This is a genomic window from Inquilinus sp. NPDC058860, from assembly GCF_042743185.1.
Taxonomy (GTDB): Bacteria; Pseudomonadota; Alphaproteobacteria; order DSM-16000; family Inquilinaceae; genus Inquilinus.
In genome coordinates this window covers 54,181-108,111 of the sequence record NZ_JBHYMS010000012.1, presented here as the reverse complement: position 1 = coordinate 108,111, position 53,931 = coordinate 54,181, and the positions used below count along the sequence as shown (strand labels likewise).

The 53,931-nt window shown below is 70.1% G+C and carries 61 protein-coding genes and 1 tRNA gene (2 of these 62 cut by a window edge); 38 read left to right on the top strand and 24 right to left on the bottom strand.

Translation table 11 applies throughout. The features are described from left to right. Positions 1-311, bottom strand: the 5' portion of a protein-coding gene (locus ACFW16_RS10970; protein WP_380304721.1) for a LysR substrate-binding domain-containing protein. 595 nt of this gene lie to the left of the window's left edge; the window shows 311 of its 906 coding nt (coding positions 1-311); its start codon is at positions 309-311; the stop codon falls past the left edge of the window. A 113-nt stretch (positions 312-424) separates the two neighbouring features. Here ACFW16_RS10970 and ACFW16_RS10965 point away from each other — a divergent pair, with 113 nt between their 5' ends. The 3 genes from ACFW16_RS10965 to ACFW16_RS10955 are packed head-to-tail and all read left to right on the top strand — an operon-like array spanning position 425 to position 1,959. Continuing rightward, the gene (locus tag ACFW16_RS10965) at positions 425-1,156 is read left to right on the top strand and encodes an SDR family oxidoreductase (protein WP_380304719.1); all 732 of its coding nucleotides are present in this window, start codon (positions 425-427) and stop codon (positions 1,154-1,156) included. A gap of 12 nt (positions 1,157-1,168) precedes the next feature. Continuing rightward, the gene (locus ACFW16_RS10960; protein WP_380304717.1) at positions 1,169-1,531 is read left to right on the top strand and encodes an Atu4866 domain-containing protein; all 363 of its coding nucleotides are present in this window, start codon (positions 1,169-1,171) and stop codon (positions 1,529-1,531) included. Positions 1,532-1,578: 47 nt separating this feature from the next. Further along, on the top strand, positions 1,579-1,959 hold the full coding sequence (locus ACFW16_RS10955; protein WP_380304798.1) for a VOC family protein: 381 nt from the start codon (positions 1,579-1,581) through the stop codon (positions 1,957-1,959). Between the two features lie 10 nt (positions 1,960-1,969). Here the strand turns inward: ACFW16_RS10955 and ACFW16_RS10950 are convergent, their stop codons facing one another. Then, complete coding sequence (locus ACFW16_RS10950; RefSeq protein WP_380304715.1) at positions 1,970-3,952, bottom strand: M1 family metallopeptidase; 1,983 nt, start codon at positions 3,950-3,952, stop codon at positions 1,970-1,972. Positions 3,953-4,232: 280 nt separating this feature from the next. Next, positions 4,233-5,303, bottom strand: coding sequence for a ribosome small subunit-dependent GTPase A (gene rsgA, locus ACFW16_RS10945; RefSeq protein ID WP_380304713.1), 1,071 nt, complete (start codon positions 5,301-5,303; stop codon positions 4,233-4,235). Positions 5,304-5,567: 264 nt separating this feature from the next. Here rsgA and ACFW16_RS10940 point away from each other — a divergent pair, with 264 nt between their 5' ends. Continuing rightward, the gene (locus ACFW16_RS10940; RefSeq protein ID WP_380304711.1) at positions 5,568-6,500 is read left to right on the top strand and encodes a cyclase family protein; all 933 of its coding nucleotides are present in this window, start codon (positions 5,568-5,570) and stop codon (positions 6,498-6,500) included. 70 nt (positions 6,501-6,570) lie between these two features. After that, positions 6,571-7,734: a dienelactone hydrolase family protein gene (locus ACFW16_RS10935; RefSeq protein ID WP_380304709.1), complete on the top strand. Its 1,164-nt coding sequence runs from the start codon at positions 6,571-6,573 to the stop codon at positions 7,732-7,734. A gap of 17 nt (positions 7,735-7,751) precedes the next feature. Here the strand turns inward: ACFW16_RS10935 and ACFW16_RS10930 are convergent, their stop codons facing one another. The 10 genes from ACFW16_RS10930 to ACFW16_RS10885 form a co-directional block, all read right to left on the bottom strand. Next, positions 7,752-8,591 carry an HpcH/HpaI aldolase/citrate lyase family protein gene (locus tag ACFW16_RS10930; RefSeq protein ID WP_380304707.1) on the bottom strand — a complete coding sequence of 280 codons (840 nt, stop codon included), beginning with the start codon at positions 8,589-8,591 and terminating at the stop codon, positions 7,752-7,754. Next, positions 8,588-9,799 (bottom strand): CaiB/BaiF CoA transferase family protein, encoded by a 1,212-nt coding sequence (locus ACFW16_RS10925; protein WP_380304705.1) that lies wholly within the window; start codon positions 9,797-9,799, stop codon positions 8,588-8,590. Before ACFW16_RS10925 ends, ACFW16_RS10930 begins: the two co-directional genes overlap by 4 nt. 11 nt (positions 9,800-9,810) lie before the next feature. Continuing rightward, on the bottom strand, positions 9,811-10,887 hold the full coding sequence (locus ACFW16_RS10920; RefSeq protein WP_380304703.1) for an ABC transporter ATP-binding protein: 1,077 nt from the start codon (positions 10,885-10,887) through the stop codon (positions 9,811-9,813). Further along, entirely contained in the window at positions 10,880-12,598 is a 1,719-nt protein-coding gene (locus tag ACFW16_RS10915; RefSeq protein WP_380304701.1) for an ABC transporter permease, read from the bottom strand. The genes ACFW16_RS10920 and ACFW16_RS10915 overlap by 8 nt, the downstream gene beginning before the upstream one ends. 35 nt (positions 12,599-12,633) lie before the next feature. Further along, positions 12,634-13,737, bottom strand: coding sequence for an ABC transporter substrate-binding protein (locus ACFW16_RS10910; protein ID WP_380304699.1), 1,104 nt, complete (start codon positions 13,735-13,737; stop codon positions 12,634-12,636). Continuing rightward, a complete protein-coding gene (locus ACFW16_RS10905; protein ID WP_380304698.1) occupies positions 13,734-14,495 on the bottom strand; it encodes an IclR family transcriptional regulator in 762 nt (253 codons plus the stop codon). Before ACFW16_RS10905 ends, ACFW16_RS10910 begins: the two co-directional genes overlap by 4 nt. Before the next feature lie 145 nt (positions 14,496-14,640). Continuing rightward, positions 14,641-15,348, bottom strand: coding sequence for a 2-phosphosulfolactate phosphatase (locus ACFW16_RS10900; RefSeq protein ID WP_380304697.1), 708 nt, complete (start codon positions 15,346-15,348; stop codon positions 14,641-14,643). A gap of 60 nt (positions 15,349-15,408) precedes the next feature. Then, positions 15,409-16,602: a phosphoglycerate kinase gene (locus tag ACFW16_RS10895; RefSeq protein WP_380304695.1), complete on the bottom strand. Its 1,194-nt coding sequence runs from the start codon at positions 16,600-16,602 to the stop codon at positions 15,409-15,411. 131 nt (positions 16,603-16,733) lie between these two features. Continuing rightward, positions 16,734-17,918 (bottom strand): Gfo/Idh/MocA family protein, encoded by a 1,185-nt coding sequence (locus tag ACFW16_RS10890; RefSeq protein WP_380304693.1) that lies wholly within the window; start codon positions 17,916-17,918, stop codon positions 16,734-16,736. Positions 17,919-18,087: 169 nt separating this feature from the next. After that, complete coding sequence (locus ACFW16_RS10885) at positions 18,088-19,146, bottom strand: sugar phosphate isomerase/epimerase family protein (RefSeq protein ID WP_380304691.1); 1,059 nt, start codon at positions 19,144-19,146, stop codon at positions 18,088-18,090. A 271-nt stretch (positions 19,147-19,417) separates the two neighbouring features. On the opposite strand from ACFW16_RS10885, the gene ACFW16_RS10880 reads away from it, so the two are divergent. Next, the gene (locus ACFW16_RS10880) at positions 19,418-19,876 is read left to right on the top strand and encodes a hypothetical protein (protein ID WP_380304689.1); all 459 of its coding nucleotides are present in this window, start codon (positions 19,418-19,420) and stop codon (positions 19,874-19,876) included. 73 nt (positions 19,877-19,949) lie between these two features. Here ACFW16_RS10880 and ACFW16_RS10875 read toward each other — a convergent pair whose 3' ends face one another. Then, entirely contained in the window at positions 19,950-20,282 is a 333-nt protein-coding gene (locus ACFW16_RS10875; RefSeq protein ID WP_380304687.1) for a DUF167 family protein, read from the bottom strand. Continuing rightward, positions 20,279-20,578, bottom strand: a complete 300-nt coding sequence (locus tag ACFW16_RS10870; RefSeq protein ID WP_380304685.1) for a YggT family protein — start codon at positions 20,576-20,578, stop codon at positions 20,279-20,281. The genes ACFW16_RS10875 and ACFW16_RS10870 overlap by 4 nt, the downstream gene beginning before the upstream one ends. A gap of 198 nt (positions 20,579-20,776) precedes the next feature. On the opposite strand from ACFW16_RS10870, the gene ACFW16_RS10865 reads away from it, so the two are divergent. The 15 genes from ACFW16_RS10865 (at position 20,777) to ACFW16_RS10795 (ending at position 34,091) form a co-directional block, all read left to right on the top strand. Beyond that, positions 20,777-20,863: transfer RNA gene (locus ACFW16_RS10865), tRNA-Leu, on the top strand. Between the two features lie 136 nt (positions 20,864-20,999). Then, on the top strand, positions 21,000-21,614 hold the full coding sequence (locus ACFW16_RS10860) for a ribonuclease D (RefSeq protein WP_380304683.1): 615 nt from the start codon (positions 21,000-21,002) through the stop codon (positions 21,612-21,614). A gap of 157 nt (positions 21,615-21,771) precedes the next feature. Further along, positions 21,772-22,731, top strand: a complete 960-nt coding sequence (locus tag ACFW16_RS10855) for an SIS domain-containing protein (RefSeq protein ID WP_380304681.1) — start codon at positions 21,772-21,774, stop codon at positions 22,729-22,731. Positions 22,732-22,733: 2 nt separating this feature from the next. Further along, positions 22,734-23,435 (top strand): LPS export ABC transporter periplasmic protein LptC, encoded by a 702-nt coding sequence (lptC, locus tag ACFW16_RS10850; RefSeq protein ID WP_380304796.1) that lies wholly within the window; start codon positions 22,734-22,736, stop codon positions 23,433-23,435. Beyond that, a complete protein-coding gene (locus tag ACFW16_RS10845) occupies positions 23,432-24,283 on the top strand; it encodes an LptA/OstA family protein (protein WP_380304679.1) in 852 nt (283 codons plus the stop codon). The genes lptC and ACFW16_RS10845 overlap by 4 nt, the downstream gene beginning before the upstream one ends. Positions 24,284-24,292: 9 nt before the next feature. Further along, the gene (lptB, locus tag ACFW16_RS10840) at positions 24,293-25,078 is read left to right on the top strand and encodes an LPS export ABC transporter ATP-binding protein (RefSeq protein ID WP_380304677.1); all 786 of its coding nucleotides are present in this window, start codon (positions 24,293-24,295) and stop codon (positions 25,076-25,078) included. A gap of 14 nt (positions 25,079-25,092) precedes the next feature. Further along, positions 25,093-26,631 carry an RNA polymerase factor sigma-54 gene (rpoN, locus tag ACFW16_RS10835; RefSeq protein WP_380304675.1) on the top strand — a complete coding sequence of 513 codons (1,539 nt, stop codon included), beginning with the start codon at positions 25,093-25,095 and terminating at the stop codon, positions 26,629-26,631. A gap of 156 nt (positions 26,632-26,787) precedes the next feature. Further along, positions 26,788-27,369, top strand: coding sequence for a ribosome hibernation-promoting factor, HPF/YfiA family (gene hpf / locus ACFW16_RS10830; protein WP_380304673.1), 582 nt, complete (start codon positions 26,788-26,790; stop codon positions 27,367-27,369). Between the two features lie 21 nt (positions 27,370-27,390). Further along, positions 27,391-27,849 carry a PTS IIA-like nitrogen regulatory protein PtsN gene (gene ptsN, locus ACFW16_RS10825; protein WP_034845261.1) on the top strand — a complete coding sequence of 153 codons (459 nt, stop codon included), beginning with the start codon at positions 27,391-27,393 and terminating at the stop codon, positions 27,847-27,849. Positions 27,850-27,906: 57 nt separating this feature from the next. Next, positions 27,907-29,418 (top strand): FGGY-family carbohydrate kinase, encoded by a 1,512-nt coding sequence (locus tag ACFW16_RS10820; RefSeq protein ID WP_380304671.1) that lies wholly within the window; start codon positions 27,907-27,909, stop codon positions 29,416-29,418. Positions 29,419-29,475: 57 nt separating this feature from the next. Next, a complete protein-coding gene (locus ACFW16_RS10815) occupies positions 29,476-30,231 on the top strand; it encodes a GntR family transcriptional regulator (protein WP_380304669.1) in 756 nt (251 codons plus the stop codon). Beyond that, a complete protein-coding gene (locus tag ACFW16_RS10810; RefSeq protein ID WP_380304667.1) occupies positions 30,228-30,968 on the top strand; it encodes an SIS domain-containing protein in 741 nt (246 codons plus the stop codon). The genes ACFW16_RS10815 and ACFW16_RS10810 overlap by 4 nt, the downstream gene beginning before the upstream one ends. Positions 30,969-31,046: 78 nt before the next feature. After that, entirely contained in the window at positions 31,047-32,336 is a 1,290-nt protein-coding gene (locus ACFW16_RS10805) for an ABC transporter substrate-binding protein (protein ID WP_380304665.1), read from the top strand. A gap of 25 nt (positions 32,337-32,361) precedes the next feature. Next, positions 32,362-33,267, top strand: a complete 906-nt coding sequence (locus ACFW16_RS10800; RefSeq protein WP_380304663.1) for a carbohydrate ABC transporter permease — start codon at positions 32,362-32,364, stop codon at positions 33,265-33,267. Continuing rightward, a complete protein-coding gene (locus ACFW16_RS10795) occupies positions 33,264-34,091 on the top strand; it encodes a carbohydrate ABC transporter permease (protein ID WP_380304661.1) in 828 nt (275 codons plus the stop codon). Before ACFW16_RS10800 ends, ACFW16_RS10795 begins: the two co-directional genes overlap by 4 nt. Before the next feature lie 56 nt (positions 34,092-34,147). Here the strand turns inward: ACFW16_RS10795 and ACFW16_RS10790 are convergent, their stop codons facing one another. Then, the gene (locus tag ACFW16_RS10790; protein WP_380304794.1) at positions 34,148-34,369 is read right to left on the bottom strand and encodes a DUF1150 family protein; all 222 of its coding nucleotides are present in this window, start codon (positions 34,367-34,369) and stop codon (positions 34,148-34,150) included. Between the two features lie 22 nt (positions 34,370-34,391). Beyond that, positions 34,392-34,856, bottom strand: coding sequence for an Hsp20 family protein (locus ACFW16_RS10785; RefSeq protein WP_380304659.1), 465 nt, complete (start codon positions 34,854-34,856; stop codon positions 34,392-34,394). A 186-nt stretch (positions 34,857-35,042) separates the two neighbouring features. On the opposite strand from ACFW16_RS10785, the gene ACFW16_RS10780 reads away from it, so the two are divergent. After that, positions 35,043-35,540 (top strand): Fur family transcriptional regulator, encoded by a 498-nt coding sequence (locus tag ACFW16_RS10780; protein WP_380304657.1) that lies wholly within the window; start codon positions 35,043-35,045, stop codon positions 35,538-35,540. On the opposite strand, the gene ACFW16_RS10775 is transcribed toward ACFW16_RS10780, so the two are convergent. Further along, positions 35,537-36,319: an MBL fold metallo-hydrolase gene (locus ACFW16_RS10775; RefSeq protein WP_380304655.1), complete on the bottom strand. Its 783-nt coding sequence runs from the start codon at positions 36,317-36,319 to the stop codon at positions 35,537-35,539. The two genes, ACFW16_RS10780 and ACFW16_RS10775, sit on opposite strands and share 4 nt — an antisense overlap. Positions 36,320-36,521: 202 nt before the next feature. Between ACFW16_RS10775 and ACFW16_RS10770 the strand changes: the two genes are divergently transcribed. From ACFW16_RS10770 to ACFW16_RS10735, 8 genes are all read left to right on the top strand, one after another. Continuing rightward, positions 36,522-37,490 (top strand): CobW family GTP-binding protein, encoded by a 969-nt coding sequence (locus tag ACFW16_RS10770; RefSeq protein ID WP_380304653.1) that lies wholly within the window; start codon positions 36,522-36,524, stop codon positions 37,488-37,490. Further along, complete coding sequence (locus tag ACFW16_RS10765) at positions 37,487-38,515, top strand: WD40 repeat domain-containing protein (protein ID WP_380304651.1); 1,029 nt, start codon at positions 37,487-37,489, stop codon at positions 38,513-38,515. The genes ACFW16_RS10770 and ACFW16_RS10765 overlap by 4 nt, the downstream gene beginning before the upstream one ends. Next, complete coding sequence (locus tag ACFW16_RS10760; RefSeq protein WP_380304649.1) at positions 38,512-38,808, top strand: hypothetical protein; 297 nt, start codon at positions 38,512-38,514, stop codon at positions 38,806-38,808. Before ACFW16_RS10765 ends, ACFW16_RS10760 begins: the two co-directional genes overlap by 4 nt. Before the next feature lie 40 nt (positions 38,809-38,848). Then, a complete protein-coding gene (locus ACFW16_RS10755; protein WP_380304647.1) occupies positions 38,849-39,256 on the top strand; it encodes a GFA family protein in 408 nt (135 codons plus the stop codon). Between the two features lie 131 nt (positions 39,257-39,387). Beyond that, a complete protein-coding gene (locus ACFW16_RS10750; protein WP_225771051.1) occupies positions 39,388-39,558 on the top strand; it encodes a hypothetical protein in 171 nt (56 codons plus the stop codon). After that, complete coding sequence (locus tag ACFW16_RS10745) at positions 39,555-40,313, top strand: metal ABC transporter ATP-binding protein (protein WP_380304645.1); 759 nt, start codon at positions 39,555-39,557, stop codon at positions 40,311-40,313. The genes ACFW16_RS10750 and ACFW16_RS10745 overlap by 4 nt, the downstream gene beginning before the upstream one ends. A 5-nt stretch (positions 40,314-40,318) precedes the next feature. Continuing rightward, positions 40,319-41,185, top strand: a complete 867-nt coding sequence (locus ACFW16_RS10740) for a metal ABC transporter permease (protein WP_380304792.1) — start codon at positions 40,319-40,321, stop codon at positions 41,183-41,185. Positions 41,186-41,205: 20 nt separating this feature from the next. After that, positions 41,206-42,138 (top strand): metal ABC transporter substrate-binding protein, encoded by a 933-nt coding sequence (locus ACFW16_RS10735; RefSeq protein WP_380304643.1) that lies wholly within the window; start codon positions 41,206-41,208, stop codon positions 42,136-42,138. Positions 42,139-42,297: 159 nt separating this feature from the next. Here ACFW16_RS10735 and ACFW16_RS10730 read toward each other — a convergent pair whose 3' ends face one another. Together ACFW16_RS10730 and ACFW16_RS10725 are read right to left on the bottom strand one after the other, a co-directional pair. Continuing rightward, entirely contained in the window at positions 42,298-43,323 is a 1,026-nt protein-coding gene (locus ACFW16_RS10730) for a TIGR01620 family protein (protein ID WP_380304641.1), read from the bottom strand. Then, the gene (locus tag ACFW16_RS10725; RefSeq protein WP_380304638.1) at positions 43,320-44,708 is read right to left on the bottom strand and encodes a YcjX family protein; all 1,389 of its coding nucleotides are present in this window, start codon (positions 44,706-44,708) and stop codon (positions 43,320-43,322) included. Before ACFW16_RS10725 ends, ACFW16_RS10730 begins: the two co-directional genes overlap by 4 nt. 148 nt (positions 44,709-44,856) lie before the next feature. Here ACFW16_RS10725 and ACFW16_RS10720 point away from each other — a divergent pair, with 148 nt between their 5' ends. The 6 genes from ACFW16_RS10720 to ACFW16_RS10695 all read left to right on the top strand — a co-directional run bounded on the left by ACFW16_RS10720 (position 44,857) and on the right by ACFW16_RS10695 (position 50,401). Further along, positions 44,857-45,645, top strand: coding sequence for a YdcF family protein (locus ACFW16_RS10720; protein WP_380304636.1), 789 nt, complete (start codon positions 44,857-44,859; stop codon positions 45,643-45,645). 42 nt (positions 45,646-45,687) lie between these two features. Next, entirely contained in the window at positions 45,688-46,326 is a 639-nt protein-coding gene (gene bluB / locus ACFW16_RS10715) for a 5,6-dimethylbenzimidazole synthase (protein ID WP_380304634.1), read from the top strand. A 197-nt stretch (positions 46,327-46,523) separates the two neighbouring features. Beyond that, complete coding sequence (locus ACFW16_RS10710; RefSeq protein ID WP_380304632.1) at positions 46,524-47,852, top strand: ABC transporter substrate-binding protein; 1,329 nt, start codon at positions 46,524-46,526, stop codon at positions 47,850-47,852. A gap of 212 nt (positions 47,853-48,064) precedes the next feature. Next, entirely contained in the window at positions 48,065-48,646 is a 582-nt protein-coding gene (locus ACFW16_RS10705; protein WP_380304630.1) for an SIS domain-containing protein, read from the top strand. A 4-nt stretch (positions 48,647-48,650) separates the two neighbouring features. Then, on the top strand, positions 48,651-49,538 hold the full coding sequence (locus tag ACFW16_RS10700; RefSeq protein ID WP_380304628.1) for a carbohydrate ABC transporter permease: 888 nt from the start codon (positions 48,651-48,653) through the stop codon (positions 49,536-49,538). Continuing rightward, a complete protein-coding gene (locus ACFW16_RS10695) occupies positions 49,538-50,401 on the top strand; it encodes a carbohydrate ABC transporter permease (protein ID WP_380304626.1) in 864 nt (287 codons plus the stop codon). The genes ACFW16_RS10700 and ACFW16_RS10695 overlap by 1 nt, the downstream gene beginning before the upstream one ends. A gap of 5 nt (positions 50,402-50,406) precedes the next feature. On the opposite strand, the gene ACFW16_RS10690 is transcribed toward ACFW16_RS10695, so the two are convergent. From ACFW16_RS10690 to ACFW16_RS10675, 4 genes are all read right to left on the bottom strand, one after another. After that, positions 50,407-50,772 (bottom strand): type II toxin-antitoxin system VapC family toxin, encoded by a 366-nt coding sequence (locus tag ACFW16_RS10690; RefSeq protein WP_380304624.1) that lies wholly within the window; start codon positions 50,770-50,772, stop codon positions 50,407-50,409. Further along, complete coding sequence (locus tag ACFW16_RS10685) at positions 50,766-50,990, bottom strand: CopG family transcriptional regulator (RefSeq protein ID WP_380304622.1); 225 nt, start codon at positions 50,988-50,990, stop codon at positions 50,766-50,768. Before ACFW16_RS10685 ends, ACFW16_RS10690 begins: the two co-directional genes overlap by 7 nt. A gap of 64 nt (positions 50,991-51,054) precedes the next feature. Then, on the bottom strand, positions 51,055-52,167 hold the full coding sequence (gene pyrB / locus ACFW16_RS10680; protein WP_380304620.1) for an aspartate carbamoyltransferase: 1,113 nt from the start codon (positions 52,165-52,167) through the stop codon (positions 51,055-51,057). 1 nt (position 52,168) lies between these two features. Further along, positions 52,169-53,185, bottom strand: coding sequence for a sugar-binding transcriptional regulator (locus ACFW16_RS10675; protein ID WP_380304618.1), 1,017 nt, complete (start codon positions 53,183-53,185; stop codon positions 52,169-52,171). A gap of 264 nt (positions 53,186-53,449) precedes the next feature. Here ACFW16_RS10675 and ACFW16_RS10670 point away from each other — a divergent pair, with 264 nt between their 5' ends. After that, positions 53,450-53,791: a hypothetical protein gene (locus ACFW16_RS10670; protein ID WP_380304616.1), complete on the top strand. Its 342-nt coding sequence runs from the start codon at positions 53,450-53,452 to the stop codon at positions 53,789-53,791. Between the two features lie 134 nt (positions 53,792-53,925). Then, positions 53,926-53,931 carry the 5' portion of a class I SAM-dependent methyltransferase gene (locus ACFW16_RS10665; protein ID WP_380304614.1) on the top strand. The gene runs 1,260 nt beyond the window's last position, so the window shows 6 of its 1,266 coding nt (coding positions 1-6); it begins with the start codon at positions 53,926-53,928; its stop codon lies beyond the right edge, outside the window.

Genomic DNA, 53,931 nt, shown 5'->3' with positions numbered 1-53,931 from the left:
GCGTCGGCATTGACCCGCAGCCGGCCGCGCACTGCCGTGGCGCCGCCCGACGCCTCGGCGGCCCGCTCCTCGATGCCGGTCAGGTGCGGCATCACCCCGTCATAGAAGCGGCGGCCCTCCTCGGTCAGCGTGATCGCCCGCGGCGTGCGGTCGAACAGGCGAACGCCCAACCGCGCCTCCAGCCGGGCGACGGCACGGCTGACGCCGGACTGGGTCAGCCCCAGGCTGTCCGCCGCCCGCACGAAGCTGCCGGCCTCGACCACCGCGGCCAGGGCGCTGATGCCGCTCAGCAGGCGGCCGTCGAAGGCCATGAGCACGATTCCCAGTCATCGAAATGATGTCGACTATGCGCTCGTGTCGCGACGGGTCAAGCCATAGGGTCTCCGGCAGCGGCAAGAAACGCCGCAGCTGATGGAGATCCGACATGGAAGGCAAGGTCATTGCCGTCACCGGCGCGTCGAGCGGCATCGGCGAGGCCGTGGCGCGTCACTTCGCCAGGGCCGGCGCCGCGGTCATGCTCGGCGCCCGCCGCCTGCACCGTCTGGAGGTCGTGGCCGACGAGATCCGCCGCGACGGCGGCCGGGTCGCGCTGCAGCGCCTGGACGTCACCCGTCGCGAGGATGTGGACGCCTTCGTCCAGGCCGCGGTGGCGCAGTTCGGCCGGCTGGACGTGATCGTCAACAACGCCGGGGTGATGCCGCTGTCCCCGGTCGCAGACCTCAAGGTCGAGGAATGGGACCGGATGGTCGACGTCAACCTCAAGGGCGTGCTGTACGGCGTGGCCGCGGCCCTGCCAGTGTTCCGGGCCCAGGGCTCCGGCCACATCGTCAACGTCACCTCGGTCGCCGACCGGCGCATCGTGCCGACCGCCGCGGTCTATTCGGCCACGAAATTCGCCGTGCGCGCCTTCTCCGAGGGGCTGCGGCAGGAGATCGGCGGCGGTATCCGGGTCACGGTGGTGGCGCCTGGCGCGACGGAGTCGGAGCTGGCCAACGGCATCTCCGACCCCGAGCTGCGGCGGGCGGCGATCGAGGATTACCGCCGCGACCTGCTCCCGGCCGAGGCCATCGCCCGCGCGGTCGCCTACGCCGTCGCCCAGCCGCCGGAGGTCGACGTCAACGAGCTGGTCGTGCGCCCGACCGGCCAGGCTTATTGAGCGGAGGCCGTGATGGTTCCTTCCCGCGTCGCCCTGGCGGCTCTGGCGGTTCTTGCCGCCCCCGCCGCCGAAGCCCAGTCCCCGATCACCCCGGCACAGGCCATCGACATGACCCGCACCGACCTCTCCGAAGCCGATCTCGCCGGCATGTGGGTGACCGAGAACGGCCACATCCGGCTCGAGCTGCTGGCCGGCGGCCGCTACGACGAGGCGCGCGGCGCCCGGCGCAGCGCCTATACCGGCCGGTGGGAGATCCGCGGCCCGGGCGAGATCTTCTTCGCCGATGATTCCGGCTTCACCGCCACGGGCACTGTCGCCGACGGCACCCTGGAGGTGGGCGGTGACCGCTTCCGTCGGGACGGGCGCTGGGACTGACCGACGTGCCGTCCTATATCCTTGGGCTTGAGGAGAAGGACGGCATGATCCGCATCGACCATCTCGACCACCTGGTGCTGACCGTGGCCAGCATCGAGGCGACCTGCGACTTCTACACTCGCGCGCTGGGGATGCAGGTCGAGACCTTCGGCCAGAACCGCAAAGCCCTGCGCTTCGGCGACCAGAAGATCAACCTGCACCAGGCCGGGCGCGAGTTCGAGCCGAAGGCGCTGCGGCCGACGCCGGGCTCGGCCGATCTCTGCTTCATCGCTGTGACGCCGCTGGAGGAGGTGGTGGCCCATCTCCAGCGCCTCGGCATCGCGATCGAGGAGGGCCCGGTGCCCCGCACGGGGGCGGCCGGGCCGATCCGTTCGGTCTATCTGCGTGATCCCGACGCCAACCTGATCGAGATCTCGAACCCGGCGTGAACGGCGGCGGCTATTTCGCCTTGGCCTTCCAGACGTTGTCGGTACGATCCTTGTCCGGCAGCTTGTTGTCGGGGTCGATGCGAACCTGCGCGACCGTCTTGCCGGCCTCGGTCGTCACCGTCGTCGTCGCTTGGCGGATGAAGCTCTCGGCGGGCAGGCGATAGTCGCGGCGGCTGCCGTCGGCGAAATCGACGCGCAGGGTCGCGGGCAGGACGAGCTTGTCCTTGGCTTCGACGGTGATCGTCGTGCCCTTGGCCGCATCGCCGTCGACGGGTGCGACCTTGGCGATGGCGAGATCGAGCGACCAGTTGTTGTCGTACCAGCCGCGCCACCACCAGGACAGATCCTCGCCGGCGGCGCTGTCCATGAACCGGAAGAAGTCGGCCGGCTTGGGATGCTTGTAGGCCCAGGCGGCGATGAATTCGCGGAAGGCGGGATCGAAGCGCTCGGGTCCTAGGATCTGCTCGCGCAGCAGGATCAGCCCGAAGGCCGATTTGAAGTAGGTGACCGGGTGACGGTACTTCTCGAGGATCGTGTCGGCGCGCGACAGGATCGCCGGCGCGTCGGGGTCCTTGAGGACGGCGAGGATCTCGTCGGCCGGATTGCCGCCGCCCGGCGCGTATTCGCTGTCACGCTTCGGGGCGTATTCGCCCTTGTTGAAGTCGTCCGATTCGTAGACGTCGATGAAGGTGTTGAAGCCCTCGTCCATCCAGGCGTCCCTGCGCTCGTCGAAGCCGACGATCATCGGGAACCAAGTATGGCCGATCTCGTGCGCGGTGATCCAGAACAGGTCCTTGCCTTCGTCGCCGATGCCGTCGAACAGCAGGCCCGGATACTCCATCCCGGCGATGTTGTCGGGCCCCGCGACATTGACCGCGACCGGCCAGGGATAGGGATACCAGCGCGCCGAGAACCGCTCGACGGCATCCTTCAGATATTCGGTCGACCGGCCCCAGCGCACGGGGCCCTGGCTCTCGGCCGGATAGAACGACATGGCCAGCGCCGATTTGCCGTCCGGCAGGTTGATGCGGGCCGCGTCCCAGGCGAAGGCCGGCGAGATCGACAGCGCCACGTCGCGCGTGTGCTGCATCGCGAAATGCCAGGTCAGCGTGCCGTCCGCCTTGGGCCGTGTCGCAGCGTCGCCGACATCCTGCGGGGCGATGACCGCCACCGTATGGTCGCTGGCGCGGGCCTTATCGAGCCGGTCGCGTTCCTCCCTGGTCAGAACCTCATCCGGATTCTTCAATTCGCCTGAGCCGGCGACGATCATGGTGCTCGGCACCGTGATCTCGTAGTCGAAATCGCCGTACTCCAGGTAGAATTCCTGGGCGAGGAACGGCAGCGTGTCCCAGCCGCGGATGTCGTCATAGACCTGCATGCGCGGATACCATTGGGCGAGCATGTAGACCGGGCCGTCCTCGGCCTTGCCCCAGCCCATGCGGCCACCCCATTCCTCTCCCGGAATGTCGAAATGATAGCGGATGTGGAGCTTGATCTGGCCGCCCTTCGGTGCCAGCGGCGTGCTCAACGGGATACGCCCGCGGGTGTCGCTCACCAGGACGGAGGCCGGCGTGGTCTTGCCGTCGCGCTCGATGGCGACGTCGTCAAACACGAAACCGTCGGAGGAGCCCTTCTCCGGCTTGCCGGCAGCGGCGGCGCCGCGGCTGTCCGGCCGGTACATGTTCTGGTCGAGCTGCAGCCACAATTCGCCGAGCGCGTCCGGGCTGTTGTTGGTATAGGCGATCACCTCTTCCCCGCTCAGGGAAGGGGTCTTGGGGTCGAGCGTCGCCTTGATCCGGTAGTCGGCGCGATTCTGCCAATACTCCGGGCCGGGCGCGCCGTTGCCCGATCGATAGGCGTTGACTGCCTGTCCCATGTCCCGCGGCGCGAAGGTCTCGCGCGGCTGGTAATCCGCCGCCAGCGCCGGGGTGGCGATGAGGAGGGCGGCAAGGGCGGGCACGGGGCGAAGCGGCAGGGTGCGGGAACGAGACATTCGGCTGATTCCCTTCATGGGTTTCCAGCTCCGGCGCGTGGCCAAGGTCGTGGACCTCCGGAGGGCGGATCTCGTACGGCTTCCGGGCGCGCCGTCGCAGAATGCTGTCGAGTCGACGGCGCCCCGGCCGAAGCTTTCGCGGCGATCTAAGAAGGAATTCGCAAGGGCGATGCAAATCGTTTAGAGCATGATTCGCGTGGCCCATGCATCCACTGGATGCATGACGACAGTCATATCGAATTCCAACGATCGTCCCGGCGCTGCGCGGCTGGCGATGGCCTCACCCCCAGTCGCCGCGCTTCTTGCCGGCGCGATACTGCTTGTGCCGCTGGATCCAGACCTTGCGCGCCCTTTCACGGGCCAGCGGGTCCTCCTTGCGCTCTAGATGCGCCAGTTCGCGCTGCAGCTTGCCCCAGCTGCGCCAGCGCTCCGGGTCCAGGCTGCCGTCTTCCAGGGCGGCGCGCACGGCGCAGCCGGGCTCGGTCTCGTGGCTGCAGTCGGCGAAGCGGCACTCCGCCGCCAGCGCCTCGATGTCGGCGAAGGTCGCGGCGACGCCGTCCCCGGCGTCCCACAGGCCGAGCTCGCGCATGCCCGGCGTGTCCAGCACCAGCCTTCCGTTCGGCAGCAGCACCAGCTCGCGATGGGTCGTGGTGTGGCGGCCGCGGGCGTCGTCCTCGCGGATCCCACCGGTGGCCATCAGCTCCGTCCCCGCCAGGGCATTGACCAGGCTGGACTTGCCGACGCCGGAGCTGCCCAGCAGCACCGCCGTCTGGCCCGGGGCGAAGCTGTCGCGCAGGCCCTCGACGCCCTCGCCGGTGACGGCGGAGACGACATGGACCGGCACGCCCAGCGCCACCGCCTCGATCTCGGCCAGCGGCGCATCGCGATCGTCGCACAGATCGGCCTTGGTCAGCACCACGATGGGGGAGGCGCCGCTCTCCCAGGCCGTGGCCAGATAGCGCTCGATCCGCCGGGCGTTGAGGTCGGCGTTCAGCGAGGTGACCAGGAAGGCCACCTCGACATTGGCGGCCACCACCTGGCCGGTCGGGCGGCCGGGGCCGGCGGCCTTGCGGGTGAAGGCGCCGCGCCGCGGCAGCAGCTGGTGGATGGTGGCGCTGCCCTCGTCCGGGCGCAGGGATGCGGCCACCCAGTCGCCGGCCACCGGATAGTCGCCCTCCAGCGCCTCATGGGCGAAGCGGCCGGAGAGTTGGCCGGTCATTTCTCCGGCCGGGGTGACGAGCCGGCAGGCGCCGCGCTGCTGCACGGTGACGCGCGCCGGGCTGAGGCCGCGGGCGGCGAGCGGACGGAAATCGTGCTGGAGCGCCGGGCTCCAGCCATAGCGGTCGATCAATGGAGTATCCTCGATCGGAAAGCCTGTCAGGCGCCGGCCGAGGAGATCCTATTGTCAGGAGGCCCGAGCGGCGGCGCAGCGAAAGGGGGCGCGAAGCGCGCGGACAATCGCAGCCATCGTCATACCCTCCTTTCCGAGCCGTCAGGGGCAGTTCACGGATAAGCCGGCCGGGGCGGGGCGTCAAGCCGGAGCGCGATCTTCTCGCTTGGAGGCCGCCCGGGGTCGGGCGATGCTCGCCGGTGCAAACCATCGAAGGGGGCTTCCATGCTGCGCATTCCGGCCGCGACGGCCGTCCTGTCCCTCGCGCTTGCCGCCGCGCCGCCGGCGCAGGCGGCGGAAGGGCTGTGGAGCATCTATGATTCGGCGCTGAAGGGCGCGAAGTACATCGACCTGACCCATGCCTTCGCGCCGACCCAGCCGGTCTGGCCGGGCTTCGGCAACGCCGAGTTCAAGCCGGCGACGGCGGGCAACGATCTGCCGGACTACGCCAAGAAGGGCGACGAGTTCACCTATGCCAAGCACGGCTTCGTCGCCAGCGCCTATGCCCTGCCGACCGACCAGTACGGCACCCAGCTCGACCCGCCGGCGCATTGGGACGAATACGGCGCCACGATCAGCGACCTGCCGCCGACCTTCGCGGTGCGGCCGCTGGTGGTGATCGACATCCACGAGAAGGTGGCGAAGGACCCCAGCTACGCCATGACCGTCGAGGACGTGACGGCCTGGGAGGCGAAGCACGGCACCGTGCCCGAGGGCAGCGTCGTCATGGTTCGCACCGACTGGTCGAAGAAGTGGGGCGATGTCGAGCACTTCAACGACAAGCCGTTCCCCGGCGTGTCGCTGGACGCGCTGAAGTTCCTGCATCTCGAGCGCCGCATCCTGTTCCACGGCCACGAGCCGCTGGACACCGACGCCACGCCGACGCTGGAGGGCGAGGCCTGGCTGATGCACAACCACTTCACCCAGGCGGAAGGCGTGGCCAATCTCGACCAGGTGCCGGAGGCCGGGGCGCTGATCGCCATCGGCTACGCCAAGCCGCTGGGCGGCACCGGCGGCTACGCCCGCTACATCGCCATCGCCCCGGCCGACTGGCCGCACGGCGTCACCATCGCCGAGGCGCCGGGCGCGCCGCTGCCGAAGCAGACCGCCCCGCTGCGCCGGGGCCCCGACGGGGTGATGCGGCCGACGCCGCAATAGGCGATGAGGGGAGGGGGCCTGTGCCCTCCCCATCCGTTCCGGGCGGCAGAAGAGAGGGGAGGACGACCCGATGCGTTTCCGGGCTCTGGCGTGGGTTGCCGCGGCTGCGGCCGCGCTGACCATGGGGGAGGCGGCGATGGCGGCCGAGGCGGATCACGAGACGAAGGGGGTGACCGAGAACAACCTCCCGGTCTTCTACCAGAAGCTGAAGGACCGGCTGGATTTCGCCCTGGCCCGGGACCGGACCGGCGGGGACTTTTCGCACTGGCGGGCAACCGCGCGGGCGAAGTACTGGGACCTCCTGATCCAGCCGGACGACGCGACACCCTTCGATGCGCGGACGATGGAGGAGCAGGACCGCGGTCCCTATGTGGCGCGGAAGATCGTGCTGTCGATCACCGGCAGCAGCCGCGTCGCCGCGCTGCTGCTGGTGCCGAAGGGTCCGGGGCCGTTCCCGGCGGCGCTGGTGCTGCACGACCACGGCGGCAAGTTCGACATCGGCAAGGAGAAGATGGTCCGGCCCTGGGGCGATGACGCGCGCTTGGCCTCGGCCCAGGCCTGGGTCGACAAGTATTATTCGGGCAACTTCATCGGCGACGACCTGGCCCGCCGCGGCTATGTCGTGCTGGCGACCGACGCGCTGGGCTGGGGCGACCGGCAGAACAACGGCCCGGAGTCGCAGCAGGCGCTGGCCTCCAACCTGTTCAACCTCGGCTCTTCCCTGGCCGGCACCATCGCGGTGGAGGATGTGCGGGCGGCGCGCTGGCTCGCCTCGCTGCCCGAGGTCGACAAGGGCCGCGTGGCGGCGGTTGGCTTCTCCATGGGTGCCTTCCGGGCCTGGCAGGTGGCGGCCTTGACCGACGCGGTCACGGCCGGCGTCGCGGTCAACTGGATGGCGACGCTGGACGGGCTGATGGTGCCCGGCAACAACCAGCTCAAGGGGCAGTCGGCCTTCAACATGCTGCATCCCGGCATGTTCCGCTGGTTCGACTATCCCGACGCCGCCTCGATCGCAGCGCCGAAGCCGATGCTGTTCTATGCCGGCGAGACCGACCCGCTGTTCCCGGTGGCCTCGGTGCGCACGGCCTTCGCGAAGATGGAGAAGGTCTGGGCCGATGCCGGCGCGCCGGACCGGTTCTCCGCCAAGGTCTGGCCGAATGCCCATATCTTCCGGGCCGAGGAGCAGGCGGAGGCCTTCGGCTGGCTCGACCGGGAGTTCGGCCGGCGGGAGTGAGGGGCGGGCCTCCGTGCTCACCCAGCCGAGGCGAGAATGCGCCGGGCCCGCTCCACGATCGGCGCATCGACGAAGCGCCCGTCGACCAGATAGGCGCCCTTGCCCTCGCGCTGCGCGGCGGCGTCGGCCTCCACCACCCGGCGGGCCCAGGCGAGATCCTCCTCCGTCGGCGCGAAGGCCTTGTTGAGGATCGGCACCACGGCCGGGTGGATGCAACTGGCCCCATCGAAGCCGAAGGCTCGGGCCTCGCGTGCGGCCGCCGTCATCCCCTCGACGTCGCGGTAATCGGCGACCGAGCGCAGCAGGCCGTAGGAGCGCAGCCCCGCCGCCTTGGCGGCGTAGTGGAGGAGGAGCTTCGGCAGCCGCAGCGTCTCCGGCGTCGGCGCCGCGCCGGTGGCGGTGGCGAAATCCTCCGAGCCCAGGGCCAGCGCGGCGACGCGGGGGGCCGCGGCGATGGCGCGGGCGTCCAGCAGCGCCGCCGGATCCTCGATCAAGGCCACGAACTCCATCGCGGGCCGGCCGAGGCCCTGTTCGATGGGGGCGAGCCGCCCGGCCAGCTCCGCCAGATCCGCCGCGGAGCCGGTCTTCGGCACCAGGAGACCCGCCGCGCCGGCCCGGCAGGCGGCCTCCGCATCGAGGAAACGCAGCTCCGGCTCGGCGTTGATCCGCACATAGATCGTGGCGCCGGACCGGCCGGCCTGGGCGACGCTGTCCGCCAGCGCGTTCCGCGCCGCCGTCTTGCGGGATGGCGCGACGGCGTCCTCGAGATCGAGGATCACGGCGTCGGCGCCGCGCGTATGGGCTTTCTCGATGAAGCGCGGCTCGGAGGCCGGGACGTAGAGCAGCGAGCGGATCATGGGGTGTCTCCCGTCGCGGTCTTGCGGGCCTGCGCCGAACGGGCGATTTCGGCCTTCAGCTCCGCCGTGTGCTCGCCGAGCCCGGGCGCGGGGCGCCTCAGGCCGCCCGGCGTTCCGGACAGGCGCGGCAGCACGGCATGCATGGGCAGGGAGCCGTTGTCGGCGTCCTCGACCTCGACGATCACGCCGCGCTCGCGGAAATGCGGATCGGCGGCGATGTCGGCGATGTCGTAGACCGGGCCGACCGTGGCACCCGCCTCGCGCATCACCTGCAGCGCCGTGTCGCGGTCGCGCTCGGCGAACCAGGCGCCGACAGCCTGGTCGACGAGGTCGCGATGCCGGACCCGCGCCGCGTTGCTGGAGAAGCGCGGATCGGTCTTCATGTCCGGCCGGCCGATGATGTCGAAGATCCGCATCGCGATCACCTGCATCGATCCGGACAGCGCGACGTATTTGCCGTCGCCGCAGCGGTAGACGTTGCGGGGCGACGAGGTGTTGGAGGCGCTGCCGGTGCGCTGCTTGACCTTGCCGGTGACCTGGTGGATCGCCGCCTCGGGGCCGAGCACGGCGAACATCGGCTCCAGCAGCGACAGGTCGATCACCTGGCCTCGTGCGTGGCCCTTCTCGCGGGCGAGCAGCGCCATGGTGACGGCCTGCGCCCCGGTGATGCCGGCGATCATGTCGGCGAGCGCGAGCGGCGGCAGCACCGGCTCGCGGTCGGGGAAGCCGGTGCGGGCGGCGAAGCCGCTCATCGCCTCGACCAGCGTGCCGAAGCCCGGATAGGCGGCATAGGGGCCGGTCTGGCCGAAGCCGGAGATCCGCACCACGATCAGGTCGGGGTTGATCCCGAGCAGCCGCTGCGGCGCGATGCCCATGGATTCGAGCGTCCCGGGGCGGAAGTTCTCGATGAAGACGTCGGCCGTCTCGACGAGCGCGAGCAGCGCGTCCATGTCGGCCGCCTCGCGCAGGTTCAGCACCATCGAGCGCTTGTTGCGGCCGTAGACCTTCCAGTGCAGCGACTGGCCGTCATCGGTCCAGTCGCGCAGCGGATCGCCCGTCGGCGGCTCGATCTTGACGACGTCGGCGCCGAAATCGGCAAGCTGCAGCGACAGCATGTTGCCGGCGACGAGGCGGGACAGGTCGAGGACGCGCACGCCGGACAGCGGGCCGGACAGCGTCGGGTCGAAGCGGATCGGGGGCTCGGTCATCGGCGGCTCGCTCACGGGGCCTCGGGGCCGGCGGGGAAAATCGCCGCGGCCTCGGGCGGAATGCGGACGAAGGCGGATCGCGCCTCGATCGGACGGCTGGTCTGGATCCGGAAGGCCGAGCCGCCGCCGGCGACCTCGTACTGGTAGACCGCACCGAGATATGTGCCGTGCGCGACCTCGACCCGGATCGCGTTCTCGCCCGGCCCGTCGACCAGCTCGATGCGCTCGGGGCGCACGGCGACGACCAGGCTGCCGTCCCCGGCCGGGCTGCCCGCCGGCACGGTGAGCCGGGTGCCGTCGCCCAGTTCCACCGTCGCGCGGCCGTTCGACTCTCCCACCATCCGGCCGGACAGGAAGTTCGAGGAGCCGATGAAATCGGCGACGAAGGCATCGGCCGGGCGCTCGTAGATCTCCTTCGGGGTGCCGAGCTGGCGCAGATGCCCCATGCTCATCACCGCGATGCGGTCGGACACCGCGAGGGCCTCGGACTGGTCGTGCGTCACATAGATGGTGGTGACATGCAGCCGCTCCTGCAGCTCGCGCAGCCACACCCGGGCGCGCTCGCGCAGCTTGGCGTCGAGATTCGACAGCGGCTCGTCCAGCAGCAGCAGGCGGGGGCGATAGACCAGCGCCCGGGCCAGCGCCACGCGCTGCTGCTGGCCGCCGGACAGCTCGAACGGGTAGCGCTCGGCATAGGGCGTCATCTCGACCAGCGACAGCACCTCGCGGATCCGCTCGTCGCGCTCGGCCCGGCCGATCTTTCTGAGCTTCAGCGGAAAGGCCAGGTTTTCCGCCACGCTCTTGTGGGGCCACAGGGCGTAGCTCTGGAACACGAGGCCGATGTCGCGGCGCTCGGGGGGAACGAAGACGCCCCGCGCGCCGTCGAACAGCACCGCGTCGCCGATCCGGATCGCCCCCGAGGTCGCGTGGTTGAGCCCGGCGACCGAGAACAGCGTCGTCGACTTGCCGCAGCCGGAGGGGCCGAGGAAGGTCAGGAACTCGCCGGCCGCGACATGGATCGAGATGTCGTTGACCGCGGTGACGTCGCCGTAGCGGATGGTCAGGTGGTCCAGGACGAGGTCAGCCATAGATCTTGGCTCCGAAAACCGGGCGGGCGAGAAGGACGAAGGCGGCGGTGATGACGATCTGGATCGTCGCCAGGGCCGCCACCGGGCCGTTGTCGCCCTGGGCCGCCAGCTGCAGCATCGTGGTGCCGATGATCTCCGACCCCGGCTGGAACAGGAACACGGCGGTGACGTATTCCTTGAAGAAGTGGATGAACAGCAGCGCGAAGCAGGAGAACAGCGCCGGCTTCAGGATCGGCAGGATGATCCGCGTCACCGTCGTCCACCAGTCGGCGCCGGAGATGCGGGCGCCGCGGTCCAGCTCCTCGCCGATCTGGGCCAAAGCGGGCGCGATGGCGCCGAAGCCGACCGGGATGTAGCGCAGGATGAAGGCGACCATCAGGATGCCGATGGTGCCGCGGATCATGTCGAGGCCGGGGACCCAGACCACGGCGTAGAAGAAGCCCAGGCCGGCGATGATGCCGGGCAGCGCCCGCGGGAACAGGGCGACGTATTCCAGCGCCCGGGCGTAGCGGAATTCCGACCGGCGCGCGACCAGCGCGATCACGGCGATGAAGAAGGTGCCGATGACGCCGCCGACCAGGGCGATGACGACCGAGTTGACGATCGAGCGGACATAGGTCTCGGAGGCGAAGACCGTGGCGAAATTTGCCGTGGTGACCAGCTTCCAGAACGGGATCAGCGGCGTCAGGAAGCTGACGCCCGAGCGCATGACGATCCCGGCGAAGACCGCGACGATGGTGGACAGCACATAGGCGAGGACGGCCGCGAAGGCGATCCAGCGCCACGGCCCGAGGTCGAGCGTCGAGGGGCGGCTGGCCTTGCCGCGGACGGTGACGAAGCGCCCGCTGCCCTTCATCAGCGCTCCTTGCAGCCAGACCAGCCCGGCGACGACGAGGAGCAGGATCAGCGCGGCCGCGCCGACGATGCCGTAATCCGGCCGCACTGCGGCGTTGATGCCGTTGTTGTAGAGGAAGGTCGTGACCGTGTTGATGCCGCCCGGCGCGCCGAACAGCAGCGGGATCGCCAGCATCTCGATGCCGATCACGAAGTTGAGCACGGCGGAGTAGATCATCGCCGGCCGCATCATCGGCACGGTCACCGAGAACAGGGCGCGGAACGGGCCCGCCCCGGCGGAGCGGGCGGCGTCCTCCAGTTGCGGGTCGGCCTTGGTCACGGCGCCGAGGCACATCAGATAGGACAGCGGCGCCTGGCTGAGGCCGGCCACGACCCCCATGCCGGTGATCGAATACAGGTTCCAGGGCACGACCCCGAACCAGCTCTTCATCGCCAGGGAGACGTAGCCGGACGGGCCGTACATGGTCAGCCAGCCGAAGGCGATCACCAGGTTCGACACGAACAGCGGCCAGATCAGGATCTCGCCGATCCATTTGCGGCCGGGCAGGTTGGTGCGCCCGACCACGACCGCCATGACCGACCCGAAGATCTGCGCCACGACCATGGTCAGGATCGCGAAGTAGATCGTGTTGCCGAAGATGCCGAGGATCGCCGGGTCGCCGAACAGGCGCTGGAAGTTCCCGAGGGTGCCGGCCGCGCCTTCGGCATAGAGCGGCCGATCGAGGAAGGCCTGCGCGATGATCGGCGCCAGCGGCCCGATCACCAGCAGGGTGGAGAGGATCGCGACGCTCCAGAAGATCAGGCGCGAGCGGTCCCAGCCGAGTGGCGTGGTGTGGCGGAGTGTCAGGTCGGTCATGGGCCAGTCCGGTGATGGGCTGCCGGGGCGGGCGGTCAGTGGCCCGCCATCGCCGCCTTCCACTTGTCGACGAAGGCCGGGGCGTCGGCGATCAGGGCCTTGTCGAAGCCGGCGACGATGATGTTGTTCTTGCCGACCGTCTTCTCGATGCCCTGGTAGGTGTAGCGGACCTCCGTCTCGTCGACGTCGTCGCGCAGCGGGGTCAGGCCGCCCTTGCCGATCAGGGTCTGCCCGGCATGGCTCAGGGCGTAGTCGACGAACAGCTTGGCCGAGTTCGGGTTGGCCGCGCCCTTCGGGATGCCCATGCCGCGCAGCATCATGATGGTGCCGTCGTCGGGGAAGGCGAAGCCGAGCAGCTCGCCGCCCGGCTGGTCGAGGCGCGGGAAGATGGTGATGCCGGACACCGCGACGCCGACGACGTATTCGCCGGTCGCGATCTTCTCGTTCATCGCTCCGCCCGACACCTCGCCGCGGATCATCGGCCCGAGCTTGGCCAGCTCCGCCCAGCCGTCCCCGCCCTTGGCGTTGAGATAGCTCCACCAGGCGGCTAGGCCGAAGGAGTTGCGCGCCGCGTCATAGGTGGTGACCTTGCCCTCGAAGGTGCCGCGGTCCTCGACCGCCTTCGCCACCAGCGAGGCGAAGCCGGTCGGCCGCTGGCCTTCCGGCAGCAGGGCGGCGTTGTAGGTGATCACGAGAGGGTCGGCGGAGAGCGTGAAGATGCCGGGGGCGGGATGGGCGAAGCCGGGCAGGCCGGCCAGCTCGGGGCTCTGGTAGTCCATCATCTTGCTGTCGCCGGCATAGGCGGCCCAGCGGTCGTTGGCGCCGGAGATCAGGATGTCGGCGGTGCGGGATCCCGACCCGGCCTCCGCCTCCCAGCGCGAATGCACGGTGCCGGAGCCGAGGTCGAGGGTCTCGACCTTGATCCAGGGATAGAGCGCCCGGAAACCCTGCAGCAACGGCTGCCAGTTGTTGTCCGCCATGTTGGAATAGATGACCAGGCCGCCCTCCGAGCGCGAGGCTTCGATCACAGCGGCGTAGTCGGCGGGGTATCCGGCAGGCACGGTCGCCTGCTGCGCGTGGCCGGCCGTGGCGGCGGCGAGGCCGAGGGCGAGAATGCCGGCGGCGATGTGATGCTTCATGTGCTCCTCCCTGAACGGTTGTGGGTTCTGCTGCGCTTGGCCAGCTCCGCCGAGATCGCCTGCGCGCCGTCGAGGACGGCCCGGGTGATCTTGGGCAGGTTGGCGACGACCCGGGTGTGCGGCCCGGAGATGTTGAGGGCCGCCAGCGCGCGGCCGGTGCCGTCGAGGATCGGCGCGGCGACGCCGGACGCGCCCTCGACCACCCCCCTGGCGTTGAAATAGAAGCCGTCACGCGCGGCCGCCTCGACACGGGCGCGGAGGTCCCGCCGCTGCTCGGGGTCGAGGCCGAGGCGATCGCAATAGGCCCCGAGCTCCGCGGCCGGCAGCTTTGCCAGCAACGCCACGCCGCTCGACACCTGATGGGGGACGCGGGTGGGCCCGATGTTCCGGTCGTACTGGATCTCCCGGGCCGGCAGCAGCTTGTTCAGGTAGCGGATCTCGTCGCCGTCCAGGACGGCGACGAAGACGCTCTCGCCCGATTCCTCGACGGCGCGGCGGAGATGCGGGTCGGCCAGGCGCAGCAGGACGTTCCAGGCCTCCCGGCCCTCGGACGGGTCGCCGGGCAGGCGGATGAGGCGATAGCGGCCGTCGGCCAGGCGCTCGGCGTAGCGGCGCCCCACCAGCAGGCGCAGGAGCAGCAGCGCGCTGCTCTTGGGGAGGTCCAGTGCATGCGCGACATCGGCCAGCGCCGCCGGCTCGGCGCGCGCCGCGAACCATTCCAGAAGATCGAGGATGCGCTCCGCGCCCCTGCCGCTCACCTCGACGCATCCTCCCGTAATCGTTCAGTATTTTGAACGCATTCTCTATTTTGAAACTAGTCGTCGAAGCGGATGCTTGTCAACCGGCACGCCACGACGGACCAGATGTTTGGCGGTCGAACGATCAGTCTCGGCTGGGCGACCTTCAGGCGGCCTGATAGGCGCCGTCGACCAGCAGGGGCGCGGACGAGCTGACCTCCCGCTCCAGGGCGAGGTCGACGTCGCGGGGAAAGCCGCCGTCGACCAGCTCGCGGCCGGAGACCGAGGCCCGGATCAGGCGGGGCAGGTCCGCGCCGGCCGCCCGCCAAGCGTCCCGGGCGACCTCGGCCTCGGGCGAGCAGGGCAGCGCCAGCTCATGGATGATGGCGCCGGCGCCCAGCAGATCCTCGATCGCAGGCCGCAGGCCGCCATCCGACCAGCGCTCGCCGGCGGGAACGACGCCGATGTCACCGTCCCGGGCGAGGTCCTGCGCTGCCCGGGCCACGGCGGCGGCGTTCCTCAGGCAGCCGGCCAGCACCGGCGTGCCGCCACCGGCCAGCGACAGACGTGAGCCGTTGGGGGAGGGCAGCATCAGCCGGGTCCCGGCCGGGATCTCCAGCAGGCTGGCCGGCGAGAGGCTGAACTGACCACCGCTCGCCCGCCGCGGCCGCGCCAGCACCGCGCCGGCGCGCTCCGACGCCACCTGGGCGGCTGCGTCGTCGCCATAGGGGAAGGGGATAACCGCCGCGCCCCGCGACACGGCCACGTCGACGGCGGTGGAGAAGGACAGCACGTCGACGATGACCAGCGCCGTGACCCGATCCCGCAGGGCTTCGACGCCCGCCATGCCCCATTCGGACAGAACCTGCGCCATCCGCCGTTCTCCTGGCTGACCTGAAGGGGCGGGAAGGGGCCTGCCCCCCTCCCGCTGCCGTCAGCGCTTCAGTGCGGCGACGCCCGGCAGGTCCTTGCCCTCCAGCCATTCCAGGAAGGCGCCGCCCGCGGTGGAGACGTAGGAGAAGCGGTCCTCCACCCCGGCATGGCCGAGCGCCGAGACGGTGTCGCCGCCGCCGGCCACCGTCAGGATCGTGCCGGCCCGGGTCAGGTCGGCCGCTTCGCGCGCCACCGCCACGGTGCCGGCGTCGAAGGGCCGCTTCTCGAAGGCGCCGAGCGGGCCGTTCCAGACCACGGTCGCGACCTGGGCCAGCCGGTCCTTCAAGAGCGCCACGGTCTTCGGCCCGACATCCAGCATCATCGCATCGGCCGGGATGGCGGTCACGTCGACCGCCTCGTTGGGGACATCAGCAGCGAATTCGCGGGCGACCACGCCGTCGACCGGCAGCACGATCTCGCAGCCGGCGGCCTTGGCCTTCTCGGTGATCGTCCGCGCGGCGTCGGCCATGTCGTGCTCGCACAGGCTCTTGCCGACATTCACGCCCTGGGCGGCCAGGAAGGTGTTGGCCATGCCGCCGCCCAGCACCAGCTGGTCGACCCTGGCGACGAGATTGCCGAGCAGGTCCAGCTTGGTCGAGATCTTGGCGCCGCCGACGATCGCCAGCACCGGGCGCTTCGGCGCCTCCAGCGCGGCCGACAGCGCCTCCAGCTCGGCCTGCATCAGCCGGCCGGCGATGGCGGGCAGGTGGTGGGCGACGCCCTCGGTCGAGGCATGGGCGCGGTGTGCCGCCGAGAAGGCGTCGTTGACATAAAGGTTGCCGAGCGACGCCAGGGCCTTGGCGAAGGCCGCGTCGTTCTTCTCCTCCTCCGGATGGAAGCGGACATTCTCCAAGAGCAGGATCTGCCCGTCCTTCAGCGCCTTCACCGCCGCCTCGGCCGTCGGCCCGACGCAGTCCTCGGCGAAGGCGACCGGCCGCTCCAGCACCTCTTCCAGCGCCGGCAGCACGATGGTCTTCAGGCTGAATTCCGGGGTCACGCCCTTGGGCCGGCCGAAATGGGAGAGCAGCACGACCCGGCCGCCCTTGTCGGCGATCTCGGCGATGGTCGGGGCCAGCCGGTCCAGACGGGTGGTGTCGCTGACATGGCCGTCCTCGACCGGCACGTTCAGGTCGCCGCGCACCAGCACGGTCTTGCCGCGCACATCCACGTCGTCGAGGGTCTTGAAGGCGCTCATCGGCTCGGCTCTCTGGTCTAGGGGGACAAGATCGCCGGCACCGAACCACAGGCTCTGCCGCGATGCAACCGGGCCGAAAGGAGGGAAGGGCCCCGCGTCGCGTCCCGGGGGAAGGGACGCGACGCGCGCTCTCAGATCTTCGTCCAGGCCGCGTCCTTCTGCGACGACGCCACGCAGGCGGCGATGAAGCGGACCCCGGCCAGGCCGTCCTCGACGGTCGGCACCAGCAGGCTGTCCGGCGCCGGGTCGCGCTTGTCCAGCCGGGCCAGGATCTGCTCCGCCGCGTCGCTGTAGATCTGGGCGAAGCACTCCAGATAGCCCTCGGGATGGCCGGGCGGCACCCGGGTGGCGTGGGCCGCGGCCGGGCCGCTGCCCGGGCCGCCGCGGGTCAGGCGGCGATGCGGCTCGCCCAGCGGCATGAAGGTCAGGTAATTCGGGTTCTCCTGCGCCCATTCCAGCCCGGCCTTCTCGCCATAGATGCGCAGCCGCAGCCCGTTCTCGTTGCCGCTGGCCACCTGGCTGGCCCAGATCATCCCGCGGGCGCCGCTGGCGTAGCGCAGCAGGATATGGGCGTTGTCGTCCAGCCGCCGGCCGGGGACGAAGCTCTGCAGGTCGGCGGCGAGCGATTCGGCCGTCTCGCCGGTGACGAAGCTCGCCAGGTTGTAGGCGTGGGTGCCGATGTCGCCGACACAGCCGGCCGGGCCGCTGCGGGCCGGGTCGACCCGCCACTCCGCCTGCTTGCTGCCGGTGTCCTCGGTCTTGGTCGCCAGCCAGTCCTGGGCGTATTCCGCCTCGACCAGCCGGATCTTGCCCAGCGCCCCCTCGGCCACCATCGCCCGGGCCTGCCGGATCATCGGATAGCCGGTGTAGTTGTGGGTCAGGGCGAAGACCTGGCCGCTCTTCTTGACCGCCTCCACCAGATCCTCGGCATCGGCCACCGTGGTGGTCAGCGGCTTGTCGCAGACGACATGGAAACCGGCCTCGAGGAAGGCCTTGGCCGGGGCGTGGTGGACGTGGTTCGGGGTGACGATGGCGACGGCGTCGATCGCCGGGCCGCCGCCATCGCGCAGCTTGGTCTCGCCCTCGAGCATCGCCTGCCAGCTGGGATAGGCGCGGCCGGGATCGAGCCGCAGGTCGGCGGCCGATGCCAGCGCCTTCTGCGGATCGCTCGACAGCGCCCCGGCGACGAAATCCCAGCGGTCGTCCATCCGCGCCGCCAGGCGGTGCACCGCGCCGATGAAGGCGTCGCGGCCGCCGCCGATCATGCCCAGGCGCAGGCGCCGGCTCGGCGCCCGTTCCGCGGTTCCGGAAACCATGCTTGTCCTCCCTTTTCCTGTCAGATCAGAGCCCGATCGAGAACGCGTCTGATGTGAGTCGGCTGGTGGTGGTTCCGGGAACCGGCGCGCAGCGGACGTTTGGGTCCGTGAGCACCGGAAGCGCAGGAACCGCCGCCAGACGGCCGCAGCAGGCGTGTTCTCGACGGGCTCAGCGGTCGATGCCGAGCAGGCGGCGGTTCGCCGCCTCGTCGGTGCCGCCGGAGGCGAAATCGTCGAAGGCGCGCTCGGTGACGCGGATCAGATGCGCGGCGATGAAGGGGGCGCCTTCGGCCGCGCCCTGCTCGGGGTGCTTGATGCAGCACTCCCATTCCAGCACCGCCCAGCCGTCGAAGCCGTACTGTGTCAGCTTCGAGAAGATGCCGCCGAAATCGGCCTGGCCGTCGCCGAGCGAGCGGAAGCGGCCGGCCCGGTCGGCCCAGGAGGCGAAGCCGGAATAGACACCCTGGCTGGCGGTCGGGTTGAACTCCGCGTCCTTCACATGGAAGGCGCGGATCCGCTCGTGGTAGCGGTCGATGAAGCCGAGATAGTCGAGCTGCTGCAGCACGAAGTGGCTCGGGTCGTACAGGATGTTGCAACGCGGATGGTTGCCGACCCGCTCCAGGAACATCTCGAAGGTGTGGCCGTCGAACAGGTCCTCGCCGGGATGGATCTCGTAGCAGACATCGACCCCGGCCTCGTCGAAGGCGTTCAGGATCGGCGTCCAGCGCCGCGCCAACTCGTCGAAGGCGGTCTCGATCAGCCCGGCCGGGCGCTGCGGCCAGGGATAGACATAGGGCCAGGCGAGCGCGCCGGAGAAGGTGGCGTGGGCCTTGAGGCCGAGGCGCCGCGACGCCTGCGCGGCGTAGCGCAGCTGCTGCACCGCCCATTCCTGCCGCGCCTTCGGATTGCCGCGCACCTCCGGCGCCGCGAAGCCGTCGAAGGCCTCGTCATAGGCCGGATGCACCGCCACCAACTGACCCTGCAGATGGGTCGACAGCTCGGTCAGGGCCAGGCCGTGCTGCTTCAGCGTGCCCAGCACCTCGTCGCAATAATCCTGGCTCTCCGCCGCGCGCTTCAAGTCGAACAGCCTTCCGTCCCAGGACGGGATCTGCACGCCCTTGTAGCCGAGGCCGGCGGCCCAGCCGGCGATCGCGTCGAGGCTGTTGAAGGGCGGGGCGTCGCCGGCGAACTGGGCGAGGAAGATGGCCGGTCCCTTGATCTCTCTCATGTTTCCTCCTCCATGGGGTGCTCGGCAGCACCCCTCCCTGGGCGATTGATGTGTTCGATGCGCGAGCCTAACGCCCAGTCCGGGCGACGCGCAATGCAATCGATTACAGAGTCTGCGTCTTTGGCGCCTATGGTCCCGTTCCGCGGCGGGCTTGTCAAATTATTGTCCGATGAATGGCAGGCTATTCAGGGAAATATTGCTGCCCAGGCGAGGCAAGGCGTAAGATAATTGCCGGACCGCTCGGAGAGGCGGGTCGTGAATGGAGGCCAAGATGCGTTTGATCGCGCTGGTCGTCGCCGGTCTGGCGACTGTTCTCGGGCTCACCGCCTGCACGCCGCCCAGGGCGCTCGACACCAATCCGCACTATGTCCGCATGACCCGGGCCGAGTTCGACCGAGTGGTGCTGGGCCGGCCGTTCCTGGTCGAAGGCGTGATGGGCGGGCCGGACCGGCTGTTCGAATGCCGCCGCAACGGCAAGTACACGCTCAGCGGCCTGGACGGGAACGGCCGCCCGATCCTGCTGCGCGAGGGCAACTGGCGGTTCGAGGACGGCACGGTCTGCACCGGCCGGCTCAGCCGCAGCGAGACCGGCGACAGCTGCGTCACCATCTTCTCCTCGCCGCTCGCCGCGGCGCCGGACGTGATGAACTGCAACGTCCGCTGGGTCGGGGACCGCGGCAACCTCGACGACGGGACGGTGCATCGCTGCCGGGCCACCGTACGGCGCTGACGTAGGTTGGGTTCGCGGCACGCGAACCCAACAGGACGACCGAAGTGTTGGGTTCGCCATCGGCGAACCCAACCTACGAATCGAGCCTCTCGGCCCAGGCTCCGAGGCGGGCGGCGAGGGCCGCGTCGCCGTCGATCTCGATCAGCTTGGTGCGTTCGGTGGCTCCGCCGACGACGGCCAGCGCCGATTTCGGTAGGCGCCAGCTCTTGGCCAGGAGGGCGATCAGCGCCTCGTTCGCGGCGCCGCGCTCCGGCACCGCCGTCACCGCGGCCTTCAGGAGCGGCGCGCCGTCGGCATCGACCGCCCGCCCGGTCACGGCGTTGCGCCCGGCCCGCGGCGTCAGCCGGACCGTGACCCGCACGCCGCGGGGGCCGGAGACGAAGAGCGGCCGGGCCGCGGCGGTCACGTCACCAGGCTGCGGTAGATATTCGCCAGCACCATCTGCAGGAAATAGATCAGCAGCAGCAGCACCACCGGCGAGATGTCGATGCCGCCGAGATTCGGCAGGACCCGGCGAATCGGCCGCAGCGCCGGCTCGGTCAGCCGGTAGAGGGCGTTGCCGATCTGGTAGACCACCTGGTTGCGCGTGTTGACGACGTTGAAGGCGACCAGCCAGCTGAGGATGGCGGCAGCGATCACCACCCAGACATACATCTGCAGCACGAGCTGGATGATTTGGTAGATTGGGTCGATGACGATCATGCGCCTGTTCCAGAGGTGGTCCGTGCCGGCCCGGTCGCCGAATCCGCCCGTACCGTAACGATGCGGCCGCGGGGGAACAAGCGATGCGACACGGCCCGGCGGGTGTGCCGGCCGCGGAAATCGTCAAAGTTTCATAAAGCGCGAATTCCCCTGTTGACAGGGGGAGGGGCGGCATCCTACATCACGGCCCGCCGCATCGCCCAGGTGGCGGAATTGGTAGACGCGCAGGTTTCAGGTACCTGTGGCCGAAAGGTCGTGGAAGTTCGAGTCTTCTCCTGGGCACCATCCTCTCGATGGGCCCGACGATGCGATGCAGTGGCAACGACCCGCTTGTCCAAAGCGGGTCTTTCCTTTTGGGGCCGACGCCCAGCTTCGGGGGAGGCCCAGGGCCGCGGCCGAAGACGGAAGGTGGCGAGCGGTGGTGTCCGAACCGATTCTGCATGACGGGGATCTGCCCGACGGTCTCGATCTCGGCGACGTGATCGCGATCGACACCGAGACCATGGGCCTGAACCCGGTGCGCGACCGGCTGTGCCTGGTCCAGCTCAGCGCCGGCGACGGCAACGTCCATCTCGTCCAGTTCCGCCGCGGCGTCTACGACGCGCCGAACCTGTCGGCGCTGCTGGCCGACCCGGCCCGGCTGAAGCTGTTCCATTTCGCCCGCTTCGACATCGCCGCGCTGCAGGCCTATCTCGGCGTGGTCACCGCGCCGGTCTACTGCACCAAGATCGCGTCCCGGCTGGTGCGCACCTTCACCGACCGGCACGGGCTGAAGGATCTGTGCCGCGACCTGCTCGGCGTCGAGCTGTCGAAGCAGCAGCAGAGCTCGGACTGGGGCAGCGACCAATTGACGCCCGAGCAGCTGCGCTACGCCGCCAGCGACGTCCTGTATCTGCACGCGCTGAGGGCGAAGCTGGACGAGATGCTGCGGCGCGAAGGGCGCGAGGCGCTGGCGCAGGCCTGCTTCGGCTTCCTGCCGGCGCGGGCCGCGCTCGACCTCGGCGGCTGGGCGGATCTGGATATCTTCGCCCACTAGCCCGATATGGGGTCACATTCGTGCCGTCTTGTGGCGGTACGTGGAATCGGCCGGGCCCCGGGCAGGGGCCTTCGACGCCGATCCGGATCGACGGATCGTGGTTCGCGCCCTCCGAACCGGCTATAGCAGCCGCCGCGCGGACCATTTGGGAGAAGGCATGGTGGCAACTGCAGGGATCGAGGCCGGCCGCAAGGCGCTGCTGGTGGAGCGCGACGCGCTCGACCGTCTCGCCGAATCGCTCGACGCCAGCTTCGATCGCGCCATCGACACCATCCTCGGCGCCGATGGCCGGGTGGTGGTCAGCGGTATCGGCAAGAGCGGCCATGTCGCCCGCAAGATCGCGGCGACCCTGGCCTCGACCGGCACCGCGGCGCTGTTCGTCCATCCGGCCGAGGCCAGCCACGGCGATCTCGGCATGATCCACCGCCAGGACGTGGTGCTGGCGCTGTCCAATTCCGGCAACACCGCCGAGCTGGCCGACGTCATCGCCTATACCCGCCGCTTCGCCATCCCGCTGATCGGCATGACCAGCCGGTCGCCGTCGAATCTCGCCGACCAGTGCGACACCGTGCTGCTGCTGCCGCCGGCGCCGGAGGCGTGCCCGACGGGGCTGGCGCCGACCACCTCGACGACCATGATGATGGCGCTGGGCGACGCCCTGGCGGTCGCGCTGATGCACCGCCGCGGCTTCTCCTCCGACGACTTCCGGGTGTTCCATCCCGGCGGCTCGCTCGGCAGCAGGCTGATCCGGGTGCAGGACATCATGCATGCCGAGGCCGAACTGCCGCTGGTCGGCCCGCAGACGCGGATGGACGAGGCGATCATCGAGATGAGCCGGGTCGGCTTCGGCTGCGTCGGCGTGACCGACGCCGACCGCCGGCTGGTCGGCGTCATCACCGACGGCGACCTGCGCCGGCACATGAGCGGCGGCCTCCTGGGCCGGACCGCCGGCGAGGTGATGACCCCCGGGCCGCGCACCATCCGCCCGGCGGCGCTGGCGGCCGAGGCGCTGGGGCTGATGAACCGCTACAAGGTGACCAACCTCTTCGTCACGTCGGAGGGCCGGCCCGTGGGCATCCTCAGGGTGCATGACTGCCTGCGGGCAGGGCTGAGTTGAGCGTGGTGGCCGCGCCGCAGACGCCGGAATCGGGCCGGGCGGGGCGCAGTGCGGGCGCCTCGGGCCGGCGTGCGCGCCTGGCCGCCGCCGGCCGCGCCGCCGGCCTCAGCCGGTCCTACAGCCGCATGGTCGGCGTGCTGAAATACGTGCTGCCGGCCGTCGGCCTGGTGGTCGTGGCGCTGATCGTGCTGTGGCCGGAGCTGCACCATTCCCAGGTCGACATCTCCAGCCCCACCGAGCGCCCGGCCGCCGCCGCGGGCGAGATCCAGAATCCGCGCTACAGCGGCATCGACGAGGCGGCGCGGCCCTACACCGTCTGGGCGACGCTGGCGAAGCAGGTGCAGGACGAGGTGTTCGACTTGAACCGGCCCAAGGGGGAGATGAAGCTGCCCAGCGGTCTGCTGCTGACCCTCGACGCCCAGACCGGCAAGCTGAACCGCAGCAGCAAGTCGGTGCATCTCAGCGGCAACGTCACCCTGCGCCGCAGCGACGGCACCACCATGGTCACCGACGCCGCGGATATCGACCTGGCCGACAAGGGCGCGCGCAGCAGCATGCCCGTGACGGCGGAGGGACCTTTCGGTACGCTGTCGGCCGGGGGCTTCAAGGTCGAGCAGCAGGGCGACGTCATCATCTTCACCGGGCCGACCAAGCTGCTGCTCAAGCCCGGCGCCGACAAGGCCTTCCAGGGGACGCCGCAATGATCCGCCCGCTGATTCTCGCCGTCCTGCTCGCGGCCGTGGCCGTCCCGGCCGCGGCGCAACAGCAGTTGCAGCTCGGCGGCGGCAAGGGCGAGCCGTCCGAGATCCAGGCCGACGACGCGCTGGAGTGGCACCAGAACGAGAAGACCTACATCGCCCGCGGCAACGCCGTGTACAAGCGCGGCGAGCTGACGGTGAAAGCCGACGTCCTGACCGCCTACTACCGCGAGCTGCCGGACAAGAGCACGGAGATCTTCCGCGCCACGGCGGAAGGCAATGTGCTGATCACCCGCGGCGACACCACCAGCGCCACCGGCGGCAAGGGGGTCTACGAGCTCGACGCCCAGACCTTCACCCTGACCGGCGGCAACCTGAAATTCGTCAACAACGACGACGTGATCACCGCCACCGACAGCATGGAGTACCGCCAGGCGGAGGACGTGGCGATCGCCCGCGGCAACGCCACGGCGGTCCGCGCCAAGGAACAGAAGACCCTGCGCGCCGACACGCTGACCGGCCATTTCGCCCCGAACGACAAGGGCGACAAGGAGCTGTCGGTCGTCGACGCCGACGGCAATGTCCGGCTGACCACGGCGACCGACGTGGTCACCGGCCAGACCGGCCGCTACGACGTCAAGAGCCAGTTCGCGACCATCACCGACAATGTCCGCCTGACCCGCGGCGGCAACCAGCTGAACGGCGACTATGCCGAGGTCGACATGGCCAGCGGCGTCAGCAAGCTGTTGACCAGGCCGGGGCAGGGCGGCCGCGCCCGGGCCCTGCTGGTGCCGGACCAGAACAACAACCAGGGCCAGCCGGGCGTGCCCGGCCAGCCGGCGCCGAAGAAGTAGGTGCAGGCGATGACCAAGCCGATCAGCCCGCATCCGCCCGAGACGACGGCCGCGCCGCGCCTCGTCGCCAAGAATGACGGGCTCGTCGCCCGCAACCTGGGCAAGCAGTACAAGAAGCGGCCGGTGCTGCGCGGCGTCAGCCTGCAGGTGCAGCGCGGCGAGGCGGTCGGCCTGCTCGGCCCGAACGGCGCCGGCAAGACCACCTGCTTCTACATGATCACCGGCCTGATCCAGCCGGATTACGGCACCATCCTGCTGGACGGGCAGGAACTGACCGACCTGCCGATGTATCGCCGCGCCCGGCTCGGCATCGGCTATCTGCCGCAGGAGGCGTCGATCTTCCGCGGCCTGACGGTCGAGCAGAACATCCGGGCGGTGCTGGAGATCTCGGAGCCGGACCGCTCGGCGCGCGAGGCGGTGCTGGAGGACCTGCTGGCCGAGTTCTCGATCAGCCATTTGCGCCGCACCCCGGCCCTGGCGCTGTCGGGCGGCGAGCGCCGGCGCGTCGAGATCGCCCGGGCGCTGGCCAGCCATCCGCATTTCATGCTGCTGGACGAGCCGCTGGCCGGCATCGACCCGATCGCGGTCGGCGACATCCGCGACCTGGTGGCGCATCTGCGCGACCGGGGCATCGGCGTCCTGATCACCGACCACAATGTGCGTGAGACCCTCGATATCGTCGATCGGGCCTATATCCTCCACGACGGGCGTGTTCTGATGGAAGGCGAACCATCCGACATCGTCGGCAATGAGGAGGTGCGGCGCGTGTATCTGGGCGAACGCTTCAGCTTGTAGACCACCGGGCAGCCATGGCCATTTCGCAACGCCTCGGGCTCCGGCAGAGCCAGGCGCTGGTCATGACGCCGCAGCTGCAGCAGTCGATCAAGCTGCTGCAGCTGTCCAACATCGAGCTCTCCGCCTTCGTCGAGACGGAGCTCGAGCGCAACCCGCTCCTGGAACGGGAGGAGGGCGAGCGCGGTGATGACGGCGGCGACAGCACCAGCGACCGGAACGACATCGAGCCGCCCGATCCCGCATCGGGACGGACGGTGGCGTCGGACGTCGCCCTGACCGCGCCGGAGCCGCCGGCCATGGTGTCGGCGGACGCGCCGCTCGACACCGACTGGAGCAATCTGTTCACCGGATCCAGCGCCACGGACCGCAACGACGACTATGGCGGCGAGGCTCAGTTCGCCGGCGCGGGCCGCGGCCGCATGGATTTCGCCGACGACCTGCCCGGGCTGGAGGAGACTCTGGCCGAGCGGCCGAGCCTGCGCGACCACCTGCTGAGCCAGATCGCGATCGAGTTCTATGCCCCGGCCGACCGGCTGATCGCGGCGCGGCTGGTCGACCTGCTGGAGGAGACGGGATATCTCGGCGCCACGGTCGAGGAGGTGGCGGCCGGCCTCGGCTGCCCGCCCGAGCGGGTCGAGGCGGTGCTGCGCCGCTGCCAGCGGCTCGACCCGCCCGGCATCTTCGCCCGCAGCCTGGCCGAATGCCTGGCGATCCAGCTGGCCGAACGCAACCGCCTGGATCCGGCGATGCGCACGCTGCTCGACCATCTCGACCTGCTGGCCCGGCGCGACTTGGCCGCGGTGATGCGGCTGTGCGGCGTCGACGCCGAGGACCTGGCCGAGATGATCGCCGAGATCCGCGCCCTCGACCCCAAGCCGGGCGCGGCGTTCGACCACGAGATCGCGCAGACCCTGATCCCGGACATCCTGATGCGGGCGCAGCCGGAGACCGGCTGGGTGGTCGAGCTGAACGCCGACACCCTGCCGCGGGTGCTGGTCAACCGCCGTTACCATGCCGAGATCAGCCGCGGCACCCGCAGCAAGGTCGACCGCGACTATGTCGGCACCTGCCTGGCCGATGCCAATTGGCTGGTCCGCGCCCTCGACCAGCGCGCCAACACCATCCTCAAGGTCGCGTCGGAGATCGTGCGCCGGCAGGACGCCTTCTTCGTTCGCGGCGTGCAGCACCTGAAGCCGTTGACGCTGAAGGACGTGGCCGAGGCGGTCGACATGCACGAGAGCACGATCAGCCGGGTGACCACCAACAAGGTGATCGCCACCCCGCGCGGCGTGTTCGAGCTGAAATACTTCTTCACCCAGGCGATCCAGGGAGCCGACGGCGGCGACGCGCATTCGGCCGAGGCGGTGCGCCACCGCATCCGCATCATGATCGACGCCGAGCCGGCGGATGCCATCCTGTCCGACGACCGGATCGTCGAAATCCTGCGCGGGGAGGGGATCGACATTGCACGGCGGACCGTCGCCAAGTACCGTGAGGGGATGCGGATACCATCCTCCGTCCAGCGACGGCGTGAGAAGGGTCTGAGCCGATGAGCGCTCCCCCAGCCTCCTCCGCAGCCCGGGACCGGGCCCCCTTCGTTGACAGGAAGGCGCCCCATCCCTATGGTCGCCGCCCGACGGCGGCCCTCCACGGCCGCCCCGTTCTTTTTGGGCGCCCGGTTTCCATCGTGCAGCAGTGAAGCGACAGCCATGCAACTGACCGTTCGAGGCAAGCAGATCGACGTCGGTGACGCATTGCGCACCCATGTCAGCGACGCCCTCAACAGCACGACCGCGAAGTACTTCAACAACGCGATCGAGGCGAATGTCGTCTTTTCCCGCAACGCCCATCTGATCCGGAGCGACCTGTCGGTCCATGTCGGCCGCAACATCCTCCTGCAGAGCAATGCTGAGGCCGAGAGCCCGTATCACGCCTTCGACGCTGCGGCCGACAAGCTGGCCAAGCGCCTGCGTCGCTACAAGCGTCGCCTGCGCGACCATCACAACGGCGACGCACAGCCGGCCCTGCCGGCCCAGAGCTACATCCTCGAGGCCGAATCCGAGGAATGGCTGAACGGCGAGGAGCCGAACCAGCCGATCGTGATCGCCGACGTCTCGACCTCGATCGAGAGCCTGACGGTGCTGCAGGCGGTGATGCGCCTCGACCTGGGCGACCTGCCGGCGCTGATGTTCCGCAACCAGGCCCATGGCCGGCTCAACATGGTGTTCCGCCGCCCGGACGGGAACATCGGCTGGGTCGATCCGAAAGGGACCGAGGATGCCGCCGCCTGAGGGCGGCGCATCCGATATGTCATGATCGATTTTCTCCGCCCCGAGGCGATTCTCGCCAATCTGAAGGCTGCCAGCAAGAAGCAGGCGCTGCAGGAGCTGGCCCGCCGTGCCGCCGAACTGACCGGCCAGCACGAGCGCTTCATCTTCGACGTTCTGCTGGAGCGCGAGCGGCTGGGCTCGACCGGCGTCGGCCGCGGCATCGCCATTCCGCACGGCAAGCTGCCGCATCTGCAGGGCGTGTTCGGCGCCTTCGCCCGGCTGGAGCGGCCGATCGACTTCGACGCGGTCGACGAGCAGCCGGTCGACCTGGTGTTCCTGCTGCTGGCGCCGGAAGGGGCGGGGGCGGACCATCTGAAGGCGCTGGCCCGGATCAGCCGCATGCTGCGCGACGAGAGCCTGTGCGAGAAGCTGCGCGGCTGCCAGACCGCCGACGCGATCTTCGCGCTCCTGTCCCAGAGCGAGTCGGTGAACGCCGCTTGACCGTGGGCCCCCCGCTCCGCTAGCCGGAGCGGATCGGCCTTTGTTCGCGGTTCCGCCATGTATCTGCTCGGCCTCGACGCCGGCACCTCGGTCATCAAGGCCGCGCTGTTCGGGCGCGATGGCCGGCAGCGCGCCGCCGCGGCCCGGCGCACCCCCGTTTCCCACCCGCGTCCTGCCTGGTCGGAAAGCGACCCCGAGACCGCCTGGGCGGCCACGGCGGCGGTGATCCGCCAGGTGCTGGCCGAGGCGGGGGTGGACGGGGCTGCCGTCGCCGCGGTCGGCGTCACCGGGGCCATGGTCGGGGCCTGGGTGATCGACGCCGAGGGCCGGCCGCTGCGCCCTGGCATCCTGTGGGACGACGGCCGCAGCCAGCCCTGGATCGAGGCGATGCAGGTCCGTGATCCGGCGTTCCTGTCCCGCATCTTCGCGTCGTCCGGCTCGGTGATGCAGCAGGGCTGCACCCTGCCGGTGCTGCGCTGGCTGCTGGACAACGAGCCCGAGGTCATGGCGCGGGCCGACTGCGTGTTCGGCTGCAAGGACTATCTCCGTTTCCGCCTGACCGGGGTGCGTGCCGCCGACCCGACCGAGTCGGCGGTGGCGCCGGGCGACGCCCGGTCGCAGGGCCGCAGCGAGGCGATGCTGGAGCTGTTCAGCCTCGGCCCGCACCGGCACCTGCTGCCGCCGGTGCTGGCGTCAGAGGCGGTCGCCGGGACGGTAACGGCCGAGGTCGCAGCGGAAACGGGGCTTCGCGCCGGCACGCCGGTCGTCACCGGCGCCGGCGATGTCTCGGCCAGCGTCATCGGCTCGGGCGGGCTCGCTGCCGGCTCGGCCTGCACCGTGCTCGGCACCACCTGCCTGAACGGGGTGGTGCTCGACGCCCCGTCCTTCGAACCGCCGGATCTCGGGCTGCTGTTCAGCCTGCCGGGCCGGCTGTGGCTGCGCTGCATGGTCAACGTTGCCGGCACCAGCAATCTCGATTGGTGCCTGCGCAGCCTGTGCCCGGATCTGGCCACGGATCCCGATCCCTATGCGGCGTTGGAGGCACTGGCCGCGGCCGCCCCGCCCGGCGCCGGCGGCGCTGTCTACCTGCCCTATCTCAGCGAGGTCGGCATCATCGCCCCGGCGGTCTCGGCCGCGGCCCGGGCCCAGTTCGCCGGGCTGGTCCCGGGGCACGGCCGGCCCGAGCTGGTCCGCGCCGTCTATGAGGGGCTGGCCTACGCCATCCGCGACTGCTTCGCGGCGATGGCGGAGCGGCCGCAGGGCGTGCTGCTGTCCGGTGGCGGCAGCCGCAGCCGCTTCTGGTCGCAGATGATCGCCGACGTGCTCGGTCTGCCGGTCGAGATCCCCGACGGCGGCGAATACGGGGCCTGCGGTGCCGCCCTGTTGGCCGGGACCGGCATCGGGTGGTATCCCTCGATCGGCGACGCGTCGCGCCGGGTCCGCAGGATTCGGCGCACGCATCGCCCCGATCCGGCGCTGCGGGAGGTCTATGAGGCCGCCTGGCGGCGCTACGGCGGGCATCGCGACGCGCTGCTGCGCATGCCAGCCACTATGTCCGACCTTTCTTGACGAGGTCCGGATCGGCCTTCATCATGCCGATTGTGGTCTAGACCACCAGGGCCCGCCATGACCGACCTACAGCCGACGCCGACGGACAAGCCGATCTACCAGCAGATCGCCGAGGATCTGGCCGACCGGATCCGCGCCGGCAGCTTCGCCGTCGGCGACCGGCTGCCCTCCGAGCGCGATCTCGCCGACCAGCTGGGCATCAGCCGGATGACCGTGCGCCAGGCCTTCAAGAGCCTGACCGATGCCGGGCTGATCGAAAGCCGGATCGGCCGCGGCTGCTTCGTCGCCCGGCCCAAGGTCGACCAGCGGCTGCAGCGCCTGACCGGCTTCAGCGAGGACATGGCCCGGCTGGGCCGCCGCGCTGCCAGCGTGATCCTGCGCCAGACCGTGGTGCCGGCGACCGGCGAGGCGCGCGAGGCGCTGGGCGTGGCCGACGGCGCGCCGCTGGTGCTGCTCGAGCGCGTCCGCCTGGCCGACGCCGTGCCGATGGCGTTCGAGGTCACCTGGCTGCCGGAGGCGCTGGTGCCCGGAATCCTGGACCGCAACGACTTCCGCACCGCCTCGCTGTACGAGGTGCTGCGCCACGACTACGGCCTGGTGCCCTGGCAGGCGGAGCAGACGGTCGAGGCCGACCTGCCCGACGCCGTGACCGCCGGCGCCCTCGACATCCCGCGCAGCGCACCCGTGCTGGTGTTCACCCGGCGCACCGCCGATGCCGACGGCCATGTCATCGAATTCGTCCGCTCCGCCTATCGCGGCGACCGCTACAAGATGCGGGCACGGCTTTCCCCACCGGACACATCGGACTCATGACGCCGACCGCCCTTTCCGGCGCCGCCGCCTATCTCGCCGGCATCGCCGACCGCATCGCCGCCCTGACTGCGACCCAGGGCGAGGCGATCGGCGCCGCGGCGGCCGCCTGCGTCGAGACCATCCGGCGCGACGGGCTGATCTACATCTTCGGCACCGGCCATTCGCATCTGATGGCGGAGGAGGGGCATTTCCGCGCCGGCGGCCTGGCCTGCGTGGTGCCGATCCTCGCCTCCTCGGTGATGCTGCACGAAGGCGCGGTGGTCTCCGGCGCGCTGGAGCGGATGCCCGGCCTGGCCGCGCCGCTGCTCGGCCGCTATCCGATCGGGCCGGCCGACACGCTGTTCGTGTTCTCCAACAGCGGCGTCAACGCCGTGCCGGTCGAGGCCGCGCGCCACGGCCGCGAGCAGGGCGCCACGGTGGTGGCGGTGACTTCGATCGCCTATTCGCGGGCGGCCGCCGCGGGCCGGCCGACCCTGGCCGAGACCGCCGACATCGCCATCGACAACCAGGGCCCGCCCGGCGACGCCCTGGTGACCGCCGCCGAGGGGCTGACCGTCGGCCCGATCTCGACCGTGCTGGGCGCCGCGATCTGGAACGCGGTGCTGACCGAGACGGTGGTCCGGATGGCCCGGTCGGGCGAGGTTGCGCCGGCCTATATCAGCTCGAACATGCCGGGGTCGAAGGAGCGCAACGCCGCCCTGGTGGAACGGTACCGGACGCGCAATCCGCATTTGTAACGGAAAGGACGGCCCCGGCGGACGCCCGGTCAACGCGGCGCCGCATCCGGGCCGCGGGATCAGACAGGGGAGAAGGCAATGGCGACGAGATGGTCGATCGTGTCGGGCGTGGCCGCGGCCGCGCTGATCTGGGGTGCTGCGGCAGCCCAGGCGGAACCGGTGCAGCTGACGCTGTGGCACATGGAGCAGCCGCCGCAGCGCGTGGCGCGGGTGCAGGAGCTGATCGACGCCTTCAACAAGAGCCATCCGGACATCGCGGTGAAGCAGGAGCCGCAGAGCTGGGGCGAGATCTACGCCAAGGCGCCGGCCGCCATCGCCGCCGGCAATGCGCCGGATCTCCTGTTCGCGATCCCGGACTTCACCCCGATCCTGAAGGATCTCGGCGCGCTGCAGCCGGTCGACGGCTTCGTCAGGCAGCTCGATGCCGAGCATCACTTCGTGCCCAGCGCGCTGGCGCCCTACAGCTATGACGGCGGCGTCTGGGCGGTGCCGCTGTACAACATGGCGATGTCGCTGTGGTACCGGAAGAGCGTGTTCGAGAAGGCCGGGCTGAAGCCGCCGAAGACCTGGAGCGAGTGGAAGGCGGCGGCGGAGAAGCTCACCGCGGACGGCCGGTACGGCATCGGCCTGCCGGCCAACAAGCAGCTGTACACCGACCAGACCGTCTACGATCTGATGGTCAACGCAGGCGCCGCCGACATCTACAACCCGGACGGCACGCTGCGCTTCGACAATCCGCAGACCGTGAAGGCCTACGATTTCTACAAGGAGCTGTACCAGTTCTCCGCCGCCGACGCGCCGGGCTGGACCTGGGGCGAGGCCGAGGCCTGCTTCGCCAGCGGCGGCTGCGGCATGATCCTGCAGTTCACGGTGATCAGCACCTATGACAGCCAGGCCGAGGGCGACGCCCAGGACCTCGGCGTGGCGCCGATCCCGCATGCCGACGACCGCAAGGAGTCCGGCACCATCGCATATTCCAACGCGGTGATGATCCTGGCCAAGGACGAGGCCAAGCGGAAGGCAGCCGAGACCTTCATCGCCTGGCTGCTGGAGCCGGAGACCTACGGCCGCTTCCTGAACATGGAGCCGGGGCTGTTCCTGCCGGTCACCGCCGACGGCGCCAAGGCCAAGAGCCTGTGGAGCGACCCGCTGGTGGTGAAGTACAAGCCGCAGATCGAGGCGATGATCGCCAACAGCCGCAACGGCGCCCTGTTCGGCTTCACCGGCGGCCACTCCTTCCCGAGCATCGCCGCGATCTCGGCCCAGAACATCCTGGCCGAGACGCTGCAGAAGATCGTGGTCGACGAGATGTCCGCCGCCGACGCGGTCAAGGCCGGCCAGGCGAGGATGCAGGAGGCGGTGCGCTGACGCTTCGGGCGGGGTAGGTCGTGCCGTGACAGCCGCGCCTCGCCGCCGCCTCTCCCGCACCCGCGCCGAGGCGCTGGCCGGGGGCCTGATGGTGGCGCCGGTGCTGGTCTGGCTCGCGGCGACCATCCTCTATCCGCTCGGCGCCGCGGTGGCGATCAGCCTGCGCGATATCCGCGTCATCGGCTCCGACGGCGGCTTCGTCGGCCTGGCGAACTACGAGGATGTGCTCGGCATGGCCCGGCTGTGGGCGGCGCTGGGCCGCAGCTTGGCCTGGGTGGCCGGCAACGCCGTGCTGCAGACGCTGCTGGCGCTGGGCACCGCGCTGCTGCTGAACCAGCGCTTCCGCGGCGTGCGGCTGGTGCGGGTGTGGGTGATCCTGTCCTGGATCGTGCCGACCATCGTCGTCGTCATCATCTGGCGCTGGCTGCTCGGCACCTCCGGCGGCGTGGTGAACCATCTCCTGGTGTCGCTCGGATTGACCGATCGGCCGGTCGGCTTTTTCGCCGGGCCGGGCAGCGCCATGGCATCGCTGGTCGTGATCAACTCCTGGCGCTGGTTCCCCTTCGTCGCGGTCATGCTGCTGGCCGGGCTGCAGCGCATCCCCGCCGATCTCTACGAAGCCGCGGCGATCGACGGCGCCGGCCCCTGGCAGCGCTTCCGCCGCATCACCTGGCCGCTGCTGCAGCCGACCATGCTGGTGCTGGGCGTGGTCGGCACGCTGCTGTCCTTCAACGTCTTCGACATCATCTGGCTGACCACGGCGGGCGGGCCGTCCGGCGCCACCCAGACGCTGCCGGTGCTGATCTACGAGACCGCGTTCAAATCCTACCGGCTGGGCCAGGCGGCGGCGATGTCGGTGCTGGTCAGCCTGCTCCTGATGGCCCTGGCCATCCTGCTGACCCGTGCCCTGGCGCCGAAAGGCGAGAAATGAGGCGCAGCCCGGGCCAGTCCCTGGCGATCGGCGGCGGGCTGCTCGGCCTTGCCGCGATCGTGCTGCTGCCCTTCTGGTTTATCGCCACCGGCGCGATCAAGGCGCCGCAGGAGATCATCGCCCGGGTGCCGACGCTGGTGCCGCACAGCTTCACCTTGCGGCATTTCGACAAGCTGCTCGGCGCCTCGGACTATCCGCGCTATCTCGGCAACAGCCTGGTGGTCGGACTGGGCTCGACCGCGATCACGGTGGTGCTGTCGGTGCTGGCCGCCTACGGCTTCTACCGGCTGCGCTTCCCAGGCCAGGACCTCTTGTTCCGGGCAGTGCTGGTGGCCTATGCCTTCCCCGGCATCCTGATCCTGATTCCGCTCTACGGAATGATGTCGCAGGCCGGGCTGATCGACACGCCGGCGGCGCTGGTGATCGTCAACGTCACCTTCGCCTCGCCCTTCGCCATCTGGATGATGCGCAGCTTCTTCGCCTCGATCCCGGCGGAGCTGGAGGAGGCGGCGCTGATCGACGGCGCCTCGCGCCTGGCGATCCTGCTGCGGATCATGGTGCCGCTGGCGGCGCCCGGCATCGCCAGCGTCGCCATCTTCGCCTTCATCGCCAGCTGGACCGAATACCTGTTCGCCTCGGTGCTGATCCTGTCCGACGCCAACCGCACCCTGCCGGTCGGCTTCGCCGGCATCATCGGCCAGTACCAGATCGACTGGGGCCTGCTGCTGGCCGGGGCGACGCTGGCGACGGTGCCGGTGGTGCTGCTGTTCGGCATCGTCGGCCGCTGGTTCATCGCCGGGCTGACGGCAGGGGCCGTGAAATAGAAAAAGCCCCGCCGGCGGCGGGGCTTTCGCATCAGCTCATCGGAAGGAGCGACGGGTCAGTGGGCGCTGACCGGCTCCATGTCGTTCTGGCGGACCACGGCGAAGGCGAGGTCGCGGTCCTTGACCACGGCCAGCGGGGTGCCGTCGGCGCCGTGCACGGCGAAGGCGGCCTCGCCCTCGACCACCACCGGCTTGACGAAGGCGATCTGGTTCAGCCCGATCGCCGCGAAATCGGTCGGCGACATCTGGGTGAAGTTCGGAATGGCGTCGGTATTCATGATGGTCACCAGGTGTTTCGGTTCACCCTTCGACGTCGGTCGAGACGTCGATCGCGGTCTTGCCGTTGGGTTTCGCCGCGGAGCGGTTGATGGCGATGGTCCGGACCTTGCTCTCCGGCATCGGCCGGCGGAGATCGATGTTCAGGAGCCCGTTGTCGAGCGAGGCCCCGGTCACTTCGATGCCCTCGGCCAGCACGAAGGCGCGCTGGAACTGGCGGGCGGCGATGCCGCGATGCAGGAACACCCGCTCCTTGTCGTCGGTCTGCTTGCCGCGGACCACCAGCTGGTTGTCCTCGATCTGCACCGTCAGATCGGCATCCGTGAAGCCGGCGACCGCCAGTGTGATGCGCAGCTGGTCCTCGCCGAACTGCTCGATGTTGTAGGGCGGATACCCGTCGCTCGGCGTCCTGCCGATCCGGTCGAGCGTCCGCTCGAACTGCTCGAAGCCGAGCAGGAGCGGGCTGTTGAACAGCGACACCCGCGTCATGGTCACTCCTCCTGAGAGCGAGCTGCCGGAACCCCCGGCTCGGGCGGCCCGGTTCCCCGGCGCCTGCGGAGCGGGGACCACGCGGCATCCCCACTCCCGTTAAACAGGAAATGGGGGGTGACCGGTCGGTTTCAAGATCGGGCAGGGCGTGGCGTTGGGGAGGGGCCGCATGCTATCACTCGACGCATGAGACAGAAGCTGGAAGCCGCGTCGGCGGCGGCGAAGGGCAAGGCAGCGAAAACGGGGGCGGGCACGACCCGGCGCGGCCGGCCCCCGCGGGCCGGGCTGTCGCACTGGCAGCAGCGGGTGCTCGACCTGGTGCGGGCCAGCGCCGAGCCGGCCAGCGCCTACGACATCCTGCGCGAGATGAAGGGCGACGGCATCACCGCGCCGCCGGTGGTGTACCGGGCGCTGAAGGGGCTGCTCGACCGTGGCCTGGTGCACCGGATCGAATCGCTCAACGCCTATGTGGTGTGCGGCGGGCCGGACCACCACCACACCCACCCGGCGCAATTCGCCATCTGCCGCGAGTGCGGCCGGGTCGAGGAGATCACCGATCCGGCGGTGGACGGGCTGATCGAGGCCTGGACCGGGCGGATCGGCTTCGTTGCCGACAGCCGGACCATCGAGATCCTCGGCCGCTGCCGCGACTGCGCCGCCGGCGCGGTGGCCGCTGCCGGCTAGCCCGCCGGGCTGCAGCTCTTCGCTGCTTCGGCCTTGGCCAGCTGGTGGGTGTGGGACAGCAGCCCGGCGTCGCCGGTCTCGCCATGGCCCGGCACCACGACCTTGGCCGCCTTGCCGTAGCGGGCGATCACCGCCTCGACGGATTGCGGCCAGCGGCAGACGTCGGATTCGGGGACGGTGACGAGATTGGCCTGTTCGGCCGCCCGGATCATGCAGCCGCCGAACAGCACGGCGCTGTCCGACAGGAAGGCGACGGTGTTGTCGCGGGTGTGCGCCGGGCCGGGATAGAACAGCTCGATCGTGCGGCCGCCGCCGGTGATGGCGGTCGATTCGCCGCTCCAGCTGCGTTGGATCGTGCCGGCGCCCGCGGCCTCCTTGACCGTCTCGTCGCGGGCCAGGGACCAGCCGCCGCGGGCATGCACCGCCGCCAGGCCGGACAGCCGATCGTCATGCGCATGCGTCACCACCAGGTTGACCGGCCGGTTCGGCGCGATCTCCGCCACCCGCTCCAGCAGCGCCACGGTCTGCGCCGGGCTCCAGGCGGTGTCGATCAGCAGCACCTCCTCGGGCCCGATCACGGCCAGGCCGTTGGACGAGACCCAGCCCTGCTCCAGCTTCTTCCAGCTGGTGTGCAGCCAGACACCGTCCGCCAGCTCGCGGAAACCGAGCGGCGGCGGCGCCTCCGCGTCCTGGGCCAGGGCCGGCCGAATCAGGGCTACGGACAGGCCGGCGGCGCAGCCATGCAGGAAGGCGCGGCGGGACGGGGCGGGAACGGGCATGTCGGTCCTCGGATGACGGACGGCAGGCTGCCGCCCGGCGTCGTCCCTCGCGGAGAATCTGGGCGATTCTGGGGCGCGATGCCGGGTCGGCGATCGGATGCGATGTCCGTGCATACCATCCTATCGACCTATGGGCGACAGGCTTGCGTCCTGCTATTATGTTATATAATAACATTTAAATCTCCGAAGCCCGAGGCTCCCCATGTCCCGCATCCCCGTCACCCTGCTGACCGGCTATCTCGGCGCCGGCAAGACCACGCTCCTGAACCGCATCCTCTCCGAGGCGCATGGCCGGCGCTACGCCGTGATCGTCAACGAGTTCGGCGAGATCGGCATCGACGGCGACCTGGTGGTCGGCGTCGACGAGGAGGTGTTCGCGCTGAACAACGGCTGCCTGTGCTGCTCGGTCCGCGGCGACCTGATCCGGATCATCGGTGGGCTGATGAAGCGGGCCGGCGGCTTCGACCGCATCCTGGTCGAGACCACGGGCTTGGCCGACCCGGCGCCGGTGGCGCAGACCTTCCTGGTCGACGACGAGGTGCGCGAGCGCACCGCCCTCGATTCGATCGTCACCGTGGTCGATGCCCGCAACATCGAGGCACGGCTGGGCGACAGCGACGAGGCGGAGGAGCAGGTGGCCTTCGCCGACACCATCCTGGTCAACAAGACCGACCTGGCGGACGAGGCCGGCTTGGCGACGGTGGAGGCGCGGCTGCGCGCCATCAACCCGGTGGCGCGGCTGCTGCGGACCCGGCGCTGCGACGCCGATCTCGGCACCGTGCTGGACGGCGGCGCCTTCGACCTCGACCGGCTGCTGGCGCTCGAGCCCGACCTGCTCGACGGCCACGGGCACCATCACCACGAGCATGACGAGGGCGTCGGCAGCGTCTCGTTCCGGCTCGACCGGCCGCTCGACGGCCGCCGCTTCGTCGACTGGATCGGCATGCTGCTGGCGATCCGCGGCGCCGATATCCTGCGCAGCAAGGGCATTCTCGCCTTCGCCGGCGAGGACCGGCCCTTCGTGTTCCAGGGCGTGCACATGCTGCAGGAGGGCGACTTCGCCCCGGCCTGGCGGCCCGGCCAGCGGCGCGAGAGCCGGCTGGTGCTGATCGGCCGCAACCTCGATGCGGCCGTGCTGCGGGCCGGCTTCGAGAACTGCGCCGCGGCATGAGCCTGCTGCTGCCGCCGCGTGCCCTGGCGGAGGAGAAGGGCACGGTCTGGACCTGGCCGGCGCCGGTGGTGGCCGCGGCCTTCGACGCAGCCGGGCACCTGGCCTTCGGCCTCGGCGACGGCACTGTCCGCCTTGCCTCGCCCGGCGAGCGCGAGGCGGTGGCCGTGCCGGCGCATCGCGGTGCCGTGCTGGCGTTGACGCCTGATCTCGGCGACGGCTTTCTCAGCGGCGGTGACGACGGCCGGCTGCTGCGGGTCGCGCCGGACGGAGCGGTGGCCGAGATCGCCGAAGTCCCGGGCCGCTGGATCAGCGCCGTCGACGCCGCGCCCGTCACCGGGCGGCGCCTGGCCGTCGCCGGCAGCGAGGTGCTGGTGTTCGATGCGGATGGGGCGCCGGTGACGCGGCTGCAGGGCTCGGCGGGGCTGGACGGCGCCGCCTTCGACCCGCGCGGCCGGCGCATTGCCGCGGCGCATTACGGCGGCGTCACCGTCTGGTCGCCGCGGAAGCGCGCCTGGGCCGCGAAGCTCTACGCCTGGCAAGGCGCTCACCTCGCCGTCATCTGGCATCCGCGGTCGCGCTTCGTCGTCTCGGCGATGCAGGAGAAGGCGCTGCACGCCTGGCGCCTGTCGGACGGCGTGCACATGCAGATGCCGGGCTATCCCACCAAGCCGCGGTCCCTGGCCTGGGCCGATGGCGGCAAGGCGCTGCTGACCTCAGGCTCCGAGGGTGTGGTGTCCTGGCGCTTCGCCGGCCGCGACGGCCCGATGGGCGGCACCGCCAGCGAAAGCGGCTGGGCCCGCGGCGTGCCGATCACCCGGGTCGCGGCGCATCCGCAACTGCCGGTCGCGGCCGCCGGCGCCAAGGACGGCTTCGTCGCTTTGATGCCGCTCGACGGCAGCGGCTATGTTCCGGTCCTGCGGCCGAACGGCGCCGCGGTCGAAGCGCTGGCCTTCTCGCCCGACGGACGCTGGCTGGCGGCGGGCGACGCTGGTGGCCGGGCGACGCTGGTCGACCTGCAGCCGTGAGGGGCCTGTCCGACGTCGCCACCCGCCGGGCCCGGCACTGGCCGGAGGCGCGGCGGGTGCTGAGCCATCCCGATTTCCACCACGGCTTTCGCGAGGCGCAGTCCGGCCGCCCTTTCGACCACCGCCGCGCCGACGCCCTGCCGCGGCTCGGACAGATCCGTTACGAGAACGGGCGCCAGATCGCGGCCGAATGCGCCGCCCTCGGCCTGGCGGTGGACTGGCCGTCGCCGGGCCATATCCCGCCGGCGCTGAAGCATCTGGTGCTGCGCCGCCTGCAGCCGGGCCGACGATAGGCTAGACTGCAGCCTGGTTCCATGCGGATCGGGGCGCGCCATGATGCGCATCGACGGCCGCTGCCATTGCGGCCATGTCGCCTATGAGGCGGAGATCGACCCGGAACGGGTGGGGATCTGCCACTGCACCGATTGCCAGGCGCTGACCGGCTCGCCCTTCCGGGTCACCGTGCTCGCGCGGCGCGAGGCCATCCGGCTGACCGGCCATGAGCCGAAGGTCTACGTGAAGACCGGCGACAACGGCCGCAGGCGGTTCCAGCATTTCTGTCCGGAGTGCGGATCGCCCGTCTTCACCAGCGGCGAGGGCGCCGATGCCGAGGAATGGGGCATCCGCTGGGGCGGCATCCGGCAGCGCGACCGGCTGGTGCCCAGGCGGCAGATCTGGTGCCGTTCGGCCGTGCCCTGGATCCATCACCTCGAGGATCTGCCGGGCAATCTCGCGGAGTGAGGCCTACGCCCTTGGTCGATATCGCTCGTCCGGCGCTTTCCGATATCGCAAAGATGTTATACATTAACGTCAATGGTGCCGCGCCCGCCGGGCGCTATGGTGCCGGACCTGTTCACGCCATCGGCTGACCCATGACCGTGTCGCATCACCACCCCGCCCATGCCGCCCGCCGGGCCGGGGAGATCGGGCCGTCGGCCCTGGCCGCGCCGGTCGGGGCCCGCCTGCTCGTCGCCTTCGCGTTGATCGCGGTGCTCTGGCTCGCCGTGGCCTGGGCCATGGGCTGGTTCGGAGGCGCGGCATGAGCAGTTCGTCCGCCATTGGCCGCATCCGCCTCGCCAACCTGACCGCCGGTTACGAACGGCACCCGGCGGTGCATCATGTCGACGGCAGCTTCGAGCGCGGGACGCTGACCGCCATCGTCGGCCCGAACGGGGCCGGCAAGTCGACCCTGCTGAAGACCATCGCCGGCCTGCTGGCGCCGCTGTCCGGCCATGTCGACCTGGGCGGCCTGCGCCGGCGCGACATCGCCTATCTGCCGCAGCAGGCGGAGATCGACCGCAGCTTCCCGATCTCGGTCGCCGACACGGTGCTGCTCGGCGGCTGGGCCCGGACCGGGATCTTCGGCGGCGCCTCGAAGGATCTGCGCCGCCGCGCCGCCGAGGCGCTGGAGGCGGTCGGCCTCGGCGGCTTCGAGGCACGGCCGATCGGCAGCCTCTCCGCCGGCCAGTTCCAGCGCGTGCTGTTCGCCCGGCTGCTGCTGCAGGACGGGCGGGTGATCATGCTGGACGAGCCGTTCACCGCGCTCGACGCCAAGACGACGCGCGACCTGGTCGACGTGGTCCGGCGCTGGCATGGCGAGGGCCGCACCGTGATCACGGTGCTGCACGACCTGGACCAGGTGCGCGAGGTCTGCCCGGACACGCTGCTTCTGGCCCGCGACCCGATCGGCTGGGGGCCGACCGGCGACGTGCTGTGCGCCGAGAACCTGCTGCGCGCCCGCACGATGGCCGAGGCTTGGGCCGACCGCGGCGAAGCCTGCCGGCGGAGCGCGGCGTGACGGCGATGTGGGACTTTCTGGTCACGCCCTTCCTCGACTACGCCTTCATGCAGCGGGCGCTGGTGGCCTGCCTGGCGCTGTCGCTGGGCTGCGGCCCGGTCGGCGTGCTGCTGGTGCTGCGGCGGATGAGCCTGGTCGGCGATGCCATGTCGCATGCGGTGCTGCCGGGCGCCGCGGTCGGCTTCCTGGTGTCTGGCCTGTCGCTGTGGTCGATGGGGCTGGGCGGGCTGATCGCCGGCTTGGCCGTCGCGCTGCTGGCTGGCGCGGTCACCCGGATGACGGCGCTGCGCGAGGACGCCGCCTTCGCCGCCTTCTACCTGATCGCCCTGGCCGCCGGCGTGCTGATCGTCTCGACCCGCGGCAGCAATGTCGACCTGATCCATGTGCTGTTCGGCACCATCCTGGCGGTCGACGACGCGGCGCTGCTGCTGATGGCCGGCATCGCCACGGTGACGCTGGTCGCGCTGGCCCTGTTGTACCGGCCGCTGGTGGTGGAATGCTTCGACCCCGGCTATCTGCGCATGGTCGGCGGTGTCGGCGCCCTGGTGCACTTCGCCTTCCTGGTGCTGGTGGTGCTGAACCTGGTCGGCGGCTTCCAGGCGCTCGGCACCCTCATGGTGGTCGGGCTGATGATGCTGCCGGCGGCGGCGGCGCGGTTCTGGAGCCGGTCGCTATGGTCGCTCTTCGCCTGGGCGGCCGGGATCGCGCTGCTCTCCGGCTATTCCGGCCTCCTGGTCTCCTATCACGGCAGCCTGCCGTCCGGTCCCAGCATCGTGCTGACCGCCGGCGGCTTCTACCTGCTGTCGCTGATCTTCGGGACGCATGACAGCCTGCGGGCCCGATACCTGCCCACCGCGCATTTCGCGCACTGAACTCCCAACGGAGCCATCGCATGAGGATACCGTTCCGCGCCGGCCTGATCGGCCTGTCCCTTGCCGCCCTGTCGCTGCCCGCAGCGGCGGCGGACAAGCTGTCGGTCGTCACCAGCATCACCGTCCTCGCCGACATCGTGAAGCAGGTCGGCGGCGACGATGTCGAGGTCCGCAGCCTGGTCGGCCCCAATGGCGACGCCCATGTCTACGAGCCGACGCCGCAGGACGCCCAGGCGGTCACCAAGGCCGACCTCATCGTCGTCAACGGGCTGGAGCTCGAAGGCTGGATGGACCGGCTGGTCACGGCCTCCGGCACCAGGGCCAAGATCGTGGTCGCGAGCCAGGGGATTGCGACCCTGCGCGCCGAAGAGGAAGACCACGAAGCCCATGACGACCACGCAGGCGAGGGGCACGATCATGGAGGCCTCGATCCGCACGCCTGGAACAGCGCCGCGAACGGCGCGATCTACGCCGCCAACATCGCCAAGGCGCTGGAGGCCGCGGACCCGGCCGACGCCGCGACCTATCAGGCCAACGGCGCCAAATACGTGGCCGAGCTGAAGGATCTCGACGCCTGGGCCCGGCGCGAGGTGGCGACCATTCCGGAGGGCAAGCGCAAGGTCATCACCAGCCATGACGCCTTCGGCTATCTCGGTGCGGCGTACGGCATCGAGTTCCACGCCCCGGTCGGCTTCTCGACCGAAAGCGAAGCCTCGGCCGGCGACATCGCCAAGCTGATCGACCAGATCAAGCAGGAGCACATCAAGGCGGTGTTCATCGAGAACGCGACCGACCCTCGCCTGGTGCAGCAGGTGGCCAAGGCCTCCGGCGCCGAGATGGGCGGCGAGCTCTATGCCGAGGCGCTGTCGACCGCGGATGGGCCGGCTTCGACTTACGCGAAGATGTTTCGGTATAACATTTCGCTGCTGGTCGCAGGGATGAAGCAGAACTGAGGCTGGGGCTTTGGTTGGGTTCGCAGTCGCGAGCCCAAACCACTCACTTTTCAACCTGTCGTGTCCAAGCTTGACCCGGGCATCCAGAGAGCGTCGGCACCCTCTGGATTGCCGGGTCAAGCCCGGCAATGACAGGAAAAGTGTGACCGGACTCTCGGCCTAACCCTTCCCCTTCGGCGCCGCCTCCGCGCCGAAGATCGCCTTGGCCAGGCTCATCGTGCCGGGCGGGGTGTCGCGCAGGTAGGGCAGGGGGCGGCACACCTTCATCGCGGCGACGCCGATGCGGACGCTGAGGATGCCGTTGATCGCGCCCTCGCCGGCGCGGCGGCCGAAGGCGCGCAAGAGGCCGGCGCCCAGGAAGTCGCCGAGATAGTCGTTGGCGGCCTCGATGCCGCCGGCGATCAAGAGCGTCGTCGCCACCCGCCGGACCAGCGACAGCGTGGCGAACAGGCCGGGGCGGAAGCCCTGGATCTCGGCGATGCGCCGGATCATCCGCAGGTTCAGCGCACCGGACACGACCATGTCGACGACGGCGAAGGGCGTCACCGTGGTGATCAGCGCCGTACGCCGCGCCGTGGCGGCGATGGCGGCGCGGCAGGCGGCGTCGATCGGCCGCTGGGCGTGCAGCTCCAAAAGGCCGATCAGCTCCGCAGGGTCGCGCAGCTCGTCGCGCTCGCGCTCCAGGCGCGCCAGCCCGTCGGCCGCCGGGCCGTCGGCGTGCAGCCGGCGGAAGCGGGCGATCACGGCATCGGCCGCGGCGGCGTCGCCGCCCGTGGCCGCCCGGCCCAGGCTGCGGATCTCCTCGACCCGGCCGAGCCGGCGCAGCGCCAGCAGCTCCCACCCCGCCCAGACCAGGATGCCGGCCCCGGCGACGGCCAGCAGCGCCAGTGTCACGGCCTGCAGCGGCCCGCCCTGGCTCAAGAGGTCGGTGACGAGCCGCTCGACCCAGAGGCCGATGCCGAGACCGACCAGACCGACCAGCGCGCCGAAGGCGATGCGCAGGGCGACGCTGCCGGGGCTGCGGCGGCGGCGCAGCCCGGGGTCGACCGCCTCGGGCGCGGCCGGGACCGGTGCGTCCTCCACCGGCACCGCCTCGGCCTTTTCGAGCGCAAAGACGGCCGGGGCGCGGCCCCGGTCGCGTTCGGATTCCGGCGGCTGGTCGAGGATCAGGGGCGGCCGGGTCATGCCAGATCCTCCCCGATCAGGAACTGCAGGGCACCGTCCAGCCGGATATGCGGCCAGGGCTGGCCGTCGGCGCCGAGATCGGCCGGCGGCAGGAATCGCTGGGCGCCGAATCGGCCGCCGCCGCGGGCCTCGCGCAGGCTGCGCGGCAGCGCGCCGGGATAGGCCGCGACCGGCTTGCCGCCCGGCTCGATCACCCCGGCGACGCAGCGCAAGGTCTCGCCCTCGTGCTTGACGTCGACCTCGCGGGTGGCGCGCAGCGAGGCGATCGCCATCGATCGGGCGGTGGCGCCCTGGAAGGCGGTGCGGCGGACGCTCTGCTGCAGCAGCTCGTCCATCAGCCCGACCAGCGGCTCGTGTCCCTCGCGTGGCAGGTGGTCGGCCTTGGTGGCGGCGAACAGCACCTTGCGGATCCGCGACTCGAACGGCCACAGCCAGTTGATACCGCCGGTCTTGAAGCAGGTCAGGATGTCGTCCATGGCGCGGCCCAGATCCTCCAGGCTCTCCGGCCCGGCGGCGAGATGGGCCAGCAGGTCGACCAGCACGATCTGCCGGTCCAGCCGGCTGAAATGGTCGTTGAAGAAGGGGCGGATCACCTTGGCCTTGTAGGCCTCGAACCGCTCCTCCATCAGCCGCCACAGCGACCCGCGCGGCGTCTCGCGCGGCCGCGACAGCGGGCAGAAGGTGAGGGCGGGGGACCCCTCGAGGTCGCCCGGCAGCAGGAAGCGGCCGGGCTGCAGCCGGCTCAGCGGGATCGCATGGGTGCGGCAGCCGCGCAGATAGTCGGTGTAGAGCCGCGCCGCTTCGATCGCGTCGGTCTCCTTGGCCGGTCCGGCGGGATCGAGCTTGGCGATGGCGTCGCGCCAGGCCTGGGACAGCGGCGCCCGCACCCCGGTCGCGGCCAGGGCCAGCGTCTCCTCCGCCCAGGCGGCGTAGTCGCGCTCCAGCAGCGGCAGGTCGATCAGCCATTCGCCGGGATAGTCGAAGATGTCGAGATGCAGCACCTGGTCGCCCAGCAGGCTGCGCAGGCCGCTCTTCGGCGCGAAGCGCAGCGACAGGCGCAGCTCGGCCACGTTGCGGGTGCCGGCCGGCCAGTCCGGCCCATTCTGAACTCCACTTCCGCCCGCGCCGGTCAGCCGGGCCACCGCCTCCTCATAGGCGAAGCGCGGCAGCTCCAGATGCGGCTGCGGCCGCAGCACCGCGGCCCGCAGCCGGTCCTCGGCCACGGCGTCGAGCAGCCCGAAGCGCCGCGGATCGGTCAGCCCGTGCACCAGCGCGGCGATGAACACCGATTTGCCGGAGCGGCTCAGCCCGGTGACGCCGAGTCGGATGCGACGGTCGAACAGCTCGCCGGCCCGATCGAGAAGGTCGGTGGGGAACAGCTCCATGAACGGGCGGCGGGCTCCGGTGGCTGGGACGCATAGCCTAGCCCATGTGCGGGCGCGGCGCCTCCGCGTCAAGCCGCGCATGGCTCCGCGGATTGCATCTTCGGCCGCAATCCGCCATTGCTCGGATGGGGCGCCGGATGGGTGGGCCGTGTTCTTTTTCCTGTCGAAACTGATCTGGTTCTTCATCCAGCCGCTCGGCCTCGTGCTGCTGGCGCTGCTGCTGGCCACGGCCGGATTCCTGTATCGCCCGCGGCGCCTGGCCCGGCGGCTGGTGATCGCGCTGACCCTGGCCTTCGCCGCGGTCTGCCTGCTGCCGGCCGGCGATCTGGTGATGCTGCCGCTGGAGAACCGTTTCCACAAGCCGGACCGGCTGCCGGCGACGCTGGACGGGATCATCGTCCTGGGCGGGCCCGAGCAGCCGGTGCTGTCCGGCGCCCGGGGCGAGCCGATGCTGGGCGGTGCCGCCGAGCGGCTGTTCGCGGCGCTCGATCTGGCCCGGCGCTTCCCGGAGGCGCAGGTGGTGTTCTCCGGCGGGCTGGGCGATCCGTGGAACGGCATCCCGCCGCAGTCGGACATCTTCCGCGACACCATGCTGATGGCCGGGCTGCCGGAGCAGCGGATGGTGCTCGAAGGCCAGGCCCGGAACACCGACGAGAACGTGCTGCTGCTGAAGCAGATGCTGCAGCCCCAGCCCGGGCAGAACTGGGTGGTGATCACCAGCGCCTATCACATGCCGCGGTCGATGGGGCTGTTCGCCAAGGCCGGCTGGAAGGTGGTGCCATGGCCGGTCGACTATCGCGGCCTGCCGCCGACGCTGCTGCCGCGGCCGGATCTGGTCGAGCAGTTCGAGGTGCTGAACATCGCGGTGCATGAATGGATCGGCTTGGTCGCCTACTGGGGGACAGGCCGCATCGACACGCTGTTCCCCGGACCCTGACCGGACCGCTATAGCTGGGGGATCGCCGTCAGGAGGTTTCGTTTGGCCGCCCCCGACTTTCCGCCCGAGTTCCGCGACCGCTTCGCCGAGCTGCTGCGCTGGCGCCGCGACGTCCGCCGCTTCCGCCGTGACCCGCTGCCGCCCGGGCTGCTCGATCGACTGCTCGACCTCGCCTGCCTCGCTCCTTCCGTCGGCAACAGCCAGCCCTGGCGCTTCGTCCTGGTCGAGGACGAAGTGCGGCGGGCCGCGGTGCGGGCCGTGTTCAGCCGCTGCAATGCCGATGCCGCCTCCGGCTACGAGGGCGAGCGCGCGGCCCATTACCGCCGGCTGAAGCTGGCGGGGCTGGTCGAGGCACCGGTGCAACTCGCCGTGTTCTGCGACCGGTCGACCGGGCAGGGGTATGGGCTCGGGCGGCAGACCATGCCGGAGACGCTGGACCATTCCGCCGTCACCGCCATCCACACGCTGTGGCTGGCCGCCCGGATCGAGGGCGTCGGGCTGGGCTGGGTCTCGATTTTGGAGCCGCAGGCGGTGGCGGCGCTGCTCGACGTGCCGCCGGACTGGCATCTGATCGGCTATCTCTGCCTCGGCTTTCCGGAGTCGGAGGAGCCGGTGCCGGAGTTGGAGCGCGAGGGCTGGCAGTCCCGCCTCGGCGCCTGCCGCACGGTGCTGCGGCGATAGAAGCCCGGCTTGACATCGGAGCTGTCGCTTGACGACTGTATCAGCCAAGATACAAATGTTTAGAAGCGGCGGCCGAGGCCTTCGCCATGCAGGCGGAGTATCGCGACCGCGCGATCAAGCGCATCGTTCATCCGAACGGGCGGGAGAGAACCCCGGCAGCGGCCGGGCATGACATGTCAGAAAGGGAGGCGAACCCAATGAAGAAGCTTCTGTTTTCCGGCGCCGCGATCGCTGCGCTGCTGACCGCCGGCCAGGCCATGGCCTGGAGCCTGAAAGAGGCGGCGGAGCCCTACAAGGGCACCACCATCAAGGCGATCTTCCTCGACCGGCCGGGCTATCGCGCCGCGATCCAGTTGCTGCCGCAGTTCGAGCAGGAGACCGGGATCAAGGTCGAATACGAGATCCTGCCCTATGAGAACAGCCGCGAGCGCGAAGTCCTTGATTTCACGGCCGGCGGCGAGATCGACGTGGTCCTGACCGACGTCGTCTGGATCGGCGAATACGCCGACAGCGGCTGGCTGGTGCCGCTGAAGACCTTCACCGAGAACCCGGCCTTGGCCGACCCGGCACTGAACCTGAAGGGCTTCTTCCCGATCCTGCTGGAGAGCTTCGGCACCTGGAACAAGGAGCTGTACGGCCTGCCCTTCGACAACTATTCCGGCCTGCTGTTCTACAACAAGTGCATGCTCAAGGATGCCGGTTTCGACAAGCCGCCGGCGACCTGGGACGAGTTGCTCAACACTTACGGGCCGAAGCTCACCCAGAACGGCAAGTATGCCTACGCTCTGCAGTCGCGCCGCGGCGAAACCCAGTCGGCCGACAGCTTCATGCGCGTGCTGTGGCCCTTCGGCGGGTCGCTGCTGAACGCCGACTTCAAGTCCAATCTCACGTCAGAGGCGTCGCAGAAGGGGCTGAAGTTCCGGCAGGAGCTGATGAAGTTCATGCCGCCGGGCATCGTCGACTACGACCATGCCGAGGCGGTGAACGCGCTGGCCCAGGGCCAGGTGGCGATGATCACCGAATGGTCGTCCTTCTATTCGACGCTGGTCGACCCGGCGACCTCGAAGCTGGGCGACTGCCTGGGCGTCGCCACCGAGCCGAAGGGCGAGGCCGGGCTGAAGCCGGCGCTGGGCGGCTTCTCGCTCGGCGTGGCGTCGCAGGCCAGCGAGGCGGAGCAGAAGGCGTCCTGGCTGTTCATCCAGTGGGTGACGTCGGAGGCGATGGCCAAGCCCTATGTCGAGGCCGGCGGCGTCTCCGGCCGCACCGCGGTCTATGACGACCCGGCACTCAAGGCAAAGTATGCCTTCGTCGAGCCGACCGTGGCCTCCTGGCAGGGCGGCGTGCCGTCCTTCCGGCCGCGCTTCCCGGAATGGCCGGCGATCTCCGAGATCGTCGCCGAGTTCGGCACCAAGATCATGCTGGGCGAGGAGACGACCGAATCCGGCGCCCAGAAGATCGGCGAGCGCATGGAGGCGGTGCTGCAGAAGGCCGGCTACTATGACGGCAAGAAGGAGAAGCTGCAGTAGGCTGGCCGACGGGTAGGGCTGTCGCCGGGCGGCGTTTTCGCGTTGCCTCTCCGGCTTGCGGGAGAGGTCGGAGACGCGAAGCGGCTCCGGGTGAGGGCCCTTCCCATCCGCTTGTGCCAGCCCTCACCCGGTCGTCCTGCGGACACCCGACCTCTCCCGCCACGGGGGAGAGGCAACACAACGGACCGACGATCGTGACCGGAGACCACCCCATGCCCGACAGCCTGGGCGCCCTGGCGGAAGGGGCGCTGGACGAGATCCGCGGCGTCTTCGGCCGGCTCGCCCCCGGCGCCCTCGATCCGGTGCTCGACGCCCTGGCCGCCGCCGGCCGCATCGTCTGTCATGGCGTCGGGCGCGAGGGGCTGATGATGCGGGCGCTGGCCATGCGCCTCTACCATCTCGGCCTCGACGCCCATGTCGTCGGCGACATGTCGGCGCCGCCGGTCGGGTCCGGCGACCTGCTGGTCGCCAGCGCCGGGCCGGGCGGCTTCGCCACCGTCGACGGGCTGATGCGCGTCGCCCGCGACGCCGGGGCGCGGACGCTCCTGTTCACCGCCCAGCCGCAGGGCAGCGCCGCGATCCTGGCCGACACAATCTTCGTGCTGCCGGGCCAGACCATGGCAGACGACATGGGGGCGAACGACACCGGCCCCGCCGCCGCCTCGGTGCTGCCGATGGGCAGCCTGTACGAGGGCGCGCAATTCCTGCTGTTCGAGCTGGTCGTGCTCAGGCTGCGCGACCGGCTCGGCGTTGCGCCCGAGGCGATGCGGGCGCGGCACACCAATCTCGAGTAGACCTATGGCGCACCGTCTCGACAGCCGCTGGACCCCGGTCTGGTTCCTCGCCCCGGCCGTGATCGCCCTGTTTGCGATCGGCATCTTTCCGACGCTCTACGCGCTGTGGAACTCGCTGCACCAGGTGATCCTGCCGAAGATCCCGCGCGAGGGAACGCCCTTCGTCGGCCTCGGCAACTACCTGGCGGTGCTGACCGACCCGACCTTCTGGGACGCGCTCGGCCGCACCCTGCTGTTCCTGGTCATCGTGCTGCCGGCCGAGCTGCTGCTCGGCCTCGGCGTCGCCCTCTTGCTGCACAAGCCGGGGCTGCCGCTGCTGAAAACCCTGGCGCGGCTCAGCCTGGTCATCCCGATGGCCACCACCTATGCCGTGGTCGGGCTGATCGGCCGGCTGATCTTCAACCGCGATTTCGGCGTGGTGAACTGGTTCCTCGGCCTGGTCGGGATCGGCCCGGTCGAATGGCTGGGCGACCCGAGTTTCGCCTTCGTCTCGATCGCGCTGATGGACATCTGGCAGTGGACGCCGTTCTGCGCCCTGGTGCTGCTGGCCGGGCTGACCATGGTGCCGCCGGAGATCGAGGAGGCGGCGCGGCTGGAGACCAAGCGCTTCCGGCACATCCTGCGCCATGTCCAGCTGCCCTTCCTGCTGCCGGGCATCACCGCCGTCCTGATCCTGCGCACGGCCGACACGCTGAAGCTGTTCGACATGATCTTCACCATGACCCGCGGCGGACCTGGGGCGGCGACCGAGCTGATCTCGATCACCATCCAGCGCATCGGCTTCCGGGTCTTCGACCAGGGCGTCGCCTCGGCCCAGGCGATCCTGCTGCTGGTCCTCACCATCGTGCTGTCGCGGATGTATATCCGCCTCGTGTACCAGGAGATCGAGTGATGGTCGCCTCGACGGCAGCGGCGCGGGCGGAGGCGCGGCCGGCGAAGGCCCGGATCCGGGTCTCGCCCTGGCATGCGATCGCGCTGATCGCGATTGCGCTCGCCTGCGTCTTCCCGTTCTACTGGATGGTGACGACCAGCCTGAAGGACCAGGCGGTGGCGCTGGCCTCACCGCCCGTCTGGCTGTTCGAGCCGACGCTGGACCACTACCGCATGGTGCTGGGCCCGAAGGATGTCGGCCCCAGCCTGTTGAACTCGATCATTGTCGCGGTCTCGACCACGGCGCTGGCGATCCTGCTCGGCACCCCCGCCGCTTACGCCCTGGCGCGGTTCGAGTTCCGCGGCAAGTCCGACCTGTGGTTCTGGTTCATCACCAACCGCATGGTCAGCCCGATCGTGCTGGCGCTGCCGATCTTCCTGCTGGCCCGCAACCTGAACCTGATCGACACCCATCTGGTGCTGATCCTCCTGTACCTGACCTTCAACCTGCCGATCGTGGTGTGGATCTGCGCCGACCAGTTCCGCGGCATCCCGCGCGACCTGGACGATGCGGCGCGGATCGACGGCGCCTCGCGCTTCACCGTGTTCTGGCGCATCGCCCTGCCGCTGGCGGCGCCGGGCGTCGCCGTCTCGGCGATCTTCTCCTTCATCTTCTCCTGGAACGAGCTGCTCTACGCCCTTGTCTTGACGCGCAGCGCCAGCCGCACCGCGCCGGTGGCGGCGACCAGCTTCATGAGCGGCTACGACCTGCCCTGGGGCCAGATCATGGCCACCGGCACGCTGATCGTGCTGCCGGTGATCGTCTTCGCCCTGATCGTGTCGCGCCAGCTGGTGCGTGGGCTCACGATGGGCGCGGTGAAGTAGGGGCGTCAGACCGAATAGGGCATGCGGATACCGGGATCGCCGACAGGGAAGTCCTTGCTGTTGCGGGTCACCAGCAGGGCTGATCGGCGGCGGGCGGACGCCCAGACGATGGCGTCCGGCAGCTTGATGCGATGCGCCTTGCGGAGCGCCACCGCCTCTTCGGCGATGCCGTCGTCCAGCTCGATCAGAGTGAAGCCGCGAAGGAAGTCTCTGGTCGCCTGCTCCGTCGCCGGAGAGGTTCCCACCATCACCTCCATCCAGGTGACGAGGCTGATCGCCTTGTCCGCATACCGGTCCAACTCGTCCTGGGCATCGGTAATGCCGTTCAAGTAGTCGATCAGGATGTTGGTGTCGAAGACAGCGCTCACCATTCGCCGCGCAGGGCCTTCTGGTAGTCGACGCCGTCCACGACATCCTGACCCTCGCGACGCCAGAGGCCGAAGGCGTCCTTTGCGCCGATCTTGCGCCGCTTCGCGAGATAGCTGGCGATCGCTTCACGGATGATGGCCGCCCGGGATGTGTTCTCCCGGGTGCTGATCTCCGTCAGTTGCTCAAGCTGCTCGTCAGGAATGTCGACAAGGGTGCGCATGGCGAATTCCCATATATGATATCAATATCATATATCATCGCCATGCGGTGCGACAAGGCCCGGTTCAGCCCTTCCCCGGCCTGTAGAACTCGGCGTCGTCCGGGCCGATGCGCTCCGGCCGCCACCAGCGGGCCGGCTGGAAGGTCTTCTCGATGCCGTCGGCCACGCCCAATGTCAGGGCGAACAGCGCCATGCGCACCGGCACGCCGTTGTCGGTCTGGCGGAAGATCGCCAGCCGCGGATCGGTGTTCAGATCCTGCGCCAGGTCGTTGGCGCCCGGCCGGCTGTCGCGCGGCAGCGGGTGCATCACCACCGTGTGCGGCATGCCGTGCGCGTTCAGGATGCCGAGGCTGATCTGGAAGTCCGGCGCGTAGTCGGCCGAGATCTCGCCCTCGGCGAAACGCTCCTTCTGCACCCTCGTGGCGTAGATCAGGTCGGCCCTGGCGACGCCGCGCGTCACCTCGTCATGCTCCTCGACACTGTGGCCGCGGCTGCGGGCATGCTCCACCAGCTCGGCCGGCATGCGCAGCGGCTCGGGCGAGACCAGGCTGAGGGTCAGGCCCTGGTACAGCGACAGGATGTGGATCAGCGAATGCACAGTGCGGCCGTATTTCAGGTCGCCGACCAGGGCGATGCGGGCGCCGTCGACCGGCCGGCCGATGCGCGTGAACTCCTTCTCGATGGTGTAGATGTCGAGCAGCGCCTGGGTCGGGTGCTCACCGGCGCCGTTGCCGCCGTTGATCACCGGGATGTGCGTGGCGGCGGCGAATTCGTGGATCGCCCGCTCCTCCGGATGGCGCATCACCACCGCGTCGACATAGCCGGCGACCACCCGGGCGGTGTCGTAGATCGACTCGCCCTTGGCGATCGAGGAGAAGGTGAAGCCGGTGGTGTTGACCACGGCACCGCCGAGGCGCTGGAAGGCGGCCTCGAAGCTCAGGCGGGTGCGGGTCGAGGCCTCGAAGAACAGGCTGCCCAGCACCGCCCCCTCCAGCACCCGGGTGGTGGCGCGGCCCTGGGCCACCGGCGTCAGGAGGTCGGCGACGCGGAACACCGCGGCGAGCGAGTCGAGGGTCAGCTCGCGCGTCGAGAGGAAGTGCCTGCCTTGGAAATCCATGATGTCAGCCCGCCATCCGGAGAGGGGCGGCGCGGTGGCGCCGATGCGGGGGCCAGTCATCTCAGCCTTCGCGGTCTTCCGCAAGCCGTTCCGCCAGCTTCTCGTCGGTGATCAGGACGTTGACGCAGCGGCGGCGCAAAGCGGCGCGGATGATCTCGAACTTGTAGCTGCCGCCCGAGGCCAGCACCACGGTCGGGATCCGGGCCAGGTCGTCGAGCGACAGCGACACCATGCGCCGGTTCAGCGGGTGGTCGACCGGCCGGCCATCGGCGTCCAGCCAGTTGCCCAGCACGTCGCCGACGGCGCCGGCCGCCCGCAGCGCCGCGGCCTCGCGGTCGACGACGCCGAGCGCCAGCATCAGGTTCTGGTCGGAGACGTTGCCGACGCTGATCAGCGCCAGATCGGCCGACTTCGCCTTGTCGTAGATCTCGTGCAGTACGCCGCGGGCCAGGAGACCGTCGCGCTGGGCCTCGTCATCGGCATAGACCGGGGCGGCCAGATAGAAACGCTCGGCGTCGTGCAGGTCGGCGAAGCGCGAGACGATCTCGAAGGTGTTCTCGCCCGAGCCGCGGGTCATGCTGCCGATCAGCGAGACCACGGACAGGTCGGTCATCCGCCGCCGCCGGATCGACTGCAGGCCGAGGCGCAAGGTCAGGCCCCAGCCGATGCCGACCAGCATGCCGTCGTGCACGGTGTTCTCGACATAGCCGCCGAGGGCGACGCCGATGCCGGCGCGGATCTTGTCCTCGTCGCGCGGCGTCGGCACCACCACCGCGTCGCGCAGCCCGTAGCGGCGGATCAGCGCCCGCTCCAGCGCCACGCAGGAGGCGAGGGGGGACTGGATGCGGATCTGGATCAGCCCCGCCTCGCGGCAGATCTGGAGGATGCGGTTCACCCGCAGGCGGGTCAGCCCCAGCCGCTCGGCGATCTCGGCCTGGGTCAGGCCCTCGACGAAATAGGCCCAGGCGATGCGGATCTGCTGCTGCTGCTCGGGGTCGACCGGGAGGTCGGCCGAATCCGATTCCGGCCCCCGTGTGCGGGTCTTCGCGGTTTCCAGGCGGCGGCGCGTCTCGCTCATCGGTGTCCCGTCCGGCGTTTCCCGGCCGTCATGGTGCGGGCAGGACCGGCCCGCTGCAAGCGGCCCTGCAGCCGCCGCGAAACGAAACGGACCGCGCCGGTGTCCCGGTGCGGCCCGCTGCCTTTGCGATGATCGAACCATAGCAAATCCGGCCGCGGCCGACCAGCCGGGAAGCCGCAGGCCAGATCCGGTGGGGTGCGGGCTTGCCGCCGCCGGCGCGGCCGCCATGTTTTCGGGCGTGAGGCGGCAAGGGAGAGCGACGGGATGCGCAAGGGCGATCTGACGCGGCTGATCCGGATCCTGGGGATGCTCGGCTCCGACCACGACGGGGAGCGGGCGGCCGCGGCCCTGGCGGCGGACCGGCTGGTGCGCGGCAGCGGCTGGAGCTGGTCGGACCTGCTGGCGCCGGCCCGGGTGTCGCGGCCGGTCCGGGCGCAATCGATGGATCCGCTCACCGACCGGCTCGCCGCGGCGGATTCGCGGATGCGGCAGCTGCGCAGCGAGAACGCGCGGCTGCAGGAGGAGATCCGACGGCTGAAGCGGCGGCTCGACCTGCGGACCCGGCCGTTCCGCCCTGCTGAAAAAGAACCGCCGATAGCGTCTTGATCAATAAGTATAAAGTTCAGGAAAACCTTTAGATATTGCAGATATATGGAGTCTTTTGGCCTGACGGGAACATAAGGCTTCCTCATTCGCTTCAATGGCGCTGTCATTCCAGAAGCGAGGGAGAGCGCGGACAGATGACT

Excerpts from the sequence above, each read along its gene's own strand:
- ACFW16_RS10700 (WP_380304628.1), top strand. The coding sequence starts at position 48,651 with ATGGCGCACCGTCTCGACAGCCGCTGGACCCCGGTCTGGTTCCTCGCC.
- ACFW16_RS10730 (WP_380304641.1), bottom strand. The coding sequence starts at position 43,323 with ATGACCCGGCCGCCCCTGATCCTCGACCAGCCGCCGGAATCCGAACGC.
- ACFW16_RS10940 (WP_380304711.1), top strand. The coding sequence starts at position 5,568 with ATGCTGCGCATTCCGGCCGCGACGGCCGTCCTGTCCCTCGCGCTTGCC.
- ACFW16_RS10770 (WP_380304653.1), top strand. The coding sequence starts at position 36,522 with ATGTCCCGCATCCCCGTCACCCTGCTGACCGGCTATCTCGGCGCCGGC.
- ACFW16_RS10915 (WP_380304701.1), bottom strand. The coding sequence starts at position 12,598 with ATGACCGACCTGACACTCCGCCACACCACGCCACTCGGCTGGGACCGC.
- ACFW16_RS10785 (WP_380304659.1), bottom strand. The coding sequence starts at position 34,856 with ATGACGCGGGTGTCGCTGTTCAACAGCCCGCTCCTGCTCGGCTTCGAG.
- ACFW16_RS10950 (WP_380304715.1), bottom strand. The coding sequence starts at position 3,952 with ATGTCTCGTTCCCGCACCCTGCCGCTTCGCCCCGTGCCCGCCCTTGCC.
- ACFW16_RS10710 (WP_380304632.1), top strand. The coding sequence starts at position 46,524 with ATGAAGAAGCTTCTGTTTTCCGGCGCCGCGATCGCTGCGCTGCTGACC.
- ACFW16_RS10880 (WP_380304689.1), top strand. The coding sequence starts at position 19,418 with ATGCGTTTGATCGCGCTGGTCGTCGCCGGTCTGGCGACTGTTCTCGGG.
- ACFW16_RS10690 (WP_380304624.1), bottom strand. The coding sequence starts at position 50,772 with ATGGTGAGCGCTGTCTTCGACACCAACATCCTGATCGACTACTTGAAC.
- lptB (WP_380304677.1), top strand. The coding sequence starts at position 24,293 with ATGACCAAGCCGATCAGCCCGCATCCGCCCGAGACGACGGCCGCGCCG.
- ACFW16_RS10750 (WP_225771051.1), top strand. The coding sequence starts at position 39,388 with ATGACCGTGTCGCATCACCACCCCGCCCATGCCGCCCGCCGGGCCGGG.
- ACFW16_RS10885 (WP_380304691.1), bottom strand. The coding sequence starts at position 19,146 with ATGAGAGAGATCAAGGGACCGGCCATCTTCCTCGCCCAGTTCGCCGGC.
- ACFW16_RS10870 (WP_380304685.1), bottom strand. The coding sequence starts at position 20,578 with ATGATCGTCATCGACCCAATCTACCAAATCATCCAGCTCGTGCTGCAG.
- ACFW16_RS10900 (WP_380304697.1), bottom strand. The coding sequence starts at position 15,348 with ATGGCGCAGGTTCTGTCCGAATGGGGCATGGCGGGCGTCGAAGCCCTG.
- ACFW16_RS10705 (WP_380304630.1), top strand. The coding sequence starts at position 48,065 with ATGCCCGACAGCCTGGGCGCCCTGGCGGAAGGGGCGCTGGACGAGATC.
- ACFW16_RS10790 (WP_380304794.1), bottom strand. The coding sequence starts at position 34,369 with ATGAATACCGACGCCATTCCGAACTTCACCCAGATGTCGCCGACCGAT.
- ACFW16_RS10920 (WP_380304703.1), bottom strand. The coding sequence starts at position 10,887 with ATGGCTGACCTCGTCCTGGACCACCTGACCATCCGCTACGGCGACGTC.
- ACFW16_RS10815 (WP_380304669.1), top strand. The coding sequence starts at position 29,476 with ATGACCGACCTACAGCCGACGCCGACGGACAAGCCGATCTACCAGCAG.
- ACFW16_RS10845 (WP_380304679.1), top strand. The coding sequence starts at position 23,432 with ATGATCCGCCCGCTGATTCTCGCCGTCCTGCTCGCGGCCGTGGCCGTC.
- ACFW16_RS10755 (WP_380304647.1), top strand. The coding sequence starts at position 38,849 with ATGATGCGCATCGACGGCCGCTGCCATTGCGGCCATGTCGCCTATGAG.
- ACFW16_RS10670 (WP_380304616.1), top strand. The coding sequence starts at position 53,450 with ATGCGCAAGGGCGATCTGACGCGGCTGATCCGGATCCTGGGGATGCTC.
- ACFW16_RS10935 (WP_380304709.1), top strand. The coding sequence starts at position 6,571 with ATGCGTTTCCGGGCTCTGGCGTGGGTTGCCGCGGCTGCGGCCGCGCTG.
- ACFW16_RS10960 (WP_380304717.1), top strand. The coding sequence starts at position 1,169 with ATGGTTCCTTCCCGCGTCGCCCTGGCGGCTCTGGCGGTTCTTGCCGCC.
- ACFW16_RS10780 (WP_380304657.1), top strand. The coding sequence starts at position 35,043 with ATGAGACAGAAGCTGGAAGCCGCGTCGGCGGCGGCGAAGGGCAAGGCA.
- hpf (WP_380304673.1), top strand. The coding sequence starts at position 26,788 with ATGCAACTGACCGTTCGAGGCAAGCAGATCGACGTCGGTGACGCATTG.
- ACFW16_RS10805 (WP_380304665.1), top strand. The coding sequence starts at position 31,047 with ATGGCGACGAGATGGTCGATCGTGTCGGGCGTGGCCGCGGCCGCGCTG.
- ACFW16_RS10965 (WP_380304719.1), top strand. The coding sequence starts at position 425 with ATGGAAGGCAAGGTCATTGCCGTCACCGGCGCGTCGAGCGGCATCGGC.
- ACFW16_RS10765 (WP_380304651.1), top strand. The coding sequence starts at position 37,487 with ATGAGCCTGCTGCTGCCGCCGCGTGCCCTGGCGGAGGAGAAGGGCACG.
- pyrB (WP_380304620.1), bottom strand. The coding sequence starts at position 52,167 with ATGACTGGCCCCCGCATCGGCGCCACCGCGCCGCCCCTCTCCGGATGG.
- ACFW16_RS10925 (WP_380304705.1), bottom strand. The coding sequence starts at position 9,799 with ATGACCGAGCCCCCGATCCGCTTCGACCCGACGCTGTCCGGCCCGCTG.
- ACFW16_RS10890 (WP_380304693.1), bottom strand. The coding sequence starts at position 17,918 with ATGGTTTCCGGAACCGCGGAACGGGCGCCGAGCCGGCGCCTGCGCCTG.
- ACFW16_RS10855 (WP_380304681.1), top strand. The coding sequence starts at position 21,772 with ATGGTGGCAACTGCAGGGATCGAGGCCGGCCGCAAGGCGCTGCTGGTG.
- ptsN (WP_034845261.1), top strand. The coding sequence starts at position 27,391 with ATGATCGATTTTCTCCGCCCCGAGGCGATTCTCGCCAATCTGAAGGCT.
- ACFW16_RS10675 (WP_380304618.1), bottom strand. The coding sequence starts at position 53,185 with ATGAGCGAGACGCGCCGCCGCCTGGAAACCGCGAAGACCCGCACACGG.
- ACFW16_RS10735 (WP_380304643.1), top strand. The coding sequence starts at position 41,206 with ATGAGGATACCGTTCCGCGCCGGCCTGATCGGCCTGTCCCTTGCCGCC.
- ACFW16_RS10745 (WP_380304645.1), top strand. The coding sequence starts at position 39,555 with ATGAGCAGTTCGTCCGCCATTGGCCGCATCCGCCTCGCCAACCTGACC.
- ACFW16_RS10725 (WP_380304638.1), bottom strand. The coding sequence starts at position 44,708 with ATGGAGCTGTTCCCCACCGACCTTCTCGATCGGGCCGGCGAGCTGTTC.
- ACFW16_RS10795 (WP_380304661.1), top strand. The coding sequence starts at position 33,264 with ATGAGGCGCAGCCCGGGCCAGTCCCTGGCGATCGGCGGCGGGCTGCTC.
- ACFW16_RS10685 (WP_380304622.1), bottom strand. The coding sequence starts at position 50,990 with ATGCGCACCCTTGTCGACATTCCTGACGAGCAGCTTGAGCAACTGACG.
- ACFW16_RS10820 (WP_380304671.1), top strand. The coding sequence starts at position 27,907 with ATGTATCTGCTCGGCCTCGACGCCGGCACCTCGGTCATCAAGGCCGCG.
- ACFW16_RS10895 (WP_380304695.1), bottom strand. The coding sequence starts at position 16,602 with ATGAGCGCCTTCAAGACCCTCGACGACGTGGATGTGCGCGGCAAGACC.
- ACFW16_RS10910 (WP_380304699.1), bottom strand. The coding sequence starts at position 13,737 with ATGAAGCATCACATCGCCGCCGGCATTCTCGCCCTCGGCCTCGCCGCC.
- ACFW16_RS10810 (WP_380304667.1), top strand. The coding sequence starts at position 30,228 with ATGACGCCGACCGCCCTTTCCGGCGCCGCCGCCTATCTCGCCGGCATC.
- ACFW16_RS10740 (WP_380304792.1), top strand. The coding sequence starts at position 40,319 with ATGTGGGACTTTCTGGTCACGCCCTTCCTCGACTACGCCTTCATGCAG.
- ACFW16_RS10695 (WP_380304626.1), top strand. The coding sequence starts at position 49,538 with ATGGTCGCCTCGACGGCAGCGGCGCGGGCGGAGGCGCGGCCGGCGAAG.
- ACFW16_RS10775 (WP_380304655.1), bottom strand. The coding sequence starts at position 36,319 with ATGCCCGTTCCCGCCCCGTCCCGCCGCGCCTTCCTGCATGGCTGCGCC.
- rpoN (WP_380304675.1), top strand. The coding sequence starts at position 25,093 with ATGGCCATTTCGCAACGCCTCGGGCTCCGGCAGAGCCAGGCGCTGGTC.
- ACFW16_RS10930 (WP_380304707.1), bottom strand. The coding sequence starts at position 8,591 with ATGATCCGCTCGCTGCTCTACGTCCCGGCCTCCGAGCCGCGCTTCATC.